This is a genomic window from Glycomyces sp. TRM65418, from assembly GCF_019710475.1.
Taxonomy (GTDB): domain Bacteria; phylum Actinomycetota; class Actinomycetes; order Mycobacteriales; family Micromonosporaceae; genus Glycomyces.
In genome coordinates this window covers 172,293-228,862 of the sequence record NZ_JAJFAX010000008.1, presented here as the reverse complement: position 1 = coordinate 228,862, position 56,570 = coordinate 172,293, and the positions used below count along the sequence as shown (strand labels likewise).

58 protein-coding genes, 1 tRNA gene, 1 pseudogene and 1 riboswitch (2 of these 61 cut by a window edge) are annotated in these 56,570 nt (G+C 70.8%); of the genes and pseudogenes, 45 read left to right on the top strand and 15 right to left on the bottom strand.

The genetic code is table 11. The annotated features are described in order from the left end of the window. From K3N28_RS18275 to K3N28_RS18210, 14 genes are all read left to right on the top strand, one after another. Positions 1-50 carry the final stretch of a class I SAM-dependent methyltransferase gene (locus tag K3N28_RS18275; protein WP_228094185.1) on the top strand. Its footprint begins 565 nt before the window's first position, so 50 of the gene's 615 nt are visible here — the last part of the coding sequence; its start codon lies off the left edge, out of view; it ends in the stop codon at positions 48-50. A 354-nt stretch (positions 51-404) separates the two neighbouring features. Beyond that, a riboswitch (TPP riboswitch) is annotated at positions 405-511 on the top strand. Next, complete coding sequence (thiE, locus tag K3N28_RS18270; protein ID WP_228094184.1) at positions 505-1,221, top strand: thiamine phosphate synthase; 717 nt, start codon at positions 505-507, stop codon at positions 1,219-1,221. It overlaps the preceding riboswitch by 7 nt. Continuing rightward, complete coding sequence (thiO, locus tag K3N28_RS18265; RefSeq protein WP_228094183.1) at positions 1,221-2,609, top strand: glycine oxidase ThiO; 1,389 nt, start codon at positions 1,221-1,223, stop codon at positions 2,607-2,609. The genes thiE and thiO overlap by 1 nt, the downstream gene beginning before the upstream one ends. Continuing rightward, entirely contained in the window at positions 2,606-2,797 is a 192-nt protein-coding gene (gene thiS / locus K3N28_RS18260) for a sulfur carrier protein ThiS (protein ID WP_228094182.1), read from the top strand. Before thiO ends, thiS begins: the two co-directional genes overlap by 4 nt. Positions 2,798-2,799: 2 nt before the next feature. Beyond that, positions 2,800-3,567 carry a thiazole synthase gene (locus K3N28_RS18255; RefSeq protein ID WP_228094181.1) on the top strand — a complete coding sequence of 256 codons (768 nt, stop codon included), beginning with the start codon at positions 2,800-2,802 and terminating at the stop codon, positions 3,565-3,567. After that, positions 3,564-4,397, top strand: a complete 834-nt coding sequence (gene thiD, locus K3N28_RS18250) for a bifunctional hydroxymethylpyrimidine kinase/phosphomethylpyrimidine kinase (protein WP_228094180.1) — start codon at positions 3,564-3,566, stop codon at positions 4,395-4,397. The genes K3N28_RS18255 and thiD overlap by 4 nt, the downstream gene beginning before the upstream one ends. A 237-nt stretch (positions 4,398-4,634) precedes the next feature. Then, entirely contained in the window at positions 4,635-6,227 is a 1,593-nt protein-coding gene (gene thiC / locus K3N28_RS18245; protein ID WP_228094179.1) for a phosphomethylpyrimidine synthase ThiC, read from the top strand. Positions 6,228-6,509: 282 nt separating this feature from the next. Continuing rightward, complete coding sequence (rplM, locus tag K3N28_RS18240; protein ID WP_228094178.1) at positions 6,510-6,953, top strand: 50S ribosomal protein L13; 444 nt, start codon at positions 6,510-6,512, stop codon at positions 6,951-6,953. A gap of 24 nt (positions 6,954-6,977) precedes the next feature. Next, positions 6,978-7,544 (top strand): 30S ribosomal protein S9, encoded by a 567-nt coding sequence (rpsI, locus tag K3N28_RS18235; RefSeq protein ID WP_374209815.1) that lies wholly within the window; start codon positions 6,978-6,980, stop codon positions 7,542-7,544. Positions 7,545-7,845: 301 nt separating this feature from the next. Further along, positions 7,846-9,174: a phosphoglucosamine mutase gene (gene glmM, locus K3N28_RS18230; protein ID WP_228094177.1), complete on the top strand. Its 1,329-nt coding sequence runs from the start codon at positions 7,846-7,848 to the stop codon at positions 9,172-9,174. A gap of 243 nt (positions 9,175-9,417) precedes the next feature. Next, the gene (locus tag K3N28_RS18225; RefSeq protein WP_228094176.1) at positions 9,418-10,269 is read left to right on the top strand and encodes a LemA family protein; all 852 of its coding nucleotides are present in this window, start codon (positions 9,418-9,420) and stop codon (positions 10,267-10,269) included. Positions 10,270-10,378: 109 nt separating this feature from the next. Beyond that, complete coding sequence (locus tag K3N28_RS18220; RefSeq protein WP_228094175.1) at positions 10,379-11,041, top strand: hypothetical protein; 663 nt, start codon at positions 10,379-10,381, stop codon at positions 11,039-11,041. A gap of 62 nt (positions 11,042-11,103) precedes the next feature. Further along, positions 11,104-11,787 (top strand): hypothetical protein, encoded by a 684-nt coding sequence (locus K3N28_RS18215; protein ID WP_228094174.1) that lies wholly within the window; start codon positions 11,104-11,106, stop codon positions 11,785-11,787. A 53-nt stretch (positions 11,788-11,840) separates the two neighbouring features. Then, positions 11,841-11,915, top strand: a tRNA-Gln gene (locus K3N28_RS18210). 139 nt (positions 11,916-12,054) lie between these two features. Here the strand turns inward: K3N28_RS18210 and K3N28_RS18205 are convergent. The 4 genes from K3N28_RS18205 to K3N28_RS18190 are packed head-to-tail and all read right to left on the bottom strand — an operon-like array spanning position 12,055 to position 16,292. Continuing rightward, positions 12,055-13,143, bottom strand: coding sequence for an ROK family protein (locus tag K3N28_RS18205; protein ID WP_228094173.1), 1,089 nt, complete (start codon positions 13,141-13,143; stop codon positions 12,055-12,057). A gap of 3 nt (positions 13,144-13,146) precedes the next feature. Then, the gene (locus K3N28_RS18200) at positions 13,147-14,418 is read right to left on the bottom strand and encodes a sugar ABC transporter permease (RefSeq protein ID WP_228094172.1); all 1,272 of its coding nucleotides are present in this window, start codon (positions 14,416-14,418) and stop codon (positions 13,147-13,149) included. Next, complete coding sequence (locus K3N28_RS18195; RefSeq protein ID WP_228094171.1) at positions 14,415-15,179, bottom strand: ATP-binding cassette domain-containing protein; 765 nt, start codon at positions 15,177-15,179, stop codon at positions 14,415-14,417. The genes K3N28_RS18200 and K3N28_RS18195 overlap by 4 nt, the downstream gene beginning before the upstream one ends. Positions 15,180-15,188: 9 nt before the next feature. After that, the gene (locus K3N28_RS18190) at positions 15,189-16,292 is read right to left on the bottom strand and encodes a sugar ABC transporter substrate-binding protein (protein ID WP_228094170.1); all 1,104 of its coding nucleotides are present in this window, start codon (positions 16,290-16,292) and stop codon (positions 15,189-15,191) included. Between the two features lie 177 nt (positions 16,293-16,469). Between K3N28_RS18190 and glmU the strand changes: the two genes are divergently transcribed. From glmU to K3N28_RS18150, 8 genes are all read left to right on the top strand, one after another. After that, on the top strand, positions 16,470-17,909 hold the full coding sequence (gene glmU, locus K3N28_RS18185) for a bifunctional UDP-N-acetylglucosamine diphosphorylase/glucosamine-1-phosphate N-acetyltransferase GlmU (protein WP_228094169.1): 1,440 nt from the start codon (positions 16,470-16,472) through the stop codon (positions 17,907-17,909). A 101-nt stretch (positions 17,910-18,010) separates the two neighbouring features. Next, positions 18,011-18,994 carry a ribose-phosphate diphosphokinase gene (locus K3N28_RS18180; RefSeq protein WP_228094168.1) on the top strand — a complete coding sequence of 328 codons (984 nt, stop codon included), beginning with the start codon at positions 18,011-18,013 and terminating at the stop codon, positions 18,992-18,994. Between the two features lie 201 nt (positions 18,995-19,195). Further along, positions 19,196-19,789, top strand: coding sequence for a 50S ribosomal protein L25/general stress protein Ctc (locus K3N28_RS18175; RefSeq protein ID WP_228094167.1), 594 nt, complete (start codon positions 19,196-19,198; stop codon positions 19,787-19,789). Positions 19,790-19,797: 8 nt separating this feature from the next. After that, complete coding sequence (pth, locus tag K3N28_RS18170; RefSeq protein WP_228094166.1) at positions 19,798-20,406, top strand: aminoacyl-tRNA hydrolase; 609 nt, start codon at positions 19,798-19,800, stop codon at positions 20,404-20,406. 202 nt (positions 20,407-20,608) lie between these two features. Further along, complete coding sequence (locus K3N28_RS18165; protein WP_228094165.1) at positions 20,609-22,105, top strand: sugar transferase; 1,497 nt, start codon at positions 20,609-20,611, stop codon at positions 22,103-22,105. Positions 22,106-22,196: 91 nt separating this feature from the next. Next, positions 22,197-23,021 (top strand): 3'(2'),5'-bisphosphate nucleotidase CysQ, encoded by an 825-nt coding sequence (locus K3N28_RS18160; protein WP_228094164.1) that lies wholly within the window; start codon positions 22,197-22,199, stop codon positions 23,019-23,021. A gap of 74 nt (positions 23,022-23,095) precedes the next feature. After that, positions 23,096-23,998 carry a sulfate adenylyltransferase subunit CysD gene (gene cysD / locus K3N28_RS18155; RefSeq protein WP_255640290.1) on the top strand — a complete coding sequence of 301 codons (903 nt, stop codon included), beginning with the start codon at positions 23,096-23,098 and terminating at the stop codon, positions 23,996-23,998. Then, on the top strand, positions 23,998-25,275 hold the full coding sequence (locus K3N28_RS18150) for a sulfate adenylyltransferase subunit 1 (RefSeq protein WP_228094162.1): 1,278 nt from the start codon (positions 23,998-24,000) through the stop codon (positions 25,273-25,275). Before cysD ends, K3N28_RS18150 begins: the two co-directional genes overlap by 1 nt. Positions 25,276-25,329: 54 nt before the next feature. On the opposite strand, the gene K3N28_RS18145 is transcribed toward K3N28_RS18150, so the two are convergent. From K3N28_RS18145 to K3N28_RS18125, 5 genes are all read right to left on the bottom strand, one after another. Further along, complete coding sequence (locus K3N28_RS18145; RefSeq protein ID WP_228094161.1) at positions 25,330-25,671, bottom strand: MmcQ/YjbR family DNA-binding protein; 342 nt, start codon at positions 25,669-25,671, stop codon at positions 25,330-25,332. Between the two features lie 55 nt (positions 25,672-25,726). Continuing rightward, on the bottom strand, positions 25,727-26,392 hold the full coding sequence (locus K3N28_RS18140; RefSeq protein ID WP_228094160.1) for a hypothetical protein: 666 nt from the start codon (positions 26,390-26,392) through the stop codon (positions 25,727-25,729). Positions 26,393-26,399: 7 nt separating this feature from the next. Continuing rightward, positions 26,400-27,020: a DUF305 domain-containing protein gene (locus tag K3N28_RS18135; protein ID WP_228094159.1), complete on the bottom strand. Its 621-nt coding sequence runs from the start codon at positions 27,018-27,020 to the stop codon at positions 26,400-26,402. Between the two features lie 84 nt (positions 27,021-27,104). Next, a complete protein-coding gene (locus K3N28_RS18130) occupies positions 27,105-27,917 on the bottom strand; it encodes a DUF3105 domain-containing protein (protein ID WP_228094158.1) in 813 nt (270 codons plus the stop codon). A gap of 154 nt (positions 27,918-28,071) precedes the next feature. Beyond that, complete coding sequence (locus tag K3N28_RS18125) at positions 28,072-28,785, bottom strand: DUF3105 domain-containing protein (RefSeq protein ID WP_228094157.1); 714 nt, start codon at positions 28,783-28,785, stop codon at positions 28,072-28,074. A gap of 167 nt (positions 28,786-28,952) precedes the next feature. Between K3N28_RS18125 and argS the strand changes: the two genes are divergently transcribed. The 20 genes and pseudogenes from argS to atpD all read left to right on the top strand — a co-directional run bounded on the left by argS (position 28,953) and on the right by atpD (position 49,088). After that, positions 28,953-30,602 (top strand): arginine--tRNA ligase, encoded by a 1,650-nt coding sequence (argS, locus tag K3N28_RS18120; RefSeq protein WP_228094156.1) that lies wholly within the window; start codon positions 28,953-28,955, stop codon positions 30,600-30,602. Further along, positions 30,602-32,005, top strand: coding sequence for a diaminopimelate decarboxylase (lysA, locus tag K3N28_RS18115; RefSeq protein WP_228094155.1), 1,404 nt, complete (start codon positions 30,602-30,604; stop codon positions 32,003-32,005). Before argS ends, lysA begins: the two co-directional genes overlap by 1 nt. A gap of 40 nt (positions 32,006-32,045) precedes the next feature. Continuing rightward, positions 32,046-33,356, top strand: a complete 1,311-nt coding sequence (locus K3N28_RS18110) for a homoserine dehydrogenase (RefSeq protein WP_228094154.1) — start codon at positions 32,046-32,048, stop codon at positions 33,354-33,356. A 21-nt stretch (positions 33,357-33,377) separates the two neighbouring features. Next, on the top strand, positions 33,378-34,484 hold the full coding sequence (gene thrC / locus K3N28_RS18105) for a threonine synthase (protein WP_374209825.1): 1,107 nt from the start codon (positions 33,378-33,380) through the stop codon (positions 34,482-34,484). Between the two features lies 1 nt (position 34,485). After that, entirely contained in the window at positions 34,486-35,388 is a 903-nt protein-coding gene (gene thrB / locus K3N28_RS18100) for a homoserine kinase (RefSeq protein WP_228094152.1), read from the top strand. 568 nt (positions 35,389-35,956) lie between these two features. Continuing rightward, entirely contained in the window at positions 35,957-37,951 is a 1,995-nt protein-coding gene (gene rho / locus K3N28_RS18095; RefSeq protein ID WP_374209814.1) for a transcription termination factor Rho, read from the top strand. A 221-nt stretch (positions 37,952-38,172) separates the two neighbouring features. Next, the gene (gene rpmE / locus K3N28_RS18090) at positions 38,173-38,403 is read left to right on the top strand and encodes a 50S ribosomal protein L31 (RefSeq protein WP_228094151.1); all 231 of its coding nucleotides are present in this window, start codon (positions 38,173-38,175) and stop codon (positions 38,401-38,403) included. A 92-nt stretch (positions 38,404-38,495) separates the two neighbouring features. Further along, complete coding sequence (gene prfA / locus K3N28_RS18085) at positions 38,496-39,587, top strand: peptide chain release factor 1 (RefSeq protein WP_228094150.1); 1,092 nt, start codon at positions 38,496-38,498, stop codon at positions 39,585-39,587. After that, positions 39,584-40,447, top strand: a complete 864-nt coding sequence (gene prmC / locus K3N28_RS18080) for a peptide chain release factor N(5)-glutamine methyltransferase (protein WP_228094149.1) — start codon at positions 39,584-39,586, stop codon at positions 40,445-40,447. Before prfA ends, prmC begins: the two co-directional genes overlap by 4 nt. Then, positions 40,444-41,079, top strand: a pseudogene (locus tag K3N28_RS18075) (L-threonylcarbamoyladenylate synthase); the annotation flags it as partial. The gene prmC and the pseudogene K3N28_RS18075, both read left to right, overlap by 4 nt. Positions 41,080-41,204: 125 nt before the next feature. After that, complete coding sequence (locus tag K3N28_RS18070; protein WP_228094147.1) at positions 41,205-41,756, top strand: phosphotyrosine protein phosphatase; 552 nt, start codon at positions 41,205-41,207, stop codon at positions 41,754-41,756. Next, positions 41,753-42,154 carry a hypothetical protein gene (locus K3N28_RS18065; RefSeq protein ID WP_228094146.1) on the top strand — a complete coding sequence of 134 codons (402 nt, stop codon included), beginning with the start codon at positions 41,753-41,755 and terminating at the stop codon, positions 42,152-42,154. Before K3N28_RS18070 ends, K3N28_RS18065 begins: the two co-directional genes overlap by 4 nt. A gap of 135 nt (positions 42,155-42,289) precedes the next feature. Continuing rightward, on the top strand, positions 42,290-42,508 hold the full coding sequence (locus tag K3N28_RS18060) for an AtpZ/AtpI family protein (RefSeq protein ID WP_228094145.1): 219 nt from the start codon (positions 42,290-42,292) through the stop codon (positions 42,506-42,508). Between the two features lie 34 nt (positions 42,509-42,542). Next, positions 42,543-43,355, top strand: coding sequence for a F0F1 ATP synthase subunit A (gene atpB / locus K3N28_RS18055; protein ID WP_228094144.1), 813 nt, complete (start codon positions 42,543-42,545; stop codon positions 43,353-43,355). A 95-nt stretch (positions 43,356-43,450) separates the two neighbouring features. Continuing rightward, complete coding sequence (locus K3N28_RS18050; protein WP_228094143.1) at positions 43,451-43,666, top strand: F0F1 ATP synthase subunit C; 216 nt, start codon at positions 43,451-43,453, stop codon at positions 43,664-43,666. An 18-nt stretch (positions 43,667-43,684) separates the two neighbouring features. After that, a complete protein-coding gene (locus K3N28_RS18045; RefSeq protein WP_228094142.1) occupies positions 43,685-44,227 on the top strand; it encodes a F0F1 ATP synthase subunit B in 543 nt (180 codons plus the stop codon). After that, entirely contained in the window at positions 44,227-45,048 is an 822-nt protein-coding gene (locus tag K3N28_RS18040; RefSeq protein ID WP_228094141.1) for a F0F1 ATP synthase subunit delta, read from the top strand. Before K3N28_RS18045 ends, K3N28_RS18040 begins: the two co-directional genes overlap by 1 nt. A 34-nt stretch (positions 45,049-45,082) precedes the next feature. Next, on the top strand, positions 45,083-46,717 hold the full coding sequence (gene atpA / locus K3N28_RS18035) for a F0F1 ATP synthase subunit alpha (RefSeq protein WP_228094140.1): 1,635 nt from the start codon (positions 45,083-45,085) through the stop codon (positions 46,715-46,717). Between the two features lie 2 nt (positions 46,718-46,719). Continuing rightward, positions 46,720-47,658, top strand: coding sequence for a F0F1 ATP synthase subunit gamma (locus K3N28_RS18030; protein ID WP_228094139.1), 939 nt, complete (start codon positions 46,720-46,722; stop codon positions 47,656-47,658). Positions 47,659-47,660: 2 nt separating this feature from the next. Further along, a complete protein-coding gene (atpD, locus tag K3N28_RS18025) occupies positions 47,661-49,088 on the top strand; it encodes a F0F1 ATP synthase subunit beta (RefSeq protein WP_228094138.1) in 1,428 nt (475 codons plus the stop codon). Between the two features lie 89 nt (positions 49,089-49,177). Here the strand turns inward: atpD and K3N28_RS18020 are convergent, their stop codons facing one another. Beyond that, positions 49,178-49,693 (bottom strand): hypothetical protein, encoded by a 516-nt coding sequence (locus K3N28_RS18020; RefSeq protein WP_228094137.1) that lies wholly within the window; start codon positions 49,691-49,693, stop codon positions 49,178-49,180. A 131-nt stretch (positions 49,694-49,824) separates the two neighbouring features. On the opposite strand from K3N28_RS18020, the gene K3N28_RS18015 reads away from it, so the two are divergent. Together K3N28_RS18015 and K3N28_RS18010 are read left to right on the top strand one after the other, a co-directional pair. Continuing rightward, entirely contained in the window at positions 49,825-50,523 is a 699-nt protein-coding gene (locus K3N28_RS18015; RefSeq protein ID WP_228094136.1) for a response regulator transcription factor, read from the top strand. Further along, positions 50,520-51,773: a HAMP domain-containing sensor histidine kinase gene (locus K3N28_RS18010; RefSeq protein ID WP_228094135.1), complete on the top strand. Its 1,254-nt coding sequence runs from the start codon at positions 50,520-50,522 to the stop codon at positions 51,771-51,773. Before K3N28_RS18015 ends, K3N28_RS18010 begins: the two co-directional genes overlap by 4 nt. Before the next feature lie 137 nt (positions 51,774-51,910). Here K3N28_RS18010 and K3N28_RS18005 read toward each other — a convergent pair whose 3' ends face one another. The 4 genes from K3N28_RS18005 to K3N28_RS17990 form a co-directional block, all read right to left on the bottom strand. Next, positions 51,911-52,669 (bottom strand): polyphosphate polymerase domain-containing protein, encoded by a 759-nt coding sequence (locus K3N28_RS18005; protein ID WP_228094134.1) that lies wholly within the window; start codon positions 52,667-52,669, stop codon positions 51,911-51,913. Beyond that, complete coding sequence (locus tag K3N28_RS18000) at positions 52,666-53,265, bottom strand: DUF4956 domain-containing protein (protein WP_228094133.1); 600 nt, start codon at positions 53,263-53,265, stop codon at positions 52,666-52,668. The genes K3N28_RS18005 and K3N28_RS18000 overlap by 4 nt, the downstream gene beginning before the upstream one ends. A gap of 188 nt (positions 53,266-53,453) precedes the next feature. Then, positions 53,454-54,368, bottom strand: a complete 915-nt coding sequence (locus K3N28_RS17995; RefSeq protein ID WP_228094132.1) for a glycosyltransferase family 2 protein — start codon at positions 54,366-54,368, stop codon at positions 53,454-53,456. After that, positions 54,361-55,395, bottom strand: coding sequence for a sulfotransferase (locus tag K3N28_RS17990; protein ID WP_228094131.1), 1,035 nt, complete (start codon positions 55,393-55,395; stop codon positions 54,361-54,363). The genes K3N28_RS17995 and K3N28_RS17990 overlap by 8 nt, the downstream gene beginning before the upstream one ends. A gap of 195 nt (positions 55,396-55,590) precedes the next feature. Between K3N28_RS17990 and K3N28_RS17985 the strand changes: the two genes are divergently transcribed. After that, positions 55,591-56,481 (top strand): WecB/TagA/CpsF family glycosyltransferase, encoded by an 891-nt coding sequence (locus K3N28_RS17985; protein WP_228094130.1) that lies wholly within the window; start codon positions 55,591-55,593, stop codon positions 56,479-56,481. A gap of 11 nt (positions 56,482-56,492) precedes the next feature. On the opposite strand, the gene K3N28_RS17980 is transcribed toward K3N28_RS17985, so the two are convergent. Then, on the bottom strand, positions 56,493-56,570 hold the final stretch of the coding sequence (locus tag K3N28_RS17980) for a methyltransferase domain-containing protein (RefSeq protein ID WP_228094129.1). 654 nt of this gene lie beyond the right edge of the window; 78 of the gene's 732 nt are visible here — the last part of the coding sequence; its start codon lies beyond the right edge, outside the window; its stop codon occupies positions 56,493-56,495.

The following is a 56,570-nucleotide window of genomic DNA, read 5'->3' as shown; positions in this document are numbered from 1 at the left end:
ACGCGAGCGCCAAGGGGTACCGGGTGCTGAGGGTGGAGCGGGCGCGGTAGCGGCATGGGCCGCTCTCAGCATGGGGGACCGAGATCGGTGGCGCACGCCGCCGCGGAGGAGCCTGGCATGCCCGACGATCACCGCTCCGACGGAGTGATCGACCTGCCCCTGACGTTGGCGGAACTGGCCATCGGCATGGGCCGGCGACGCGATGGTGCGCGATCTTGTTCGCGGGGCCGGGATCCTCGTCTTCGGTTTCTGGCCGGCGGCCGGCGGATTCCGCCAGATGAGCGAGTACCGTGCCGGACCCGGACGAGTCCGCATCGAGTGATCGGCGACCGGTCCGTGTCCAGTTGGTGACACGAGACTTGCGAGGACCGCTCGCGATGGCGTAGCGTGACGGCCGTAAGCGAAGAAACCCACGGGAGTCCGATGCATCGGGCTGAGAGGGGACTTGGTAGTCCCGACCGTCGAACCTGATCCAGGTCATGCTGGCGCAGGGAGAAGGAGCTCATGAGTTCTACGCATCTGCCTCGGCTTCATGTCATCACCGACACCCGCGGCCCCGCCGCCGCGCAGGCCGCCGCCGGCTCGCGACCCGATCCGATCGCCGTCGTCGCGGCGGCGCTGGCCGCCGGGGCGCGGCTGGTCCAAGTCCGGCCCGAGGACCACTACAACGACCGCGCGGCCTTCGACCTCGCCGCCGCGATCGCCGCGCTCTGCGCCGAGCACGGGGCGCTGTGCCTGGTGAACGACCGCGTCCACATTGCTCAAGCGGTCGACGCGGCCGGCGTGCACCTCGGGGCCGAGGACCTGCCGATCGACGCCGCGCAGCGCATCCTGCCCGCGGGCGCGATCATCGGCGGCACCAGCCGCGACCCGGAGTCGGCTCGGGCCGCCCGCCGTGCCGGTGCGACCTATCTCGGCGTCGGGCCGGTCTGGGGCACCACCACCAAAGCCGGTCTGCCGCAGCCGATCGGGCTCGAAGGCCTGGCCGCGGTGTGCGAGGCCGTCGACCTGCCGGTGATCGCCATCGGCGGCATCACCGCCGAGCGCGCGGCCCTGTGCCGCGAGGCCGGAGCGCACGGGGTGGCGGTCGTCGGCGCGATCGCCGCCGCCGCGGACCCGAAGCAGGCCACCGTGGAACTCCTGGCCGCCGTAGGCGAGCACCCCGAGGCGGACGTGGCCCGAGACGATAGGAGCCTCCTGCGAGGGGTGGGCGAAGCCTGATGCGCATCGCCGTCGTCGGCGCCGGATCCATCGGGCTCGCCGTCGCGTGGCGGGCCGCCCAGGACGGCGCCGAGGTCGTCGTGCACGACCCCGACCCCGGATCGGGCGCTTCGCGCGTGGCCGCCGGCATGATCGCCGCCGTCACCGAGGCGCACTTCGGCGAGGAGGCGCTGGGGCCGTTCATGGCCGAGTCCGCCGACGCCTGGCCCGCCTTCGCCCGCGACCTCGAAGCGGCCTCAGGCGTCGACCTCGGCTTTCGCGACGTGCCCACGCTCGTGGTCGGCGTCGAGGACGGCGACCGCGCCGAGATCGAGCGGCTGGCCGGGCTCTACCGGTTCACCGCGAGGAACGTCGAGACGCTGACCGCGCGCGCCGCGCGGAAGGCCGAACCACTGCTCAGCCACCGCGTGCGCGGCGGCGTGCTCGCCCCGGAGGACCGCGCGGTCGACCCGCGCGCCGTCCACCGCGCGCTCCTGGTCGCCGCCGAGCGCGCGGGGGTCGAACTGCGGCGCGAGCGGGTGGAGGACTCGGCCGCGCTGGACGCCGACCAGGTGGTGATCGCCGCCGGATGCGGCTCGACGCGATGCACCGGCGGCAGCGCTCAATGGAGCCTTCCCGTCCGGCCGGTGAGGGGCGCGGTGCTGCGCCTGCGGGCCGTCGGGGACCAACCGAAGCCGCGGACCACGGTGCGCGGGTGGGTGAAAGGCCATTCGGTCTACATCGTGACCCGTGCGAGCGGCGAGGTCGTGGTGGGCGCGACGAGCGACGAACGGGGGTTCGACCGGCTGACCGGCACGGCCGGGGCCGTGCACGACCTGCTGCGCTGGTCCATCGAGCTGGTGCCGGAGATCGCGGAGTACCACCTGGACGAGGTGAGCGTCGGCTTCCGGCCCGGGACGCCGGACAACCTGCCGCTGATCGGCCGCCTCGACGAGAGGACGGTCGCGGCGACCGGCCACTACCGCAACGGCATCGCGCTGATCCCGTCCACGGCGAGCACGGTCGCGGCGCTCCTGCGGGGAGCGGGGGAGGGCCCGCCGAAGGCGTTCGACCCGCTGCGGTTCAGCGAGCCCCAGGGCCGATCGGCCGGGCGGTTCGAAGACACGGCGGAGCGCCCGGGGACGCGGTTCGCGAGCGCTCCCGATCCGAGCGTGCCTGAGGGGTCCGGCCGTTCGGGCGACCGACGAAGCGGCGCGGCGCGTGCCGCTGGTCACGGACGTGCCGAGGGAGATGCGGGCAGCCCGCAGCCCCCTGAGGCGCCGCGCTCGGGCGCCCTCGAATCGACAGCGCCGACCGGGTCCGACCATCCGGACCCGCGCCGTGCGAACGGCCCGAGTGATCCGGGCGACAAGGGACCGAACGGCAATTCTGAGGAGGCCGACTCGTGAAGATCGAGCTCAACGGCGAGGCCCGCGAAGGCGTCGCCACCATCACCGAAGCGGTCGCGGCCGTCACCGACGCGCGGCGCGGGATCGCCGTCGCCCTCAACGGCGAAGTCGTGCCCCGGTCCGAATGGGACCGCCCGCTCGCCGACGGCGACGCCGTCGAAGTCCTCACCGCCACCCAAGGAGGCTGACCGTGGAACCGCTCAAGATCGCCGACAAGACCTTCACCTCGCGACTCATCCTCGGCACCGGCGGCGCCGCCAACCACGCCCGGCTCGCCGAGGCGATCACCGCCTCCGGCACCGAACTCGTCACCGTCGCCCTCCGCCGCGTCGACCCTTCGGCATCCGGGTCGCTCCTCGACGTCATCGAGCGCTGCGGCGTCGACCTCCTCCCGAACACCGCCGGGTGCTTCACCGCCGAACAGGCCGTCCGCACCGCCAGGCTCGCCCGCGAGGCCTTCGGCACGAACTGGATCAAACTCGAGGTCATCGGCGACGAGGACACCCTCCTGCCCGACCCCGTCGAGCTCCTCGAAGCCGCCGAGACGCTCGTGGCCGACGGCTTCACCGTCCTGCCCTACACCAGCGACGACCCCGTGCTGGCCCGCCGCCTCGAAGACGTCGGATGCGCCGCCGTCATGCCCCTCGCCGCCCCCATCGGCACCGGCCTCGGCATCCGCAACCCCCACAACATGGCCCTCATCTGCGAGCACGCCTCCGTGCCCGTCATCTGCGACGCCGGCATCGGCACCGCCTCCGACGCCGCGCAGGCGATGGAGCTCGGCTGCGCGGGCGTCCTCCTCGCCACCGCCGTCACCCGCGCCGCCGACCCCGCCCTCATGGCCGCCGCCATGCGCGACGCCGTGAACGCCGGACGCGCCGCGCGCCTCGCAGGACGCATTCCCAAGCGCCACTTGGCGAACGCCTCCTCCAGCTTCGAAGGGATGGCCGACCTGTGAACCACCGGACCGCCGAACGGCACGCGCAGCCGCCGGTCGCCCTCACCATCGCCGGATCCGACTCGGGCGGCGGCGCCGGGATCCAGGCCGACCTCCACACCTTCGCCGCCCACCGCGTCCACGGCACCAGCGTCCTCACCGCCATCACCGCCCAGAACACCCGCGGCGTCACCGCCGCCGAAGCCGTCTCGGCCGAACTCGTCCGGGCGCAACTCGACGCGGTGCTCGGCGACTTCACCGTCGCCGCGGTCAAGACCGGGATGCTCGGCGGCGGCGAACTGCTCAAGGCCGTCGCCGAATACGGCCGCGGCGACCGGCTCCCGAACCTCGTGGTCGACCCGGTCATGGTCACCACCACCGGCGACTCGCTCTTCCAGGGCGACCCGGCCGCGTATCTCGGCGAACTCGGGCCGCTCGCGACCGTCCTGACGCCCAACCTGGCCGAAGCGCGGCAGCTGCTCGGCCGCGAGATCGCCACGCTCGACGACATGCGCGAGGCCGCCCGCGCGCTGGCGACCTACGGACCGCGCGCGGTTCTGGTCAAAGGCGGACATGCGGGAGGGGAGCGCAGCGTCGACGTGCTGTGGTGCGACGGGCAGATGCTCGATCTCGCCGCGCCGCGCGTGGCGACGCGCAACGACCACGGCACCGGCTGCACGCTCGCTTCGGCGATCGCGGCCCGGCTCGCACTGGAGCACCCGCTGCCGCAGGCGGTCGCGGGCGCGAAGGCGTACGTCACCGAGGCGCTGAAGGCGGCGGCGGATTGGCGGCTGGGCCTGGGCCCCGGGCCGGTCCATCACCACCACGGACGCAAGAGCGCGGTCCTGTGAGCGGCGCGGCGGCGGTCGTTCGCGGGTGCGCTGTCGCGATCCGCGATGCCCCGAATCGAGGGCGGCAGGCGGGTGCGACATCCCCGGTCCGCCCAGGGCTGCCGGGGACGCCGACGGCTCGGTCGCGATGAGCGGCGACCCCATATTCCAGTCCGCCGGTCAGGTCTGACATCGCCGCGCGCCGCCTTCCTTCGGACTGCGCGTGATCCGCATCATCGATATTCACGAGGAGACACCATGAACGCCAGAACCAAGGTCTATGTGGACGGATCGCGTCCGGACATCCGGGTGCCCTTCACCCAGGTCGAGCTCTCCGGCGGCGAGGCGCCCGTGCGGCTCTACGACACCTCCGGTCCCGGTTCCGACCCCGAGGTCGGCCTCCCCCGGCTCCGCGAGGCCTGGATCGCCGAGCGCGACGGCGCCGCCATCGGGCGGCTCTCCCGCGACGGCCGCGAGATCGAGTCCAACACCCAGCTCCACTACGCCAAGCAGGGCGTCGTCACCCCCGAGATGGAGTTCGTGGCCGTCCGCGAAGGCCTCGCCCCCGAGTTCGTGCGCGACGAGATCGCCGCCGGCCGCGCCATCCTGCCGGCGAACGTCAACCACCCCGAGACCGAGCCGATGATCATCGGCAAGAACTTCCTCACCAAGATCAACGCCAACATCGGCACCTCCGCCGTCTCCGACTCCATCGCCGCCGAGGTCGAGAAGCTCACCTGGGCCGTCAAGTGGGGCGCCGACACCGTCATGGACCTCTCCACCGGCAAGCACATCCACGAGACCCGCGAGCACATCATGCGGAACTCGCCCGTCCCCATCGGCACCGTCCCGCTCTACCAGGCCCTCGAGAAGGTCAACGGCGACCCGGTCCAGCTCGACTGGGAGGTCTACCGCGACACCATCATCGAGCAGGCCGAGCAGGGTGTCGACTACATGACCGTCCACGCCGGGGTCCTCCTGCGGTACGTGCCCCTCGCCGCCCGGCGCGTCACCGGCATCGTCTCCCGCGGCGGCTCGATCATGGCCGCCTGGTGCCTCGCCCACCACGAGGAGAACTTCCTCTACACGAACTTCCGCGAGCTCTGCGAGATCTTCGCGAAGTACGACATCGCCTTCTCCCTCGGCGACGGCCTGCGCCCCGGCTCCATCGCCGACGCCAACGACGAGGCCCAGTTCGCCGAGCTGCGCACCCTCGGCGAACTCACCCACCTGGCGTGGGAGTACGACGTCCAGGTCATGGTCGAGGGCCCCGGCCACGTGCCGATGCACAAGATCAAGGAGAACGTCGACCTCCAGCAGGAGATCTGCGGCGAGGCGCCCTTCTACACGCTCGGCCCGCTCACCACCGACGTCGCGCCCGCCTACGACCACATCACCTCCGCGATCGGCGCGGCCATGATCGGCTGGTTCGGCACCGCCATGCTCTGCTACGTCACCCCGAAGGAGCACCTGGGGCTGCCCAATCGCGAGGACGTCAAGGAGGGCGTGATCGCCTACAAGATCGCCGCCCACGCCGCCGACCTCGCCAAAGGCCACCCCAAGGCCCAGGAATGGGACGACGCGCTCTCCAAGGCCCGCTTCGAGTTCCGCTGGCAGGACCAGTTCAACCTCGCGCTCGACCCCGACCGCGCCCGCGAGTACCACGACGAGACCCTCCCCGCCGAGCCCGCCAAGACCGCGCACTTCTGCTCCATGTGCGGCCCGAAGTTCTGCTCCATGAAGATCAGCCAGGAGCTGAAGGAGTACGCCGAGAAGGGCATGGCCGGCAAGAGCGAGGAGTTCCTCGGCTCCGGCGGCAAGGTCTACCTTCCGGTGGTCGAGACGACTTAGCCCTACGACCGACGGAGTGCCGGTCCGGGCTGTATCCGAGGTCACGGCGGCCGCCTTCAGGGCGGCCGCCACCACCGCGTAGACTAGGCAGCTGTTGTTCGAGTGTCTCCGCACTGAGCCGGTCCACGGCTCGCAGGCGTCATCGCGGAGACGCTGTCCAACGAATCCCACGCCCGCGGCACTGCGCCGCGGAGCGCGCCGATCCAGGCCCCGGGGATTCAGGCGGTCCCGCTCGCATCTGCGGGATTCGTTCCACACCGACAACGAAAGCTAGGTAACCCTGTGCGCACGTACAGCCCTAAGCCGGGTGACAATGACCCGCAGTGGCTCGTGATCGACGCGACCGACGTGGTGTTGGGCCGGCTCGCGACGCACGCCGCCGATCTGCTCCGAGGCAAGCACAAGCCGACCTTCGCGCCGAACGCGGACACCGGTGACTACGTCATCGTCGTGAACGCCGAGAAGGTCGTGCTGACCCGGAACAAGCTCCAGACCAAGAAGGCCTACCGCCACTCCGGCTTCCCGGGCGGTCTCAAGGAGAAGTCCTACGCCGAGTTCATGGAGAAGGCCCCCCACAAGGTGGTCGAGAAGGCCGTCTTCGGCATGCTGCCGAAGAACAAGCTCGGCCGCGCCGTGTCCAAGAAGCTGAAGGTCTACGCGGGTCCCGGCCACCCGCACGCCGCCCAGCAGCCGAAGCCGTACGAGATCAAGAAGATCGCGCAGTAGGCGCGGGCGTAGAGGAGCACATTCATGAGTGACGAGATCCAGGCCAACGAGGCCACCGAGCCCACCGCGGCCGTCGAGAACGAGGCCCCCGAGACCGCCGAGGCGCCCGTCGAGGTCGCCGCCGAGATCCCCGAGGTCCCGGTCGAGGTCCCCGCCGACGTCGCGGCCGCGCCGTCCGTGCCGAGCATCCCCGCGGTGCCGCTGGACCGCGCCATCCAGACCGTGGGCCGCCGCAAGCGCGCCATCGCCCGCGTCCGCCTGGTGCCGGGCACCGGCAAGTACGTCGTCAACGGCAAGAGCCTCGAGGACTACTTCCCGAGCAAGGTCCACCAGCAGACCGTGGCCGAGCCCTTCGTGACCGTCGAGGCCGGCGAGAACTTCGACGTCCTGGTCAACATCAAGGGCGGCGGCGCCACCGGCCAGGCCGGCGCGCTGCGTCTGGGCATCGCCCGGGCGCTGCTCGAGGTCGACCCGAACATGCGCCCGGCCCTCAAGGCCGCCGGCTTCCTGACCCGCGACGCCCGCGAGAAGGAAAGCAAGAAGTACGGTCTCAAGAAGGCCCGCAAGGCGCCGCAGTACTCCAAGCGCTAGCACGCCTTCCCCGCGCCTCGCGCATTTTCGGCCCGCAAGCGCCGTCGAGGGTGGGGTACGCGCTAGTCTGCACAAGCGACGGGGCTGCCGAGGAGGACATCCTCGGCGGCCCCCGTTGCTATCACCACTCCGGCACTGCCTCCCGGCACTGCCGACGAGCCACCGACAGGGCCGGTCCGGGCGCAAGGGCCCCGCAGGAGCCTTCACGGCTCGCAGGCTTCGTCGACCGAGCCCTGCTCGGCCGGCGAACCGAGCGGCCCGCGATACCGGCACCGGCACCATCAAGATGGGAAGCCACACCGTGTCACGACTGTTCGGCACCGACGGCGTGCGGGGGCGGGCGAACGCCGACCTCACCCCCGACCTGGCGCTCCGCCTCAACATCGCCGCAGCCCGGGTCCTCGGCGCCTCCGACCGGCGCACCGTCGCCGTCATCGGCCGCGATCCCCGCGCCTCCGGTGAGATGCTCGCCGCGGCCAGCGCCGCCGGGCTCGCCGCCGCCGGCGCCAAGGTCATCGACCTGGGCGTCCTTCCCACGCCCGCGGTCGCGCACCTCACCGCCCTGACCGGCGCCGACTTCGGCGTCATGGTCTCCGCCTCGCACAATCCCATGCCGGACAACGGCATCAAGTTCTTCGCGGCCGGCGGCTGCAAGCTCCCCGACGAGGTCGAGGACGCCATCGAGGCGGCCATGGCCGCCCCCGCGCCGCTCCCGCAGGGCGAGGGCGTCGGCCGCATCGCCCGCTCGGTCGACCCGGTCGAGGCGTACATCGAGCACCTGGTCGCGGTGTGCCCGAACCCGTTGAACGGCCTCAAGGTCGTGGTCGACCCCGCCAACGGCGCCGCCACCGGCGCGGCCCCCGAGGCGCTGCGGCGGGCCGGGGCCGAGGTCGTCACCATCAACGACGACCCCGACGGGCTCAACATCAACGAGGACTGCGGGTCCACCCACATGGCCGGGCTGCGCGCGGCCGTCGTCGCGCACGGCGCCGACGCCGGGATCGCGCTCGACGGCGACGCCGACCGCTGCCTCGCGGTGGACGCCGACGGCAACGACGTGGACGGCGACGCCATCATGGCGATCCTGGCGCTCGCGATGCGCGAGGCCGGGAGGCTGCGCGGCGACACGCTCGTCACCACCGTCATGAGCAACCTCGGTCTGCACCAGGCGATGGGCGCGGCCGGGATCAAACTCGAGGTCACCGGCGTCGGCGACCGCTACGTGCTGGAACGCCTCGGCGAGGGCGGCTTCTCGCTCGGCGGGGAGCAGTCCGGGCACATCATCATCGCCGACCACGCGACCACCGGCGACGGGACCCTGACGGCGATCATGCTGCTCGCGCGCATGGCCGCCACGGGCAAGCCGCTCGCCGAGCTCGCGTCGGTGTTCACCCCGGCGCCGCAGGTGCTCGTCAACGTGCGGGTGACCGACAAGTCGGTGATCGACCACGAGGACGTGCGCAGCGCGGTGGCGCTGTGGCAGGCCAAGCTCGGCTCCGACGGGCGAGTCCTGCTGCGCCCCTCGGGAACCGAGCCGCTCGTGCGGGTCATGGTCGAGGCCTCCGAGAAGCCGGTGGCGGTGTCGGTGGCCGCCGAGCTCGTGGCGGTCGTCGAACACGCCATGTCCTGACCGGGACCGCGGACCCCCCACGCCGGGTGGACTCGAACGGATTTCCGGTCGATCGGCCCGCCGCGATCCGGTCCATGCGGTGCCTCGCTTCGTCGTCCGGCCTCCGAATACGACAACGGCATTCGGAGGCCGATCGGCGTCGCAACCGGACGAATGACCTCGGATTCCGCCTCGCGGGGGCTCAGTGGACGCCGCCCGGTGCCGGACCCTCCCGTTGGCATAGATGCACTAAGCTCACGCTTCATGGACAACCCAATCGTCTGGATTCTGATCGTGCTGCTGCTCTGCGGCCTGATCGTGATGTTCGCGGCCCTCGGCGGCCGCAACAAGCTGATCCGGTTGCGGAACATCACGCAGGAGTCGTGGGCGCAGATCGACGTCGAGCTCCAGCGTCGCTACGACCTGCTGGACAACCTCATGTACGTCGTCCAGCAGGCCGCGGGATCCGAGAACGCCACCCTTCGGCAGGTCGCCGAGGCCCGCGCGATGGCCATGCAGGCCCGCCAGGACCCGAACGTCGGCCACGCCGGCCAGGGCCAGGCCGAGGGCCAGCTGGGCAACGCCATCCGCGGCGTCATCCACATGCAGGAGTCCTACCCCGCCCTGCAGACGAACCAGAACTTCCTCCAGCTCCAGGCGGAGATCACCGAGACCGAGAACCGCATCGCCGCCCCGCGCCGGTTCTACAACGCGAACGTGCGCGAGTACAACACCGCGCTCCAGGTCTTCCCCGGCTCCATCTCCGCGAAGATGGGCGGCTTCAAGCCCGAGGAGTACTTCGAGCTCGACACCCCGGCCGCCCGCCAGGCCCCCAAGCTGCGCGACATGCAGCAGCCGGGCTTCATGCAGCAGCCGCAGCCGCAGCCGCAGCCGCAGCAGCAGCTGCCGCCGCAGCCCGCGCCCGGCCAGATGCCGTACGGCCAGCCCCAGCAGGTCGGCTACCAGCAGCCGCAGCAGCCCGGCTACGGCCAGCAGGCCCCCGTCCCCCAGCCCGGGTACGGCGCCCCCCAGCCGGGTTACGGCCAGCAGCCCCCGCCCGGATACCCGCAGCAGCCCCAGCAGCCCGGATACGGCCAGCAGCCCTACGGCCGCTAGCGCCCGCCCCCCTCCTCGCCGCGGACTCCCGGAGTGCGCACCTCCCTCCGCCCGGCTCACTGGAACTGAGCCCCGCTGCAATGCCGACGCCCCCTGAAGGAACATCCCAGTGAGTACCTCCGATAGCTCGTGGTGGGTTTACGTCCTCTGCGCCCTCGTCGCCGGTGTCGGCGTCTACTTCGCCTGGCGCGCGAGGCAGAAGAAGATCGCGATGTACCGGGCCTGGGCGGCCCAGTACGGATTCCACTACGAACCCGGCGACAACTCCGTCGTCGGGCTGTCCACCGAGGAGCCGTTCAACACCGGCCACTCCCGCAAGGGCGTCGACGTCTTCCGCGGCGTGTACAAGAACATGCACATCGTGTTCTTCCAGTACCAGTACACGACCGGCAGCGGCAAGGAGTCGCAGACGCACGTCCACCAGGTCGTGGCGATCGGCCTGCCGACCGCCCGGCCCCTGCTGGACATCAGCCAGGAGAACTTCCTGACCAAGCGGTTCGCGAAGGACATCGACTTCGAGAACCAGACGTTCAACGACACCTTCAGGATCAAGTCGCCCAACCGCCGCTTCGCCTTCGACGTCATCCACGCCCGCACCATGGAGTGGATGCTCGCCGACCAGCGCGCCCGCTCCTACCAGTGGCGCTTCGAAGGCCCGTGGCTCATGACCTTCCGCTCGGGCGCCCTCAAGCTCGACGAGGTGTTCTTCTACGCGGACTTCCTCATCGACATCTACGCGCAGGTGCCCCGACACGTCTGGTCGAACAACTAGGTCTGATCGGGCCGCGCCGGCAGGGGCGGCCCGGGCGGCGTTCCGGGCCCGGAAGGAGGAGCATGGAGATCGGGCTCGGCGTCGCGTTCACCGTCCTCGTCCCCCTGCTGTGCCTGGGCGTCCCGGGCGGGCTCGTGGCCGTGCTGATCTACTGTTCGCGGCGGGCGCGTCAGCGCCGCATGGCCTACTGCGCGGCCTGGGCGGCCCACCACGGCTTCCATTACCTGCCGAGCGACCCCTCCGTGCTGGCGATCTCGCGGCAGCCGCCGTTCACGTCCGGGAGCGGGCGCGAGGCGCTCGACGTCTTCCGCGGGACGTTCCGCGAGACGCACCTGCACTGCTTCCAGTACCGGTACCGCACCAGCGACGGCGAGAACACCTCGACCCACGACTACCAGGTGGTGGCGATCAGCCTGCCCGCGATGCGGCCGCTGCTCGACATCGCGCACGAGAACTCCCTGTCGCGGCGGTTCGACAAGGACCTCCAGTTCGAGAACCAGGCGTTCAACGACCGGTTCAAGATCGCGTCGCCCAGCCCGCGGTTCGCGTACGACGTCATCCACGCGCGGACGATGGAGTGGATGCTCGCCGATCCGCGGGCGCACGCGATCCGCTGGCGCTTCGAGGGCTCGTGGCTCATGACCTTCCGCAAGGGCCCGCTCAACCCCGAGGAGGTCTTCTACTACGCGGACTTCCTGCACCAGGTGCTCGCGCAGGTGCCCAAGCACGTCTGGTCCGACCCCTGAGGGCGGTTGCTAAGATTGCTGCGCGCGGGCGGATCGACGAGAACCGCCCGCGATGGCCCGTGGTGTAATTGGCAACACTACTGATTTTGGTTCAGTCATTTCAGGTTCGAGTCCTGGCGGGCCAGCCATCGCACCCCAGTCCCCGTTCGGGGCACCAGCCCGTGAACCGGACTCGGGGAGCCCCCGACGACGGCGCGAGGGCCCGACGGTCCCGGCCGCGAACCGGGCCTGAGCGTCGCCCGTTCCCCTCGCCGAGGGCCCCGCGCCTCAGCGCATCCGGTCGATGACCGCTGCGAATCCCGCTTCCGCCGCTCCGATGAGCGGGCCCTCTTCACCCAGGACCGGCGTCCGCAGGCGCAGCTTCGACCGCAGATGCGGCAGCGTCGTCTCGGCCAGGGCCGAACGGACCGGAGCCGCCGCCGAGAGGTACAGCTCGCGCAGCCACCCGCCGAAGAGGATCTCGTCCGGGCCCGTCGCCGTCACGACCGCGCCCAGCGCGCGGCCGAGGTCCTGTCCCGCCCGCCGCAGCCGGTCCCGGGCCGCCGCGTCGCCCAGCCCGGCCGCGGCCGTCGCGTGCTCGATGTCCTCGGTGTAGGCGAAGGCCTCCATCTCGGCCTCCAGACACCCGAGCAGCCCGCACGCGCACTCGAGCCCGCCCGGCTTCACCACGATGTGACCCAACTGGATCGAGCCGCCGCGCTGCGCGCGGCCCTCGATCACCAGCCCCGCCGTCAGACCCCGGCCGCCGTGCAGGTACAGCAGCTTCGTCGACTCGTGGGCGTCGCCCCGCGACCATTCGCCGACCGCCGCGGCCGTCGCCGTGTCGACCACCCGCCATTCGCGCCCGGTCGCCGCCTCCAGGTCCGCGGACGCGTCGCGCCCGGCCCAGCCCAGCTCCGTCGAATGCGCCACGACCCCCGCGTCCACGAGCCCCGGCACCGCCGCCACGGCCTCGATCGCCTCGGCGGCCGTGCCGCCGGTGATCACCGCGACGGCGTCCATCGGGTCCGCGTCCTCGTCGAGCCCCGACTCGGTGCGTTCGAGGACCTCGCCGCCCAGCCCGACCAGCGCGAACCGCACACTCCGGGCGCGGATCTCGACCGCCGCGACCGTGGCCGCCTTCGGGACGCACTCCACCAGCGTCGAAGGCCGGCCGGCCGACCCGGTCGACCGGCCCGTCGTCTCCTGGAGGTGCCCCGACTCGGCCAGGTCGGTCGCGAGCGCGCCGATCGTGGACCGGTTGAGCCCCAAGGCCTCGGTGAGTTCGGCGCGGGTCTGGGGACCGTGCCGGTGCAATTGTTCGAGCAGTGCCGCACGATTGCGCCGACGCAGCTCCTCGGTCCCGGTTCGGGCCACCGGTCAGTGCCTGCCGAAGAGCTTGCCCCGGCCCCGCGACATGGCGTCGACGCCGGCCGCGAGCAGCAGCACCGCCCCGGTCACGCCGAACCGCACGCCGGCGCTCAGCCCCATCAGGCCCATGCCGTTGTTGATGATCGCCACCACCGCTCCTCCCAGGAGGGCCGCCCGCACCGTGCCCTTGCCACCGAAGAGGCTAGCACCGCCGATCACGGCGGCCCCGACCGAAAGCAGGAGCACATTGGAGCCGCCGGTGTTCGGGTCCACCGAGGCCGCGCGCGACGCCGCCACGATCCCGCCGACCGCGGCCATGCCCGAGCAGATGACGAACGCGCCGATGCGCACCCGGTCGACGGCCACGCCCGCGCGCACCGCGGCCTCGTGGTTCCCGCCGACGGCGTACAGGTGCCGCCCGAACCGGGTGCGGTGCAGCACGAACGTCCACACCGCGAACAGGGCCCCGAGGAGCACCACGACCACGGGCACGCCCGTCAGCGAGATGATCTGCGGGTTCGCCGAGCGCTCCAGGTTGAACAGGAACACCGTCCCCGTCAGCAGCGCCGCGAGCGCGCCGATCCGCGCGAGGACCACCGCGAGCGGCTCGTGCACGAGCGAGCGTTCGACGCGCCGCCGCCACCGCTGCAACTGCAGGGCCGCGTAGGCGGCGACGGTGAGGACGAGCAGCGCCCAGCCCTGCCAGCGCTCCAGGTTCCCGCCCGCGACGGCCTTGACCGTCTCGTCGTTGATCGTGATGTTGGTGCCCTCCTTGAGGATCATCAGCACGACCCCCTGGAACGCCAGGAACGCCGCGAGCGTCACCACGAACGACGGGATCCCGAGCTTGACCACGAGCGTGCCGAGGACCAGCCCGATGAGCATGCCCGTCGCGAGGGCCGCGCCGATGCCGATCGGCCACGGCCAGCCCCAGTCGGTGAGGATCACCGCCATGATCGCGGCGCACACCCCCGAGGCGAACCCGGCCGAGAGGTCGATCTCGCCGATGACGAGGACGAACACCAGGCCCATGGCGATGCACGCGACGGCCGCGCCCTGCCCGAAGAGGTTCGCGAGGTTCCCCACGGAGAGGAACACCGGCTGGGAGAAGCCGAAGAAGGCGCAGAGCGCGATGATCCCGGCCACGGCCGGGAGGGCCCCGACCTCGCCCGAGCGGACCTCGTTCCAGTAGCCCTTGAGGTGGAGGGCGATGGCCCGGGCCGGGCCCGGTTCGGTCGCGGCCTCGGGCCGGTCTTCCTTCAGGTGCACAGGGGTGCTCACGGCCGCACTCCGTTCGTGTCGATGAGGCCCAGGGACCCGGACCGGCCGCTCGTGATCAGTTCGACCACCTGCGACTGCGTGGTGTCGGCGGCGTCGAGCACGGCCGCCATGCGCCCCAGGTAGAGCGTGGCGATCCGGTCGGCCACGGCGAAGACGTCGTTGAGGTTGTGCGAGATGTAGAGGACGGCCAGGCCCTGGTCGGCGAGGCGGCGGATGAGTTCGAGGACCTGCCGGGTCTGGGCGACGCCGAGCGCGGCGGTGGGCTCGTCGAGGATGACCAGGCGCGAGTTCCACAGCACCGCCTTGGCGATGGCCACGGTCTGGCGCTGGCCGCCGGAGAGGCTCGCGACGGGCTGGCGGAGGTTGCGGATGGTGCGGACGGCCAGCGATTCGAGGGTCTCGGCGGCGAGCTGCTCCATGGCGTCGTCGTCGAGGACGAGGCCGCGGCGGCGCTCGCGGCCGAGGAAGAGGTTCTCGACGACATCGAGGTTGTCGCACAGGGCGAGGTCCTGGTAGACGATCTCGATGCCGAGGGCGGCGGCGTCGCGGGGGCCGGAGATGCCGCGGGGCCGGCCGTCGACGTTGATGGTGCCGCCGTCGATGGCGTGGATGCCCGCGATGCATTTGACCAGTGTGGACTTGCCGGCGCCGTTGTCGCCGACGAGCGCGCAGACCTCTCCGGCGTCGATCGCGAGATCGACGTCGGAGAGGACTTCGACCGGTCCGAAGCGCTTCGAGAGGCCGGTGAGTTCGAGCAGCACGTGCGGCCCCTATCCGATCCCGTGCTCGGTGCAGAGCGCGGCGAACTCGCCGGCGCACAGCTCCGCGGGGTCGGCGTAGCCGTCGTCCACGACGAGCTGGATGTTGTCGATGGTGATCGCGACCGGTTCGAGGAGGACGGCGGGCACGTCGGCCTCGGTCACCGGGTCGACGACGGTGGCGTCGGTGCTCGGCTTCTCGCCGTTGGCGAGCGCGACGGCGAGGTCGGCGGCGGCGTTCGCCTCCTCTTCGATGGCCTTGTAGACGGTCATGCACTGGTCGCCGGCGAGGATGTTCTGCAGGCCCTGGACGGTGGCGTCCTGGCCGGTGACCGGGACGGTGCCGTTGAGGTTGTTGCGTTCCAGGACGGTGATGACGGCGTGCGCGAGCCCGTCGTTGGCGGCGAGGACGCCGTCGATCTCGGTGCCGGTGTCGGTGAGCATCTGCTCGAAGAGCGTGCCGCCCTGGGCGTTGTCCCAGTCGGGGACCCATTCGTCAGGGCCCTTGGTCAGCGCTCCGGACTCGTAGAGCGGGTCGAGGACGGAGTCGTAGCCCCGCTTGAAGAGGGTCGCGTTGTTGTCGGTGGGGGAGCCGTTGAGTTCGGCGACGAGGGGGTTCGCGACCCCTTCGAGGCAGGCGACGAGGCCTTCGCCCTGGAGGACGCCGACGCGTTCGTTGTCGAAGCTGACGTAGTAGTCGGCGCCGCCGCCTTCGGTGAGGCGGTCGTAGTCGATGGTGGCCACGCCCTGGGACTTGGCCTTCTCGATGACGGTGGCGCCGGTGCCGGAGTCGAGGTTGACGGTGATCAGCACGTCGACGCCCTTGGTGAGCATCTGGTCGGCGATGGTCTGGAAGTCCTCGCGGCTGCCTTGCGCGTTCTGGATGTCGTAGTCGACGCCGGCCGCTTCGAAGGCGGCTTCGAGGTATCTGCGGTCGGCGGTCTCCCACCGGTCGGACGAGGCCGAGTCGGGGAGGATGACGCCGATGAGCGGCGTCTCCTCGCCGCCGGAGTCGCCGCCTTCGCCGCCGCCGCAGGCGGCGAGGCCGAGGACGAGGGTCGCTCCGGCGGCCGCGGCCGCGAGGGATCGGGTCGGGGAGCTGCTGGGAAGGTGCATGAGAGGTACCTCCGAGATTTGTTGTTGACTGCAACATATGACGCGTGATGCAGGTCGCACAAGCCTCGGGATGGTGGAGAGCGTGTTCCATTCGTAACGATTCGGTAATGGCGCGAACGGCGCGACTCCCGCGGCCCGAGCCGTTCACGTCCCCGCCACCGACTACCATGGCCCATCATGAGCAGTGAACGTTCGGCGATCATCCTGGCCGCTGGCCTGGGCACCCGCATGAAGTCCTCGAAACCCAAGATGCTGCACGAGATGCTGGGCCGGCCCCTGCTCGGGCACGTCCTCCAGGCCACCCGCGCCGTCGGGCCGGACCTGCGCATCGTGGTCGTGGGCGCCGCCGCCGACCAGGTCACCGCCTTCCTCGACGAGGCCGCACCCGACGCGCAGACCGTGCTCCAGGCCGAGCAGCTCGGCACCGGCCACGCGGTCCGCACCGCGCTCGACGCCTACCCCGACCTCGAGGGCACCGTCATCGTCGCCTGCGGCGACACCCCGCTGCTGCGCTCGGACTCCCTCGCCGAACTCGTCGAGGTCCACGAGAAGACCCGGCAGGCCGTCACCGTCCTCACCGCCGAAGTGGACGACCCCACCGGGTTCGGCCGCATCGTGCGCGACAGCGACGGCAACGTGCTCCGCAACGTCGAGCACCGCGACGCCGACCTCTCCGAGCTCGCCATCCGCGAGATCAACTCCGGCACCTACGCCTTCGACGCGAAGATCCTGCGCGAGCAGCTCGCCAAACTCGACTCCGCGAACGACCAGGGCGAGCAGTACCTCACCGACGTGCTCGAACTCGCCCGCGAGGCCGGCCACCCGATCGGCGCCGTCGTCGTCGACGACCCCACCGAGGTCCTCGGCTGCAACGACCGCGCCCAGCTCGCCTCGCTGCGCCGCATCATGCAGCGCCGCATCAACACCGAGCTGATGAAGTCCGGCGTCACCATGGAGGACCCCGAGACCACCTGGATCGACGCCACCGTCAAGGTCGCCCCCGACGTCCTCTTCCACCCCGGCGTCCAGCTGAAGGGCGCCACCGCCGTCGACTCCGGAGCCGAGATCGGCCCCGACACCACGCTCACCGACACCATCGTCGGCGCGAACGCCGTGGTCGTCCGCAGCCACGCCGACCAGGCCCACATCGGCCAGGGCGCCCACGTCGGGCCCTTCGCGCACCTGCGCGCGGCGTCCAAGCTCGCCGAGGACGCCAAGGTCGGCGCGTTCGTCGAGACCAAGAACGCCGACATCGGCCGCGGCGCGAAGGCCAACCACCTCGCCTACCTCGGCGACGCCACGGTCGGCGCGAACGCCAACATCGGCTGCGGCGTCATCACCGCCAACTACGACGGCGTCCGCAAGCACCACACCGAGATCGGCGAGGCCGCGTTCATCGGCTGCGACTCGGTGCTCGTCGCCCCCGTCTCCGTCGGCGACGGCGCCTACGTCGCCGCGGGCTCCACCATCGTCAAGGACGTCGAACCCGGCGACCTCGGCGTCGCCCGCGCCCGCCAGGCCGCTCTCGAGGGCTGGGTCGCCAAGAAGCGCGCCGGCACGATCTCGGATGAAGCAGCAAGGAGAGCGAAAGATGAGGCGGGAGTGTCGGAAGCGTGACGGGACACTAAACGGGCAGGTCCCCTCGCGCTCCACGGCCCGGTCAGGGACACTGGAACCGTCGAGGTTCTGGTGAGACGACCTATGGGGGAGCCCACGTCATGGCGAGCATGTCCGCTGTCAACTCCAAGATGCTCATGCTGTTCTCCGGGCGCGCCTACCCGGAGCTGGCTGAGGAGATCGGCAAGCACCTCGGGGTCGCGCCGACCCCGATGAGCGCCTACTCCTTCGCCAACGGCGAGCTCTTCGTCCGGTACCAGGAGTCCGTCCGCGGCTGCGACGCCTTCGTCGTGCAGTCCATGCCCGCCCCGATCAACGAGTGGGTCATGGAGACCCTCATCATGATCGACGCGCTCAAGCGCGGCTCGGCCAAGCGCATCACCGTCGTGCTGCCGTTCTACCCCTACGCCCGCCAGGACAAGAAGCACCGCGGCCGCGAGCCCATCTCGGCCCGCCTCATCGCGGACCTGCTCAAGACCTCCGGCGCCGACCGCATCCTCACCGTCGACCTCCACACCGCGCAGATCCAGGGCTTCTTCGACGGCCCCGTCGACCACCTCTTCGCCATGGGGACCCTCGCCCGCTACGTCGAGGAGAAGTACGCCGACCGGCAGATGGCGGTCGTCTCGCCCGACACCGGTCGCGTGCGCCTCGCCGAGCGCTGGTCCGACCGCCTCGGCGGCTGCCCGATCGCGTTCGTGCACAAGACCCGCGACCCGCTCAAGCCCAACCAGGTCGTCGCGCACAAGGTCGTCGGCGACGTCGAGGGCCGGACCTGCCTGCTCATCGACGACATGATCGACACCGCCGGGACCATCTGCTCCGCCGCGGAGATGCTGCACAAGTCCGGCGTCGAGGACATCGTCATCGCCTCGACCCACCCGATCATGTCCGGCCCCGCCGCCGAGCGCCTCGCCGCCGCACCCGTCAGCGAGGTCATCGTCACGAACACCCTCCCGCTCCCCAAGGAAGCCGCCGACCTCGAGAAGCTCACGGTCCTCTCCATCGCCCCGCTCGTCGCGAAGGCCATCTGGGAGGTCTTCAACGACGGCTCCGTCACCACCCTCTTCGGCGGACTCTCGTAAGTCACACATAGACGCCCGTGTCAAGCCTGATCTGACGCGCGTAGTACTCTGGTGGGGTTGCCGACGGCGAGGGTGTCCTCCAGAGGGCGCCGTAATCGACGCATAGGCGTAGGTCTTTTCAGGGCTGTTCTGCCCTTCTGAATGCCGACGTGAGCGTCGAGCGCCGCATGAAATGTTGCTAAGAAACAGGGGAGTATTTCCGTGTCCGAAGTTCGTATCAGCGCCGAGCCTCGCACTGACTTCGGGAAGGGCGGTGCCCGCCGTACGCGCAGGGCTGGAAAGGTTCCCGCGGTGGTCTACGGCCACGGCGAGAAGCCGCGCCACATTTCCCTTCCCGGGCTCGAGTTCGCGGCCGCGATCCGCAAGGGCGGCGCCAACCAGCTCATCAGCATCGAAGTCACGGACGGCACCCGCGAGCTGGTGATCCCCAAGGACATCCAGCGCGACCCGCTCCGCGACGACATCGTCCACGCCGACCTGCTCATCGTGCGCAAGGGCGAGACCGTCACCGCCGACATCCCGATCAACTTCGTCGGCGAAGCCGAGAAGGGCGGCCTGGTGGTGCACGAGCTCACCAGCCTGAACGTGGAGACCGAGGCGACCCACATCCCCGAGTCCATCGAGGTGAGCATCGAAGGCCTGGCCATCGGCTCGCAGCGCTACGTGCGCGAGATCGAGGCCCCCGAGGGCATCGTCATCCTCACCGACGGCGACCAGGTCCTCGCGTCCGTCTCCGAGCCCCGTGGCGAGGAGACCGACGAAGAGGGCGCCGAGGACGAAGCGGCCGCCGAGTAAGCACGACGATGACCGACACCCCGACGACGATCGTGGTCGGCCTGGGCAACCCCGGGCCGAAGTACGCCGCGAACCGCCACAACGTCGGTTTCATGGTGGCCGACGCGCTCGCCCGGCGCGTCGGCGGCCGATTCGCCGTGGCCCGCAAGGCCCGCGCCGAAGTCTGCGAGGCCCGCTTGGGGGTAGGCGGGCCTCGCGTCATTCTCGTCAAACCCCTGACGTTCATGAACCTCTCGGGCGAGGCCGTCGGGCCGCTCGCCCAGTACTTCGGCGTCGCCCCGGAGTCGGTGATCGCCGTCCACGACGAGCTGGACATCCCCTTCGGGCAGCTGCGCATCAAGCGCGGCGGCGGCGAAGGCGGCCACAACGGCCTCCGCTCGCTCTCGAAGGTCCTCGGCACCAAGGACTACGCCCGGGTGCGGTTCGGCGTCGGCCGCCCGCCCGGCCGCCAGGAGGCGGCCGACTACGTCCTCAAAGACTTCGCGAAAGCCGAACGCCCCGAAGTCGAATTGAACGTCGAACTCGCGGCCGACGCGGTCGAGGCCATCATCGAGAAGGGCTTCGTCATGGCGCAGAACCAGTTCAACGTCCGCGGCGTCGAACCGGAAGCGCCGTAACGCCGCTCGCGCAGTCGCCCTGCGGCGCACCGGCGCCGGTCGCCGATACGCAACCCCGAGCCGAGTAGGGCGCGGGGTCGTCTCCCGCCTTTCCGCCGTGTCGCGACGCCCGCTTCGCGTCCCTTGACAATGGATCGATCTTCACGTACTCCATAGCGTTATACGGCCGTCACTCAACGTCCACTCGGTCGTTAGAGCGGTTGTGACGGTTACAGAGGCACACGGCAGCGTTCAGGCATCGGAGTCGCAAGGGCGCGTCTACTCCATCACTCCGCAGCGGATCCGGCCCTACGGCGGCCCGCCCGCGTGGCAGCGGAAGTACTTCGCGGGGATCATCGGATCCGACATCGCCGCCGGGATCGTCGGCGCCGGCCTGGCCTTCCTCGCCCGCTTCGGGCACCTCGACCACCACAGCCGCGTGTACGTGCTCGCCATCGTCGCCCTCCCCGCCGTGTGGATCGCGGCGCTGGGCCTCTCGCGGGCCTTCGAGAAGCGGTACCTGTTCGTGGGCACCGAGGAGTACCAGCGGATCCTCAACGCGGCCGTGGCGCTCACCGCCGCCGTCGCGATCGTCTCCTATGGACTCGAGCTGCCCACGTCGCGCGTATTCGTGCTCATCGCGATCCCCACCGCCGCCTCCTGCTCCATCATCGCCCGCTTCGCGTGGCGCAAGTGGCTGCACCGCATGCGGCGCGGCGGCAGGTGCATGAAGCGGGTCGTCCTGGTCGGCCACGAGTCCTCCGTCGCGGCGCTCATCGTGCAGCTGCGCCGCGAGCACTACCACGGCCTCAACGTCGTCGCGGCCTGTCTGCCGACCGAGCGGCCGCAGGGCGCCCTCCTGGACTTCGACACCCGGGTGCGCGGCAGCTTCGACCGCATCGCCGAGGCCGTCGCCGCCGAGCGCGCCGACACCGTGATCGTGCTGTCCTGCCCCGAGATCGACGGCCAGGCGCTGCGGCGCCTCGCGTGGAAGCTCGAACGCAGCGAGGTCGACCTGATAGTCGCCTCCGCGCTCGTGGACGTCGCCGGCGACCGCACGACGGTCCGTCCCGTCGACGGCCTGCCGATGCTCCACCTCGACCACGCCCGCCTCACCGGCGTGCGCCGCCTCGCGAAGGACGCGGTCGACCGCGTCGGCGCGGCGATGCTCCTCCTCGCGCTCGCGCCGCTGCTGCTGGGCGCCGCGCTCCTGATCCGCTGCACCTCTCCGGGGCCGGCCCTGTTCAAGCAGGAGCGCATCGGCAAGGACGGGCAGCCGTTCACCATCTGGAAGTTCCGCACCATGCACGTGGACGCCGAGCGCCGGCTCGAGGCGATCGCGCACCTCAACGAGGGCGACGGGGTGCTGTTCAAGATGCGCGACGACCCGCGCATCACCAAGGTCGGGAAGTACCTGCGGCGCTTCTCGATCGACGAGTTCCCGCAGCTGGTGAACGTGCTGCGCGGCGACATGAGCCTGGTCGGCCCGCGCCCGCCGCTCGCCGCCGAGGTGGCCGCGTACGAGGCCGACATGCGCCGCCGCCTCGCCGTCAAGCCCGGCATGACGGGGCTCTGGCAGGTCTCCGGCCGCTCGGACCTGCCGTGGGAGGAGGCCGTGCGCCTGGACCTGCGGTACGTCGAGCACTGGAACCTCTCGCTCGACTTCGTCATCCTGCTGCGCACGGTCACCGCGATCCTGCGCCCCCAGGGCGCGTACTGAGGCTGGAATGAACCCGGAAATCGCTCCCATTTCGCGGGACGACCTGGCCCAACATTTGGACGGAAAAGGGACGCAGCGTAGACTGACCGGCATGCATGACGCCCCCGGCTCCGAATCCGCGCTCGGAGCCCCCACCGCCACGCCCGAGGCCGCCGACCCCGCCGACGTGGCGTTCGCGGCCGAGCTCGCGCACGGCGCGGGGGAGCTGCTGCTCAAGCTCAGGGACGAACTCGGCTTCGAGGACCCCAAGGCCCTCAAGGCCGCCGGGGACCGGCAGGCCGACGACTACCTGCTCGGGCGCGTGGCCGCCGAGCGTCCCGGCGACGCCGTGCTCTCCGAGGAGGGCAAGGGCGAGTCGGGCCGCATCGGCACCGCGCGCCTCGACGCCTCGCGGGTATGGATCATCGACCCGCTCGACGGCACCCGCGAGTACTCCGAGGCCGGGCGCGACGACTGGGCCGTGCACGTGGCCCTGTGGCAGCGGGGCCTCGGCCTCACCGCCTCGGCCGTCGCCCTCCCGGCGCAGTCTGTGACGTTGCGCACCGACGAGACGTACGCCGTGCCCGAGGCGCTCCCGGCGACCCCGCGGATCGCCGTGTCCCGCACCAGACCACCGGCGGAAGCCGAGGCCGTGGCGGCCGCGCTCGGCGCCGAGCTCGTCCCCATGGGCTCGGCCGGAGCCAAGGTCATGGCCGTGGTCGCCGGTACAGTGGAGGCTTATGTGCACGCCGGCGGGCAGTTCGAATGGGACTCCGCCGCACCCGTCGCGGTGGCGCTCGCCTCCGGCTGGCACGCCACGCGGATCGACGGCAGTCCGCTGCGGTACAACAACGCCGACCCGTACCTGCCGGACCTCCTGGTGTGTCGACCCGACCTGGCGGCGTCCGCGCTGAAGGCCATCGGCGCCGCGCACTGACCACCCGGTTCCGACCGGGCCACGAGAAACGAATCCACCCCGAACGGGGTCGAGCCGAGAGGAGCATTGCGCCGGTGAGCGACTACCGCATCAGCCATCTCGCCGCGCTGGAGGCCGAGGCGATCTTCATCTTCCGTGAGGTCGCGGCCACCTGTCAGCGCCCCGTGCTGCTGTTCTCCGGCGGCAAGGACTCCATCGTCATGCTGCACCTGGCGCAGAAGGCGTTCGCGCCCGCGCCGATCCCCTTCCCGGTGATGCACGTCGACACCGGGCAGAACTTCGCCGAGGTCATCGACTACCGCGACCGGCGCGTGGCCGCCACGGGCGTGCAGCTCATCGTCGCCTCCGTGCAGGACGCGATCGACCGCGGCCTGGTCACCGAGCCCCCGGACGGCACCCGCAACCGCATCCAGACGCCCGTGCTCCTGGAAGCGGCCGAGAAGTACCAGTTCGACGCCCTGTTCGGCGGCGCCCGCCGCGACGAGGAGAAGGCCCGCGCCAAGGAGCGCGTGTTCTCCTTCCGCGACGACTTCGGTCAGTGGGACCCCAAGAACCAGCGGCCCGAGCTGTGGAACCTGTACAACGGCCGGGTCCACCCGGGCGAGCAGATCCGCGTGTTCCCGCTGTCGAACTGGACCGAGCTCGACGTGTGGCGCTACATCGGCTCCGAGGACATCCCGCTGCCCGAGGTGTACTTCGCCGCCGAGCGCGAGGTCGTGGACCGCGGCGGGATGCTCTACGCCGTCAACGAGTTCATCGTCCCGCGCGAGGGCGAGGAGGTTTTCACCGAGAAGATCCGCTACCGCACCGTCGGCGACGCGAACCTGACCGCCGGGGTGCGCTCGAACGCGACGACGATCGACGAGATCGTCGCCGAGGTCGCGGCCACCCGCATCACCGAGCGCGGCGCGACCCGAGGCGACGACAAGACCTCCGAGGCCGCGATGGAAGACCGGAAACGGGAAGGCTACTTCTAATGACGGACACCCTGTCCTCCCGCGAGGACACGCACGAGTTGCTGCGCTTCGCCACGGCCGGTTCGGTGGACGACGGCAAGTCGACCCTCATCGGGCGCCTCCTGTTCGACTCCAAGGCGCTGTTCGAGGACCAGTGGGACGCGGTGGAGGCCGTCAGCGCCGGGCGCGGCGACGAGTACACCGACCTCGCGCTGCTGACCGACGGCCTGCGCTCGGAACGCGAGCAGGGCATCACGATCGATGTCGCGTACCGCTACTTCTCCACGCCCGAGCGGAAGTTCATCATCGCGGACACGCCCGGGCACATCCAGTACACGCGCAACATGGTCACCGGCGCCTCGACCGCCGACCTCGCGCTGATCCTGGTCGACGCCCGCAAGGGCCTCGTGGAGCAGTCGCGCCGCCACGCGTTCCTGTGCTCGCTGCTGCGCGTGCCCCACATGGTCCTGTGCGTCAACAAGATGGACCTCGTGGACTACGACGAGGCGGTCTTCAAGCGGATCGAGAACGAGTTCAGCGCGTTCGCGACCAAGCTCGACGTCCCGGACCTCACCGTCATCCCGATCTCGGCCCTCAAGGGCGACAACGTGGTGAACCGGTCCGAGAACATGCCGTGGTTCCAGGGGACGAGCCTGCTGCACCACCTGGAGCGGGTCCACATCGCCTCGGACCGCAACCTCGTGGACGTGCGCTTCCCGGTCCAGCACGTGATCCGGCCGCACTCGGGCGACCACCACGACTACCGCGGCTACGCGGGCCAGGTCGCCTCGGGCGTCATGAAGCCCGGCGACGAGGTCATGGTGCTGCCCAGCGGCTTCACCTCGCGCATCGCCTCGATCGAGACCGCCGACGGACCGCTGGAGGAGGCCTTCCCGCCCCTGTCGGTGACGGTCCGTCTGGAGGACGAGCTGGACGTCTCCCGCGGCGACATGCTCTGCCGCCCCGGCAATCAGGCGCGCGTGTCGCAGGACATCGAGGCGATGGTGTGCTGGATGGACGAGGCGCGCCCGCTGCGACTGCGCGGCAAGTACGCCGTCAAGCACACGACCGCCGACGTGCGCGCGGTCGTGAAGGACGTGCAGTACCAGCTCGACGTCAACACGCTCCACCGCGACGAGAGCGCGACCGAGTTGAAGCTCAACGAGATCGGCCGCGTCACGCTCCGCACGACGAAGCCGCTCCTGTGCGACGACTACCGCCGCAACCGCGCCACCGGCGGCTTCATCATCATCGACGAAGCCGACAACCGGACCGTGGGCGCCGGCATCATCGTGTAAGCGCCGCAAGGACGAAAAGGGAGGCCCGGGCCCACCGCCCGGGTCTCTCGTCGTCTACCGCGCCTCGTAGGCCCGGCGGACGCGGATCGGGGCCTTGCGGTGCCAGGCGTCTTCGATCAGTTCGGTCAGGCGCTGCTCGTCGATGCGGGCGAGGTCGACCAGGATCATCGCGGCGCGGTCGTAGTGCGGCGTGGTGTAGAAGGCCGGATCGGCCGAGGCCAGGAGGGCGGCCTTCTCGCTCGGCTCGCACACGATCGCCAGGCCGCCTTCGGCCTCGGTGCGCAGGCGCGCGAAGAAGCGGCCCTTGACCTTGAGCGACGGCGTCTGCCAGCTGGTGGTCTCCTCGACCTCGGGGAAGCGCTTCGCGATCGCCACGACGTCGTCCCAAGTCGGCATGCGGGTCCCCTCTCGTCGCCCCGATTCTCGCGCACGGGTGCGACATCGGGCGGTCTTACGGGTTGATCCAGTTGCCGATCGTGATGAGGCTGGCGGCCGAGGCGGCCAGGACCGCCGTCGCTACCGCGGCCGCGGCGAGGAGCCGCAGGGGCGTCTGGGTCCAGTCGGGGCCGATCTGGTGGCGCATCGCGGGCATCGAACCGGTGCCCGGCTCCGGTTGCGGGGCCTGGACCGCCGGCGGCGCTTCCTCCTGCGGGCGCATGAAGGCCGCGGTGGAGAGCAGTTGCGTGTCGCCGGAGACGCCGTTGTCGACGCGGACGTGGTCGATCTGCACCGACACCGGGCCGACCGAGCCGCGGACGCCGTCGCCCACGCGGGCGAACTGGGTCGTGTCGTCGCCGCGGAGCGGCCCGACACGGGGTTGGGACCCGCCGCCGAAGCGGGGCTGGGATCCGCCGAAGCGCGGCTGCGAGCCCTCGGGGAAGGAGTCGGTGTGCTCGGGGCCCGTCCTCGGCATCGACCAGGCGCCGCCGCGCGGCTCGGCGTTCTCCTCGCTGGAGCGGTACGGCGAGTCGGCGTGCTCCTGCGGCGGCGGTTCGGCGACCGTGTCGACCTGGACGGTGCGGAGCTCGTCGGTGTGGCGGCCGTCGCCGACGCGGGGGAGTTCCCCGGTGGTCGGATGGGACGGGTCGCCGTAGCCCGGCCCCCAGTTGCTGCTCATGGGGCCCCTATCCCTCGACGCTGGAGCGGATCCGCTCGAGGTGGTTCTCCAGGCTCTCGATCTCGGCCTGCTGCACGGTGATCGTGCGCTCGGCGGCGTCGACCACGCGCTCGTTCTCGGACAGGTCGAGCACGACCTTCGCCATGTCGACGCCCCCGATGTGGTGCTCGATCATCATCTCGATGAACATGATGTCGGCGTCGGCCCCGGTGAGGGTCTTGAACGTCGCCATCTCCTCGTCGGTCGCCATGCCGGGCATGAGGCCGCCCGCCGCTTCGGTGTCGTGCTGGTGCTCCTCGCCCGCCCACGCCATCGGCTCGCCGGTGGAGAGCTGGACCCCCCACTCGCGCAGCCACGAGCGGAACATGCCGATCTCGGCGCTCTGGGCCGTGGCGATGTCGTAGGCGACCGTCCGCAGCGTCTCGTCGCCACCGTTGCGCCACTCGTACATGGCCATCTCGACGGCCTGCTGGTGGTGGGTCTGCATGTCCCGCGCGAACCCGGCCTCAGCGGAGTCGTCGCCCGGTGCGGCGGTGCCGGCGACCCAGCCGACCGCGAACCCGGCGCCGAGCATCAGCACGGCGGTGATCGCGATCAGCACTGCGGGCCTGCGCCACAAGCGGCTCATTCGTCGTCCTCTCCCGGCGGGCGCTCCCCGAAGCGCCCGCGCCTCACTTGCCTAACGAGCTGAGGGCCGAAAGGTTCGCCTCGGTCAGCCGGTGGGCATCTGCTGCTGGTCGGCGATGGTGGTGGACACCCCGCCCGAGCAGGTCGCGTTGGCCTCGGCCGTGTTGTCGGCGTTCTGGACGTAGAAGTCCAGGAACTCCTCGAGCTTCGGATCGTTGATGTCGTCGGTCTGGTACTGGACGCCCCAGGCCTGGATCGACACGGGCACGCCCAGCTCGGGGTAGGGGCTCATCAGGCTGTAGTCGCGGTTCTCGATCTTGGAGGCCAGCTCCTTGACGCCGTTGCCGTCGACGAGTGCCGGGTCGTAGGTCAGCCACACGGCGCCGTGCTCGAGGGAGTGCACGGCGTTGCCGTCGACGATCGGCGCGTCGTAGACGTTGCCGCTGCAGGTCTGCCACGCGCCGAGGTGGTTGCCGCCCGCGGGCGGGGTCAGCTCGTACTCGGGGACGGCCGCCGGGTCCTCGTTGTCCACGTGCGTCTGCTGCACGACCCAGGGGTGCTCGAGCTCCTCCTCGGTGACCTCGCCGTCTCGCAGCGCGTCGGAGACCTCGGAGTAGTTGGCGTACTCGCCGTAGAAGTCGGTGACCCCTTCCGGCGGCTGGCTGCGGTCCCAGACCACGTACACGGCCGCCCCGATGAGGCCGAGCGCCACGACGCCGACGGCGGAGAACGTGAGGATGAGACCCCACGGCTTCGGCTGCTTCACCTGGACGGCGCGGCCCTTGCGGGCGTTCGCGGGCGTCGCGGACCTGCTCAGCGACTTGCCGTCGCTCTTGACTGCGCCTTTCCCAGTGCCCTTGCCGGAGCCCTTGGTGGCGGTTTGCTTCTTGGATGCCATTTCGCGAGGAGCGCCTTATTCGTCGACGTCGGGATGGGCCGGAGCGGAGCCGGGGTGGACCCGGTGTGATTTCCGCTCGCGTACGCCACCTTACCTGGTCCGAACGCGACCATTCCTTAGAGCAAGCCTCGAATCAGACACTCCGGTCGCGCCCTCACCCCTGGAGGTCGTCCACCGTCGTGGACACCCCGCCCGAGCAGGTCGCCATGGCCTCGGGGTTGAACCGCTCGTTGAGGACGTACGCGTCCAGGTACGCCTCGATCGTCGCGTCGGCCGGGTCATCGGTCTGGTAGCGGTTGCCCCAGGACTGGAGCGAGACCGCGACGCCCTGCCCGGGGTAGGGGCTCATGAGCGAGTAGTCGCGGCCCTGGATCAGCAGGCCGAGCGCATCGATCTGGGCCTGGTCGACCAGCTCGGGGTCGTAGGTCAGCCACACCGCGCCGTGCTCCATCGAGTGGACGGCGTTGCCGTCGACGATCGGGGCCGGGTAGACCGATCCGGTGCACGTCTGCCACGCCGACAGGTGGTGCCCGCCCGCGGGCGGCGTCATCTCGTAGACCGGGTTCTCGCCGTCCCAGCCGGCCGCGGCGTCGACGTGGTCCTGCTGCATCACGAACGGGTGCTCCAGTTCGTCGATCGTGGTCTCGCCGTTCTGGACCGCGGTCTTGACGGTGACGTAGTCGCCGTACTCGCCGTAGAAGTGCTCCACGCCGTCGAGCTCGCCGGCGGCCGCGGTGGTCGGGTCGGCCGCGGCGGACCCGTCCCCGCCGGAGCGTTCGGGCTCGGCGGAGCAGCCCGCGAGCGCGGCGATCAGGACCGCGGCGGCGGCCGTGCGGCGGAGGAAGCGGGGCGGCGGCGTTGCTTGCACGACAGTGGGCCTTCCGACGGGGAACTCGTCACGTGGTCACCGTGAGCCTACCGACCGGGCCCGCCCGGGGACGGGACCCTCGGGCCGGTGCGCGCGCCGACGGGCGCGCAGGCCACAAGGGCCTTTATCACTCGCGCGCGCTGAAGCGGGGCGTCTACGATTGCCGGGTGACTCCTGAGACGCTCGCAGAGAAAGTGCTGTCCGCTACGCGCGCCGCGTTCGAGGCCCTCGGCCTCGACGCCGCCGTGTTGCCCGCTCGAACCGCGGTGGAGCGACCCAGGGACCCCAAGCACGGCGACTACGCCTCCAACATCGCGCTGCAGACGGCCAAGAAGGCCGGCACGAACCCGCGCGCGCTCGCCGAGAAGATCGCCGAGCTCCTGGCCGGCCAGGGCGGTGTCGCCAAGGTCGACATCGCCGGTCCCGGCTTCCTGAACATCACCGTGGACGCGGCCGCCGCGGGCGGGATCGCCGGGACGATCGTCGCCGCAGGCGCCTCGTACGGCACCAACAACTCCATGGAAGGCGTCTACGCCAACCTGGAGTTCGTGTCCGCGAACCCGACCGGCCCCATCCACGCGGGCGGCACCCGCTGGGCCGCGATGGGCGACTCCCTCGCCCGGGTGATGCGCGCGTCCGGCGCCAAGCTCATCGCCGAGTACTACGTCAACGACGCCGGGACGCAGGTCGACCACTTCGCGGCGTCGCTCCTGGCGCGCGCCAAGGGCGAGCCGACCCCCGAGAACGGCTACGTCGGCGCCTACATCGACGAGATCGCCGCGGACGTGCTCAAGCGGCGCCCGGACGCGCTCGACGCGGCGGACCCCCTCGAGGTCTTCCGGACCGTCGGCCTCGAGCTGATGCTGGACGACATCAAGGGCACCCTGGCCGATTTCGGCACCCACTTCGACGTGTTCTTCAGCGAGCGGAGCCTGCACGAGCGGGGCGAGCTCGACAAGGCCGTCGAACGGCTCGGCGAACTCGGCCACGTCTACGAGGCCGACGGCGCGGTCTGGCTGCGCACCACCGACTTCGGGGACGACAAGGACCGGGTCCTCAAGAACTCCAGGGGCGGGTGGACCTATTTCGCCGCCGACTGCGCCTACTACCTCGACAAGCGCGAGCGCGGTTTCGAGAAGCTCGTGTTCATGCTCGGCGCCGACCACCACGGCTACGTCGGCCGGATGCAGGCCATCAGCCAGGCGTTCGGCGACGAGCCGGGCACGATGGAGATCCTCATCGGGCAGTTCGTGAACCTGCTGCGCGACGGCGAGCCGGTCCGGCTGTCGAAGCGGGCCGGGAACATCATCACGCTGAACGACGTCGTCGAGGCCGTCGGCGTCGACGCCGCGCGCTACGCCCTCACGCGGTACTCCGCGGACTCCGCGATCGACCTCGACATCGAGCTGTGGACCAGGCACGGCAACGAGAACCCGGTCTACTACGTGCAGTACGCGCACGCCCGGACCTCCGCGGTCCTGCGCAACGCCGCCGACCGCGGCGTCGCGAAGGGCGAGTCCTACGACGCCTCGCTGCTGGCGCATCCGCGCGAGTCGGACCTGCTCAAGGCCCTCGCCGAGTTCCCGAGCGTCGTGGCCTCCGCGGCCGAGCTGCGCGAGCCGCACCGGGTCGCCCGCTACGCCGAGGAGCTGGCCGCGGCCTACCACCGCTTCCAGCACGACTGCCGGGTCCTGCCGGTCGGCGACGAGGCGCCCACCGACCTCAACCGGGCCCGCCTGTGGGTCGTCGACGCGACCCGCGTCGTGCTCGCGAACGCGCTGGGCCTGCTCGGCGTCTCCGCCCCGGAGCGCATGTAATGCGGATCCACGAGGCCGGCGCACTGCACGGCGACTTCGACTTCTACACGCTGCGCCCCGGTTGGCTCGGCGTGCCCGACGACGTGAACGCCCTGCTCCCGCAGCTGTGGGCGAGCAACGTCGAGCGCGCCGACGACGGCGTCCTCCACATCGGCGGCCTCTCGGTGCAGGACCTCGCGGCCGAGTTCGGCACGCCCGCGTACGTCCTCGACGAGGACGACTTCCGCGCGCGCTGCCGGTCCTGGACCGAGGCCTTCGCCGACGCCGACGTGTACTACGCCGCGAAGGCCTTCTGCTCCAAGGCGGTCCTGCGCGCCGCCGTCGAGGAGGGCCTGAACGTCGACGTGTGCACCGCCGGGGAACTCGCCGTGGCGCTGTCCGCCGGGCTCGAACCGGCACGGCTCGGCCTGCACGGCAACAACAAGTCCCTCGCCGAGCTGCGCCAGGCCGTCGAACTCGACCTGGGCCGCATCGTCGCCGACTCCTTCACGGAGATCGAGCGGCTCGAGGAGATCAGCGCCTCGCTCGGCAAGCGCGCGAAGGTGATGGTCCGCGTCAACGTCGGCGTCGAGGCCCACACGCACGAGTACATCGCGACCGCCCACGAGGACCAGAAGTTCGGGTTCTCGCTGGCGGGCGGCCACGCCTACGAGGCCGCGCGGCGCGTCGTCGCCGCCGAGCACCTCGAACTGGTCGGCCTGCACTCGCACATCGGCTCGCAGATCTTCGACACCGCCGCGTTCGAGGTCTCGGCCGCGCGCGTCGTCCGCCTCCAGGCCAAGCTCCAGGCCGACCTCGGGGTCGCCCTGCCGGAGCTGGACCTCGGCGGCGGCTTCGGCATGGCCTACACCAGCCAGGACGACCCGCAGCCGCCCGCCGACATCGCCGCGAGCCTCGGCAAGATCGTCGCCGAGGAGTGCGCCGCCGCCGGGATCGACGCGCCGCGCCTGTCGATCGAGCCCGGCCGCACCCTGATCGGCCCGGCCGTGTTCACCCTCTACGAGGTCGGCACCGTCAAGCCGGTCACGCTCTCGGCCGGGGCGTCCCGGCTGTACGTGTCGGTCGACGGCGGCATCAGCGACAACATCCGCACCGCGCTCTACGACGCGACCTATTCGGCGACGGTCGCCTCGCGCGCCTCGCAGGCCGCGCCGGCCCTGGCCCGAGTAGTGGGAAAGCATTGCGAAGCGGGCGACATTGTTGTTAAAGATGAGTTCCTGCCGGCCGACATCGCGGCGGGGGACCTGCTCGCGGTGCCCGGCACCGGCGCCTACTGCCGCTCGATGGGCTCGAACTACAACCACGTGCCCCGCCCGCCCGTCGTCGCCGTCCGCGACGGCGAGGCCCGGGTGATCCTGGCCCGTGAGACCGTCGACGACCTGCTGCGACTCGACGTCGGCTGAATCCAGCCCGGATGAACCACCAGAAAGAAGGACATCAGCGATGAAACTCGCGCTTCTCGGATGCGGCACCGTCGGCAGTGAAGTCGTGCGCCTCATGCGAACGCGCGGGGAGGAGCTGGCGGCCCGGGTGGGGGAGCCGGTCGAGATCGTCGGGATCGCGGTGCGCCGCATCGACCGCGACCGCTCGCACCTGCCGGTCGAGGCGTCCCTGTTCACCACGGACGCCCTCGGCCTGGTCAAGCGCGACGACGTGGACATCGTGGTGGAGGTCGCCGGGGGCGTCGAGCCCGCGCGCACCTGGATCACCACCGCGCTCGGCCACGGCAAATCGGTCGTGACCGCGAACAAGGCCCTGCTCGCCGAGGACGGCCCGGCCCTGTCGGCCGCCGCGAAGGCCGGGGGCGCGGACCTCTACTACGAGGCCGCCGCCGCGGCGGCGATCCCGCTCATGCGCCCGCTGCGCGAGTCGCTGCACGGCGACACCATCAACCGCGTGCTCGGCATCGTCAACGGCACCACGAACTACATCCTCACCCAGATGTCGCAGACCGGCGCGTCCTTCGAGGAGGCGCTGGCCGAGGCGACCGAGCTCGGCTACGCCGAGGCCGATCCGAGCGCCGACGTCGACAACTACGACGCCGCCGCGAAGGCCGCACTCATCTCCTCGCTGGCGTTCCACACGCACGTGGACATCAAGGACGTCTACCGCGAGTCGCTGCGGGCCGGGACCTCGTCCACCGGCGCGTTGACGCAGGGCGTCAGCGCCGCCGACATCGCCTCGGCCGCCGCGCAGGGGCGCGTCGTCAAGCCGCTGTGCATCGCCAGCCGCGAGGCCGAGGGCGTGTCCGTGCGGGTCCACCCGGCGATGATCCCGGCGACCCACCCGCTCGCGAACGTCAACGGCGCGTACAACGCGGTATTCGTCGAAGCCGAGTCCGCCGGCCGCCTCATGTTCTACGGAGCGGGAGCGGGCGGCACCGAGACCGCTTCGGCGGTGCTCGGCGATATCGTGGCCGTGGCGCGCAACAAGCGCGGCGGGATCACCGCCTTCCCGCCCGAGGCCGCCTACTCGGACCTGCCGGTGCAACCCATCGGCGAGGCCCGGACCCGCTACCACGTCAGCCTCGACGTCGTCGACGAGCCCGGCGTGCTCGCCCGCGTGGCGGCCACCTTCGCCCACCACGGCGTCAGCCTCGCCACCGTCCACCAGTCCGGCCGGGCCGACGACGCCCAGCTCGTGGTCGTCACCCACACCGCCGCCGACAAGCAGCTGTCGGACACCGTAGAGGAACTGTCGCAACTGACCTCGGTGCACCAAGTCACCAGCGTCATGCGCGTCGAAGGAGAATAGGACGACATGTCCGCATCTGCCATGCGCCCGCCCGTCTCCCCCGACCACCCGGACCGGAGTGAACGCAATCCTTACCGGGGCGGGTGGCGCGGCCTCATCGAGGAATTCCGCGACCGGCTCCCGGTCACCGACGCCACCCCCGTGGTCACCCTCCAGGAGGGCGGCACGCCGCTGCTGCCCGCTCCGACGCTGTCGGCCCGGACCGGCTGCGACGTCTACCTCAAGATCGAGGGCCTCAACCCGACCGGGTCCTTCAAGGACCGCGGCATGACGCTCGCGGTCTCCAAGGCGGTCGAGGAGGGCTCGAAGGCCGTCATCTGCGCCTCCACCGGCAATACCTCCGCCTCCGCCGCCGCCTACGCCGCGCGGGCCGGGATCACCTGCGCCGTGCTCGTCCCGGCCGGGAAGATCGCCCTCGGCAAGCTCGCCCAGGCCCTCGTCCACGGCGCGAAGCTCCTCCAGGTCGAGGGCAACTTCGACGACTGCCTCACGATGGCCGACAAGCTCGCCCAGGACTACCCGGTCACGCTCGTCAACCACATCAACTTCAACCGCATCCTCGGGCAGAAGACCGCCGCGTACGAGGTCGTGCAGGTCCTCGGCGACGCCCCGGACATCCACTGCCTCCCGGTCGGCAACGCGGGCAACATCACCGCCTACTGGATGGGCTACAACGAGGACCACGCCGCGGGCGCCGCCACCAAGCTGCCGCGGATGCTCGGCGTCCAGGCCGCCGGCTCGGCCCCCATCGTCGACGGCCACGTCGTGGAGCACCCCCAGACCATCGCCACCGCGATCCGCATCGGCAACCCGGCCTCCTGGACCAAGGCGCTCGACGCCAAGAAGGAGTCGAACGGCGACATCATCGCCGCCACCGACCGCGAGATCCACGCCGCCTACATGCTGCTCGCCCGCTCCGAAGGCGTCTTCGTCGAGCTCGCCTCGGCCGCCTCGGTCGCCGGGCTCCTCAAGCAGGCCGCCGCCGGGTGGGTTGAAAAAGGACAGACGATCGTCTGCACCGTCACCGGCAACGGCCTCAAGGACCCCGACTGGGCCGTCTCCACCGCGCCGCAGCCGCAGACCGTCCCGGTCGACGTGGTCAAGACCGCCACCGCCTTGGGGCTGTAGGTTGGGCGCCTTCTCCACGGGGCCGCGCGTCACCGTCCGCGTCCCGGCCACCTCGGCCAACCTCGGCCCCGGTTTCGACTCGCTCGGCCTCGCCCTCGACCTCTGCGACGAGGTCACCGCCGAGGCCACGAGCGGCACCGCCGTCCAGGTCTCCGTGCAAGGCGAAGGCGAGGGCACCGTCGCCCTCGACGAACGCCACCTCGTCGCCGCCGCCATGCTGCGCACGTTCAAGCACCTCGACCTCGCCGCCCCGGGTCTGAAGCTCCAGTGCCGCAACCGCATCCCGCACGCGCGCGGCCTCGGCTCCTCTTCGGCGGCGATCGTGGCCGGCATCATGCTCGCCGACGCCCTCGCCGGCGCGAGCATGACCCGCGCGCAGAAGCTGGCCCTGGCCAGCGAGATCGAGGGCCATCCGGACAATGTGGCCCCGTGCCTCCTCGGCGGGTTCACCGTCGCCTACGACACTGAGGACGGCGCCAAGGCCCTCAGCCTCGACCCCTCCCCTCGCATCCACCCGTGGGTGTTCGTGCCCGACGCGAAGGGCCTGACCTCGGTCGCCCGCGCCGCCCTGCCGGAGAAGGTCCCGCACGTCGACGCGGTGTTCAACGTCTCGCGCGCCGCCCTCCTGGTCGCCGCGGTCGCGCGCCAGCCCTCCCGCCTGTTCGAGGCCACCGACGACCGGCTCCACCAGCCGTACCGGGCCAGGGGAATGCCCGAGAGCTCCCGGCTGTTGAGAGAACTGCGTGCCGCCGGGATCGCCGCGGCGATCTCGGGGGCGGGTCCGACGGTGCTCGCCCTGACCGTCGACGACGCGCGCGTCCCCGAGGCCCCTGCGGGCTTCACGGCGATGCGCCTGGACGTCGCGGACGGGGCCGTACAGGTCGCGACCTCCCCGAACGAGTGATCCTCGGGTCCGTTGTTGCGAATGGCGAGAGTGCGCTACCATTCCAGTTAGACGACCACCCGGTGTCGTGACTGCTCGAAGCCTTGCTTATGCTTGTGGTCACAACAGCTGCGGCGCATCCAGCGCACGCCTGATCTCTTGTTTGGGTCATCACCCTCAACCATGGATTTGTGACTTTGCATAGCTCTAGCGTGGCATGGCACGGTTTCGACCAAGGAACAGTCGCTGTCCGCTTGTGGCCCGGGCTTCCGCCCGGAGAGGATCGCAAAGGCGAGGATCGCAATCAGCGGAGATCGCATTCACGTGTCTCACCGTGCACGATCATTCTTCGCGAACCGCCCAGTTGCAGGACCAGAGGCTGCCACGATCAGGACCGTCTGCTCAGCGGACAGCCCAGGGGTGTTGCGCCCAAGTGTCAACTGTCGTCTTCCATCCGCCGCGGTCACCCTGTGACCAGAGGCGGCCGAGGCGATGGCGGGACGCAGACCAGAACATCGGCATTGCGGCTATTTGAAAGACGCGGAAACTCCTCGAATCCACTTCGAAGTTCCGCCAGGGAAGGAATCCATTGAGCGACACCACCGGCACGACGTCGGACCGGATGAGCGATGCGGCGTCGGCTTCGGGAGAACTCCCGGAAGCCAAGAAGCGCCGCCGGGCAGGAACCGGTCTGGCCTCTATGCTGATGCCCGAGCTCCAGCAGATGGCGCAATCGCTCGGTATCACCGGCGTTGGCCGGATGCGGAAGAGCGAGCTGATCGCCGCCATCCAGGAACGGCAGGATGCGGGCTCGCAGCCCGGCGGTGCCAGCGCAGAACAGGAGGCCCCGCCAGTGCCTGACTCTGACCACACGCCCATCGCCGAGGCGCCGTCGACCACTGTCGACGGACAGGCAGACCAGCGCGACGCGAACGCACAGGGCGGCAACGGCGCAGACGCCGAAGCCAAGGGCGGCGCCGCCGCCCGCCGGGCCACTCGCCCGGCCGGTCCGCCGCAGCCGCGCCGCCGTGAAGAGCGCCAGACCGAGACCGCCGAACCCGAAGCGCAGACGTCGGTCGCGGTCCTCGAGTCCGAAGAGGACCGGGACGACCGCCCGCAGCGCCGCCGCCGCACCCGTGAGAACGGGCGCGAAGGCCGTGACAACCGGGAGAACCGAGACAACCGCGAGAGCCGCGACAGCGGCCGCCGCGACGAGCGCGCCGAGCAGTCCGAGTCCCGCAACGAGGCGCGGACCGAGTCCCGTTCCGAGCGCCGCTCGGACGACGACGGCTACGACGACCGCGGCCAGCAGGGCGGCGACGGCGAGAACCGCCGCCGCAAGCGCCGCGACCGCTCCGACCGCCGCCGCAGCGGCGGGAACCGCGAGGAGACCGAGCGCGGCGCCGGGGGCGGCAACGCCCCGAGCGACGAGCAGCTCGTGCCCGTCGCCGGCATCCTGGACATCCTCGACAACTACGCGTTCATCCGCACCACCGGCTACCTGGCCGGACCGGACGACGTGTACGTCTCGATGTCGCAGGTCCGCAAGTACCGCCTGCGCCGCGGCGACGCCATCACCGGCGCCGTCAAGCCCACCCGCGGCGAAGAGATCAGCAGCGGCAACGGCAAGCAGCAGCGCCGCGAGAAGTACAACCCGCTCATGCGCCTCGACACCGTCAACGGGATGAACCCCGAGGACGCGAAGAAGCGCGACGAGTTCTACAAGCTCACGCCGCTGTACCCGCAGGAGCGCCTGCGGCTGGAGACCGAGCCGAACGCGCTCACCACTCGGGTCATCGACCTCGTGGCGCCGATCGGCAAGGGCCAGCGCGCCCTCATCGTCTCGCCGCCGAAGGCCGGCAAGACGATGGTGCTGCAGGCGATCGCGAACGCGATCACCACGAACAACCCCGAGTGCCACCTCATGGTGGTCCTCGCGGACGAGCGGCCCGAAGAGGTCACCGACATGCAGCGTTCGGTGAAGGGCGAGGTCATCGCCTCGACCTTCGACCGCCCGCCGTCGGACCACACCACCGTCGCCGAACTCGCGATCGAGCGCGCCAAGCGCCTGGTCGAGCTCGGCCACGACGTGGTCGTGCTGCTCGACTCGATCACCCGGCTGGGCCGCGCGTACAACAACTCGTCGCCCGCCTCGGGACGCATCCTGTCCGGTGGCATCGACTCGACGGCGCTCTACCCGCCGAAGCGCTTCCTGGGCGCGGCGCGGAACATCGAGCACGGCGGTTCGCTGACCATCATCGGCACGGCGCTGGTCGAGACCGGTTCCATGGGCGACACGGTGATCTTCGAAGAGTTCAAGGGCACCGGCAACGCCGAGCTCAAGCTCGACCGGAAGATCGCCGAGAAGCGCACGTACCCGGCCATCGACGTGCACCAGTCGAGCACCCGCAAGGACGAGCTGATGATGAGCGCGGAGGAGCAGGCGGTCATGCTGAAGCTCCGCCGGGTCCTCTCGTCGCTCGAGCCGCAGCAGGCGATCGACCTGCTCATCGAGCGGTTGAAGAAGACGCAGACGAACGCCGAGTTCCTGATGTCCATCGTCAGGGGCACTCCCAGCGAGTGACGGTGAGTGTGAGGCCGCTCTGGCTGAGAGCGGCCTCACGCCCTAATATTGAATGTCGGTGCGCAGGTCGCGCACCCCGCCATGGTGACGCTTCCGGGCCGTGCCATGGATCCAGAAGAGCCCTCGAGGGCCCGATGCGGTACCGGTTCACGGTGAACGCGACGCTGGCGATCGACGCAGCGGCGCGGCAGCCGACCCGGCGACCCAGAGAAAGGGAAGTCATGAAAGACGGGATCCACCCTGAGTACGTCGTCACCGAGGTGACCTGTTCCTGCGGGAACGCGTTCACCACCCGTTCGACGGTGACCAGTGGCAAGATCCAGGCTGCGACCTGCAACAAGTGCCACCCGTTCTACACCGGCAAGCAGCGCATCCTCGACACCGGCGGTCGCGTGGCCAAGTTCAAGGCCCGCTACGCCAAGACCCAGGAGAAGACTGAGGCCGGCAAGTAGCTTTGTCGCGCAGCGCTCGTGTCGTATGACGCGGGCGCTGCGTTTTTTCATTCCCCGAAGTGCTCCGGAACCGCTCTCTTTAAGGAATCGTGATGACGACCGCCGCCGACAACCGCCTGGCCTCGCTGCTCGCCGAGTACAAGGACCTCGAGGCGCAGATGGGCGACCCCGCCCTGCACGCCGACCAGGCTCAGGCGCGGCGCGTCGGGCGCCGCTACGCCGAGCTCTCGCCGATCGCGAAGACCGCCGCGGAGATCGAGGCGGCCAAGGACGACCTGGAGACCGCCGAAGAACTCGCGCGCGAGGACTCGGAGTTCGCCGAGGAGGCCGAGCGGATCCGGCGGCGGCTCCCCGAGCTGGAGTCGAAGCTCGCCGAGCTGCTGGTCCCGCGCGACCCCGACGACTCCAAGGACGTGATCATCGAGATCAAGGCCGGCGCGGGCGGCGAGGAGTCGGGCCTGTTCGCCGGGGACCTCATGCGCATGTACCTGCGGTACTTCGAGCGTCAGGGCTGGACCGTCGAGACCCTGGAGATGGTGCCCACCGACCTCGGCGGCATCAAGGACTCCTCGATCGCCGTGCGCACCAAGGGCACGCCCGAGGGCGGCAACGGCGTGTGGTCGCGCATGAAGTTCGAAGGCGGCGTCCACCGCGTGCAGCGCGTGCCCGTGACCGAGTCGCAGGGCCGCGTCCACACCTCCGCGGCCGCCGTCACCGTCATGCCCGAGGCCGAGGAGGTCGACTTCGAGCTGAACATGAACGACGTGCGCGTCGACGTGTACCGCTCGTCGGGCCCCGGCGGCCAGTCGGTCAACACCACCGACTCGGCGGTGCGGCTGACCCACGTGCCCACCGGCGTCGTCGTGACCAGCCAGAACGAGAAGAGCCAGCTCCAGAACAAGGAGGCGGCGATCCGGGTGCTCCGCGCCCGCCTGCTCGCGAAGCAGCAGGAGGAGGCCGCCGCGGCCGCCGGTGCGGCCCGGCTCCTGCAGGTGCGCACCGCCGACCGCTCTGAGCGCATCCGCACCTACAACTTCCCGCAGAACCGGCTCACCGACCACCGGGTCGGCTTCACCGCGTACAACCTCGACCAGGTCATGGACGGCGCCCTCGACGAGGTCCTCGACGCCCTCGCCGCCGCCGACCGCGCCGAGCGCATGGCCCGCGGCGCCGTCGATTCATGACCGACCGCCAGCACCGCGTGCGCACGACCACCTGGCCGCAGGCGATCGCCGAGGCGGCGAAGCGGCTCGAAGCCTCCGGCGTCCACTCCCCGCGGAACGACGCCGAGCTGCTCGCCGCCCACGTCTCCGGCCTCAAACGGGCGCGCCTGCTCATCGCCGACGCGCCCGAGGAGGAGCGACTCGCGGAGTTCCGCTCGCTCGTCGAGCTCCGCGCCCAGCGCGTGCCGCTCCAGCACCTGACCGGCTCGGCCGCGTTCCGCTACGCCGAACTCGCGGTCGGCCCGGGCGTCTTCGTGCCCCGGCCCGAGACCGAGCTGCTGGTGGACTGGGCGCTCGCGCGCCTTCCTGAGGGCGGCACGGTCATCGACGCGTGCTCCGGGTCGGGCGCGGTCGCGCACGCCATCGCGACCGAGCGCCCCGACACGCGCGTGTGGGCGATCGAGATCGACCCGGACGCCTTCGAGTGGCTCGAATCGAACCTCGACGGCACCGGCGCGGTGCCCGTCCTCGCCGACGCGGTCGCCCCGGGGACCCTCGCCGAGCTCGACGGCGGTGTGGACCTGGTCACCGCCAACCCGCCCTACGTGCCCTTCGAGATCGAGGTCGCGCCCGAGGTCAAGTTCGACCCGAGCGGTGCGGTCTACGCCGCCGAAGCGGGCCTCGCCGTCATCCAGCCGCTGGCCGTCCGCGCCGCGCGCTGGCTCAAGCCCGGCGGCTGGTTCGCGTTCGAGCACGACGACACGCACGGGAAGGCCGCTCCGGAGATCCTGCGGGTCACCGGATTCACCGATGTGGTGGACCACGAGGACCTGGCGGGCCGCCCGAGGTTCGCGACGGGAAGGCTAGGCTTGTCGCCGTGAGGCTGTTCAATTGCAGGAAGATCAAGGACCGCGCCACCGGGCTGAAGTCGGCCGCGAGGGCCGTGACCGGCGGCAGGCTGGTCGTCATCCCGACCGACACCGTCTACGGCATCGGCTGTGACGCGTTCAACCACGCCGCCGTGCAGGCGCTCCTGGCCGCGAAGGGCCGCGGCCGCGACATGGCCCCGCCGGTGCTCATCGGCTCGAAGCGGGCCCTCGACGGCATCGCCTCGGACCTCCCCGCCTCCGCCAAGGAGCTCGTCGAGGCGTTCTGGCCCGGGCCGCTCACGGTCGTCGTGCCTTACACCCCGTCGCTGACCTGGGACCTCGGCGACACCGACGGCACGGTGGCCGTCCGCATGCCGCTGCACCCGCTCGCGCTCGAGCTGCTCAAGGAGACCGGGCCGATGGCCGTGTCCTCCGCGAACAAGCACGGCCAGCCGCCGGCCGAGACCGCCGCCGACGCGAAGGCGCAGCTCGGCTCCGACGTCTCCGTGTACCTGGAGGCCGGGCCCAGCGAGGACAACCTGCCTTCGACCATTGTGGACTGCGTGGCGCACCCGCCGCAGATCCTGCGCGAGGGCGTCCTGTCGCTGGAGCAGATCCGCAAGATCGTGCCCGAGACGCTCGACCGCGACGGCTTCGGCCCCGGCGAGCGCCCGGACGACCACGGCCCGGCGGCGGAGGACGAGGCCGAGGCCGTCGAGGCGGCGACCGGCGACGAGCCCGTCGAGACCAAGGCCGACGAGGCGCAGGCGTGATCGCGCCGTTCACCGTCCTGCACGTGTGCACCGGCAACATCTGCCGGTCACCGATGTCCGAGCGCATCCTCGACGGGCTCACCGGCGAGGACGTGTTCAACCACGGTGCGGGCATCTCGGCCTACCACGACGGCGAAGGCATGCACACGACCTCGATGGACGAGCTCGAAGCGCGCGGTTACGACTGCGAGGGCTTCAAGGCCCGCCACGTCGAGCGCGCCCACGTCGAGGCGTCGGACCTCGTCCTCGTCGCCACGATCGGCCACCTGGAGTACCTCGCCGACCGCTTCCCCGAGGCGATCGGGAAGACCTTCCTGGTGCGATCCTTCGGGCGCATGGCCGCCGACCTGATCCCCGAGCTGCCCGACGGCGACGTCGCGACCCGCGGCAAGGCCCTGGTCGCCGCGGCCGACGAGCGCCGCGGGGACTACGACGAGCTCGACCTGGCCGACCCGTGGGGGATGGGCCGGAACGCCTTCAGCCAGGTCGCCTCCCAACTCGAGGACGCCCTCAAGCCCGTCGCCACCGCGCTCCAAGGGGCGCGGTGAAGACCGCCAGGGGATTCCTGAAGCCGTGCTTCGCCGTCGCGGGGATCGCGGCGGTCGTCGCCGCCGTCGTCGGAGGGATCACGTCCGGCGGGACCGGCGCATGGGCGGCGCCGGCGGGAGTAGCGTTGGCGGCGTTGGGGTTCGCAGGTTCGGTGTGGGCGGTCGCGTGGGCCGAGAAAATAGACCTGCGTCTCACTCTCCCTATGGCGTTGATCACGTATGCAGTGAAACTGGGCATCGCCTTCGCGGCGCTGGCGGCCGTGCGGGCCCTGCTGCCCGACGCGTTGACGCCGTTCGCGTTCGGCATCATCGGGGGCGCCGTCGCGTGGCTCGCCGCCCAGGTTGTCTGGGCCTACAAAGCGAAAATCCCCTACATCGAGTTGGAGCGGCGCCCCTGATCCATCGGGTCGCGCCACACGGCACCATGCGACATGCCGTGTTTCGCTGAGGTTGACAAACGCGCACGGATGGCGCTCATCTCAGCGAACCCGCTGGGCAGTTCCTGTGTAGTAGCTGTTAGAGTTCAGCTCGACATGGCCGACAAACACCCCCCTGACCACAAGCCGCAGCCTGATGGTTCGGAAATGGGCTGGCGCGCGCTGGGATATCTCATTTCCGGGATCGTCTTCTGGGGTGGTCTCGGATTTCTCGTCGACCTGTGGCTCGATCTGCCCAGAGTCGGGCTCCTGGTAGGGATGCTTGTCGGTGCTGGAGCGGGAATGTACCTGCTCATCAAGCAGATGTCGCCGTAAATTTGACCGACACTGACTGAGAGGCGTGGCTCGCGTGACCGACTCAGCCATCGTGCTGGCCGAAGGGGACTCCCACTTCCCGCCCGGTATTCACAGCTTTGACTTCGCGGACTGGTTCTCCGGGCTCAGCGACACCGCCCTCGCCCACATGTTCACCACCCTGACCTTCGCGGTCTGGGCGACGGTCGCGATCCTCATCGCCTTCTTCCTGTGGGCCTACCGCAAACCCCAGATCGTCCCCACCAAGAAGCAGTGGCTGGCCGAGACCGCCTACGGCTTCATCCGGAACACCGTCGCCATCGACCTCATGGGCAAGAAGGACGGCGTGCGCTTCGCCCCGTACCTCGCGACGCTGTTCCTCTTCATCCTCTTCATGAACTTCTGGGCCATCGTCCCCGGCATCCAGATCTCCCCGAACGCCCACATCGCCTTCCCGGCGACGCTCGCGGTGCTCTCGTGGGCGATCTACATGTGGATCGGCATCAAGCAGCACGGACTCGTGAAGTTCTTCAAGATGACCTGCGTGCCCCCGGGCGCCCCCGGGTTCATCTACCCGCTGCTCATTCCGATCGAGTTCCTGCAGAACATCATCCTGCGGCCGGTCACCCTCGCTCTGCGGCTCTTCGCGAACATGTTCGCCGGCCACCTCATCCTGCTGGTGTTCATCCTCGGCGGCTTCGAGATGCTGAACTCCGGCAACCTGCTCATCCAAGGCCTGTCGGTCTTCTCGTTCGCCATGGGCATCGCGATGACGTTCTTCGAACTCATCGTCATCCTGCTCCAGGCGTACGTGTTCACCCTCCTGACCGGCATGTACATCCAGGGGTCCCTCGCAGACGAGCACTAGGCCCGCCGAGTTCCACCCCACTTTTCACAGATTTCGCAATTGAACACATCGTGCGCGTGACGGTCACGCCACGCTGACACCTAGGAGAAAACCTGATGGAAGGCTCCGTCAACGTCATCGGTTACGGTCTCGCTGCGATCGGCCCCGGTATCGGTGTTGCCCTCATCTTCGCCGCGTGGATCACCGCCACCGCGCGTCAGCCCGAGTCGGCCGGCATCACCCGTCCGATGCTGTTCATGGGCTTCGCCCTCGTCGAGGTTCTGGCGCTGTTCGGCCTCGTTCTCGCCTTCGCCATCGGCGGGGCCAACTAACCCTTCAAGGGAGTCATCATGATTCACGCCGCCGAAGGAGGAGCCGGCATCCTCTTCCCGATCTGGCAGGAAATGCTGGTCGGGGCGATCGCCTTCGGTCTGCTGTGCTTCGTGCTCATCAAGTTCGTCTTCCCCCGCATGGAGAAGACGTTCGAGGCACGAGTCGACGCGATCGAAGGCGGCATCGAGCGGGCTGAGCGGGCTCAAGAAGAGGCCAACCAGACGCTCGAGGAATACCGACGCAAGCTCGCCACCGCGCAGGAAGAGGCCGCCGCGATCCGCGACGAGGCTCGTGCCGACGCCGTGGCAGCCAAGGAGGAGATCCTCGTCTCCGCGCGTGAAGAGGCCAACCGCATCATCGCGGCGGGCCACGCGCAGGTCGAGGCCTCTCGCCAGCAGCTCGTCCGCGAACTGCGCAGCGAGGTCGGCAACCTGGCCGTCGACCTGGCCGGAAAGATCATCGGCCAGCGCCTCGCCGGCGACGCCGACACGACCGCGACCGTCGACCAGTTCCTGGCGCAGATCGCGGACGACACGGCCGAGACGAGCGGAGCGCGCTGATGTCGACGACTGGACGCGAAAGCATCGAGGCCGGCCGGGCCGTGCTGGAGGCCGCCGCCTCCAGCGCCTCGGCCGAGCAGCTCACCGAGTGCGGCGATCAGCTGCTGGGAGTGACGCGGTTCCTCGTCGACCAGCCTCGGCTGCGTCGCGCCCTGTCCGACCCCGCCCGTGCGGCGGACGACCGGGAGGGCCTGGTCCGGCGGCTTCTCGCCGACGAAGTGGGCGCGCTCGCGGCCGACGTGGTGGCCGCGCTGGTGCGCGGTCGCTGGGGCACGCCGTCCGAACTGGTCGGCGGCACCGAGCAGCTCGCCGTCAAGGCGCTGCTGCTCGCCGCCGAGAAGGACGGTTCGCTGGCGAACGTGGAAGACGAGCTGTTCCGCTTCGGACGGCTCGTCGACGGCGACGCCGAGCTGAGCTCGGTCCTGGGCGCTACGGGTTCCGACCCGAAGGGCCGGGCCGGGCTGGTCGAGGGCCTGCTCGCCGGCAAGGCCGAACCGGTGACGGTGAAGCTCGCGGCCGCCTCGTGCCACGGCATCGGCGGACGCAGCTTCCACGCCTCGCTGGCCCACCTGGTCGAGGCCGCCGCGGCGGCCCGCGACGAGTCCGTGGCCTACGTGACCGTCGCGAAGCCGCTCGACGAGGCCGGGGAGCGCCAGCTCGCCGCCAAGCTCAGCTTGGTCTACGGCCGCCCGGTGGCCCTCAAGGTCACCGTCGACCCCGCGATCGTCGGGGGCATCCGGGTGCAAGTGGGCTCGGACCTGTGGGACGGTTCCGTCTCGCGTCGCCTCGACGAAGCCCGCCAAGCCTTGGCCGGACGCTGATCCAGCCGGTATCAACAGAAAGGGAAACGTTCAGATGGCTGAATTGACCATCTCCTCAGACGAGATTCGCAGCGCGCTCGACGCCTACGTCTCGTCCTACCGGCCGGAGATCACCCGCGAAGAGGTCGGTACCGTGACCAGCGCCGGCGACGGCATCGCCGTCGTCGAGGGCCTCCCCTCGGCCATGGCCAACGAGCTCCTGGAGTTCGAAGGCGGCGTGATGGGCCTGGCCCTGAACCTCGACGTCCGCGAGATCGGCGCCGTCCTCCTGGGCGACCCGGTCAAGGTCGGCGAGGGCCAGACCGTCAAGCGCACCGGCAAGGTCCTCTCCGTGCCGGTGGGCGACAAGTTCCTCGGCCGTGTCGTCGACGCGCTGGGCAACCCCATCGACGACCTCGGCCCGATCGAGGCCGAGGGCGAGCGCGAACTCGAGGCGCAGGCCCCGAACGTCATCGACCGCCAGTCGGTGTTCGAGCCGGTCGAGACCGGCATCAAGGCCATCGACTCGATGACCCCGATCGGGCGCGGCCAGCGCCAGCTGATCATCGGCGACCGCAAGACCGGCAAGACGCAGGTCGCGATCGACACGATCATCAACCAGCGGGCCAACTGGGAGTCCGGCGACCCGAACAAGCAGCTGCGCTGCATCTACGTCGCGGTCGGCCAGAAGGGCTCCACCGTCGCCGGCATCAAGGGCATGCTCGAAGAGCACGGCGCGATGGAGTACACGACCATCGTGGCGGCCAACGCCGACGAGCCCGCGGGCCTGAAGTACCTGGCGCCCTACACCGGTTCGGCCATCGGCCAGCACTGGATGTACGGCGGCAAGCACGTCCTCATCGTCTTCGACGACCTGTCGAAGCAGGCCGAGGCCTACCGCACCGTGTCGCTGCTGCTGCGTCGCCCTCCGGGCCGCGAGGCCTTCCCCGGTGACGTCTTCTACCTGCACTCCCGCCTGCTGGAGCGCTGCGCGAAGCTCTCCGACGAGCTCGGCGGCGGTTCGCTGACGGGTCTGCCGATCATCGAGACCAAGGCCGGCGACATCTCGCAGTTCATCCCGACCAACGTCATCTCGATCACCGACGGCCAGGTCTTCCTCGAAGAGGGCCTGTTCAACTCGGGTGTGCGTCCGGCGATCAACGTCGGTACGTCCGTCTCCCGTGTCGGCGGCGCCGCGCAGACCAAGGGCATGCGCTCGGTCGCGGGCTCGCTGCGTCTGGACCTGGCCCAGTACCGTGACCTGGAGGCCTTCGCGGCTTTCGCGTCCGACCTGGACGCCGCGTCGAAGGCGCAGCTGGAGCGCGGTCTCCGCATGGTCGAGCTGCTCAAGCAGGGCGTCGCCGCGCCGCTGCCCATGGGCGAGGAGACCATCTCGATCTGGGCGGGCGTCTCGGGTTCGCTCGACGACGTCCCGGTCGGCGAGATCCGCCGCTTCGAGGACGAGTTCCTCTCCTACATGCGCTCGAACCACAAGGACGTCGTCGCCCAGCTCAACGCGGGCAAGGACAAGGTGGCCGGCGACATCGAGGACACCCTCAAGCGCGCCATCGCCAAGTTCAAGCAGATGTTCAAGGCCAACGCCGACGACCTGAACGTGACCGACGCCGCCGAAGAAGCCCTCGAGGGCGACGTCGACGTCGAGACCGTCAAGCGCGTCAAGAAGGGTTAGCCATGTCAGCGCAGCTTCGTACCTTGCGCAAGCGGCTGAAGTCGACCCAGTCCATCCGGAAGATCACCAAGGCGCAGGAGCTGGTCGCGACCAGCCGCATCGCCAAGGCGCAGGAGCGGGTGGCGGCCTCGATGCCGTACGCCCGCGCCATGACCTCGGTGATGACCTCGCTCGCGAGCAACGCGTCGATCAACCACCCGCTGCTGCAGCCGCGGGCGACCGTGCGCCGGGCCGGGGTGCTCGTGATCACCGCCGACAAGGGGATGTGCGGCGGCTACAACGCCAACGTCATCCGCACTGCCGAGCAGCTGATCTCGCGCCTCGCCGAAGAGGGCAAGGTCCCGGTCCTGTACGTCGCCGGCCGCAGGGGCGTCGACTACTACCAGTTCCGCGGTCGCACGATCGAGCAGTCCTGGACCGGGTTCTCGCAGAAGCCGGCGGTCGCCGACGCACGGGAGATCACGCGGACGCTGCTCGCGGCGTTCATGTCCGGCGCGGACGACGACGACGAGCACGGCGGCGCCGACGGTATCCTGGGTGTCGACGAGCTGCACCTCGTCCACACCAGGTTCGTCTCGCTGCTGACGCAGACCCCCGAGCCGCGGCAGATGGCACCCCTCGAGGTCGAAGAGGTGGAGGAGCACGAGCTCGGTGACGACGTCCTCCTCCCGGACTACGAGTTCGAGCCGAACCCGGAGGCGCTGCTCGACTCGCTGCTGCCGAAGTACCTGACGACTCGCATCTACGCGGCGCTGATCGATGCCGCGGCGAGCGAGTCGGCGGCGCGGCGGCGGGCGATGAAGGCCGCCACGGACAATGCCGATGAAATGATCAAGACCCTGCGGCGGAGCGCGAACGCGGCGCGGCAGGCGGCGATCACGCAGGAGATCAGCGAAATCGTGGGTGGGGCCAGTGCCCTTTCCGCCGCAGGAAGAGAGTAACGATGACCGACACTAATGGAGTGGGACGCGTCGTACGGGTCATCGGGCCGGTCGTCGACGTGGAGTTCCCGCGCAACGCCATCCCGGCGATCTTCAACGCGCTGCACGTTGACGTCGCCTACGGCGAGCACAAGAAGACGCTGACGCTGGAGGTGGCCCAGCACCTGGGCGACAACCAGATCCGCGGCATCTGCATGGCCCCGACCGACGGCATGGTCCGCGGTACCGAGGTCCGCGACACCGGTGCGCAGATCAAGGTCCCGGTCGGCGACGGCATCAAGGGCAAGGTCTTCAACGTCCTCGGCGAGTGCCTCAACCTCGAAGAGGGCGAGAAGCTCGAGGCCGAGGACTACTGGGAGATCCACCGCCACGCCCCGGCGTTCGCGCAGCTGGAGCCGAAGACCGAGATGCTGGAGACCGGCATCAAGGCCATCGACCTGCTCGCCCCGTACGTCAAGGGCGGCAAGATCGGCCTGTTCGGCGGCGCCGGCGTGGGCAAGACGGTGCTCATCCAGGAGATGATCATCCGCGTCGCCCAGAACTTCGGCGGTTCGTCGGTGTTCGCCGGTGTCGGCGAGCGCACCCGTGAGGGCAACGACCTCATCGCCGAGATGGCCGAGGCCGGCGTGCTCGAGAAGACCTCGCTGGTCTACGGCCAGATGGACGAGCCGCCGGGCGTGCGCCTTCGCGTCGCCCTGTCGGCCCTGACGATGGCCGAGTACTTCCGGGACGTCAAGAACCAGGAGGTGCTGCTCTTCATCGACAACATCTTCCGGTTCACGCAGGCCGGTTCGGAGACCTCCGCGCTGCTGGGCCGCATGCCCTCGGCCGTGGGTTACCAGCCGACCCTGGCGGACGAGATGGGCGAGCTGCAGGAGCGCATCACCTCGCTGCGCGGCAAGGCCATCACCTCGATGCAGGCCGTGTACGTCCCCGCGGACGACTACACCGACCCGGCGCCGTTCACCGCGTTCACCCACCTGGACGCGACGACGAACCTGGAGCGGAAGATCTCCGACAAGGGCATCTACCCCGCGATCGACCCGCTCGCCTCGAACTCCCGCATCCTGGAGCCCGAGGTCGTCGGTTCGGAGCACTACGCGGTCGCCAGCCAGGTGAAGCAGATCCTGCAGAAGTACAACGAGCTGCAGGACATCATCGCGATCCTCGGCATGGACGAGCTGTCCGAAGAGGACAAGCTGGTCGTGGGCCGGGCGCGTCGCATCGAGCGCTTCCTGTCGCAGAACACCTACGCGGCGAAGCAGTTCACCGGCGTGGAGGGTTCGTTCGTCCCCGTCAAGGAGACCGTCGAGGCCTTCAAGAAGATCGCCGAAGGGGAGTACGACCACTTCCCGGAGCAGGCGTTCTTCATGTGCGGCGGCCTCGAGGACCTGCACAAGAACGAAGAGGAGCTCCGCAAGAAGGGCTAGCCCCGACGAGCGGAATCCGAACGGAACGGCCCCGGAGCGCGAAGCGCTCCGGGGCCGTTCCGTCTCCCCAGGCGAACGGTCAGCGGCGATCAGTCGTCGGCGTCATCGTCGTCGGAGCGGAGCGCCGCGTCGGGGACGCCGTCGACGCAGGCGACCTCGTAGACGAAGCCGTCGTCGTCATCGTCGTCGTCACCCGTGCCGGTGAACGCGATCGAGGCCGTGGTCCCAGGTCCGGGGTCGACCGCGCCGGTGCTCCAGCCCTGGGCGGGCGCCCACCAGTCGAGGCGCACCCGGCCCCCTTCGCAGACGGCCTGGAACGTGCCGCCGTCGCCGCCCAGGACGTGCCCGTCCGGGGCCGCGCTCGGCGCGGTCTCCAACGGCCCCGTCGGCGCCTCGGCCGTGGGGGAGCGGTCCGCCGAAGCGGGCGCGGACGGCTCGTCCGCTGCGGCGGACGGCGTCGCGTCGTCGGCATTCGCCAGTTCCGAGACGACCTCCTCCTCCGGCATCGGCTGCTCGGGGCCCGCGAGGCTCCCGCCCTGCGCCAGCGCCACCGCGCCGATCCCCGCGGCGACCGCGACCGCGGCGGCCGCGGCCCATCCGCTCACTACCCATTTCCTCTGCATGACACCAGCCTGCCCGCTGCGACGTTAAGACCGCGATAAGGCCGCTCTAAGCCTGCGGAGGTCACCGCTCCGAGGGTGGATTCGGAGGACTTCGGCCGCATAGCATTCCGGCCATGGCCCAACTGCTGCTGATCGAGGACGACGAGCGCGTCCGCTCCGCCCTGCTGCGGTCCCTGCGCGACCTGAACCACCAGGTCGCCTCCGCGTCCGACGCGATGAGCGGACTGCGCGCCGCGGTCGACCACCGGCCCGACCTGGTCGTGCTCGACCTCGGCCTCCCCGACCTCGACGGTTCGCAGATGCTCAGGATGCTCCGCGGCGTCTCGGACGTCCCGGTGATCGTGGCGACCGCCCGCGACGACGAGGACGAGATCGTCCGCGTCCTCGGCTCCGGCGCCGACGACTACGTGGTGAAGCCCTTCACCGCCAAGCAGCTCGACGCCCGCATCCAGGCGGTCCTGCGCCGCGTCGGCGGCGCCGGACCGACGGACGCGACCGTCGCGGTCGGTCCCCTGCGCATCGACCCGCGCGGCCGCTCCGCGCACCTCGACGGGGCCGCGCTCGAATTGAGCCCCAAGGAGTTCGATCTGCTGCACTACCTTGCCGCCCGCGTCGGCGAAGTCGTCGCGAAGCGCCGGCTCCTCACCGACGTGTGGGATCTGCCGTTCGGCGGCGCCGACAAGACCGTGGACGTGCACCTGGCGTGGTTGCGGCGCAAGCTCGGCGAGACCGCGCAGGCCCCGCGCTTCCTGCACACCGTCCGCGGCGTCGGCGTCAAACTCGTCGACCCGACCGACGGGGGCGAGCGGTGAGGGCCCGGCTGACGCTCCTGGTGGCCGCGACCGCCACCATGATCCTCCTGGCGTTCGCGCTCCCGATGGGCATCCTGCTGCGCAACAGCGCCGCGCAGCACGCGATCGACGCCGCCGAGCAGGAGGGCCAGCTGTTGACGCCGGTCATCATCGGCGGCGACGTCGGCCAGGTCGAGGCCGCCCTCCAGAACGTGGACTCGCCCTACCCGGTCACCGTCTTCTGGCCCGACGGCACGACCTCGGGCGCCGAGGCGCCCCGCTCGCCCGCGGTGGAGCTGGCCGCCAGGGGCCGGTCACTGACGGCCGCGACCGACGGCGGGCGGGAGATCCTCTTCGGCGTCGGGCTCGCCGAGGGCACCGCCGTCATCCGCGTCCTCGTCACCGACCGGCAGCTGACCGACGGCGTCGCCGAATCATGGCTGCTGCTCGGCGCGATCGCCGTCGCGCTCCTGGGTTTCGGACTGCTGCTGGCGACGCGGTTCTCCCGGGTCCTGCTGATACCGCTGAACGACCTGTCCGGTGTGTCGCACCGGCTCGCGAGCGGCGACCTGGAGGCCAGGGCGAAGGCGAGCGGCCCGGAGGAGCTGCGCGAGGTCGGGACGGCGCTGAACACCCTCGCCGACCGCATCAAGGACCTCCTCGAGGCCGAGCGCGAGCGCGTCGCCGACCTCTCGCACCGGCTCCGCACCCCGCTCACGGTCCTCAAGCTCGAGACCGAGGCGCTCGGCGACCACGCGCAGCGCGAAGCGGTCGAGCAGGCCGTGGCCGAGGTCGAGCGGGCCGTCAACGCCGCCATTCAGGACGCCCGCAACCCCGCCGAGGCCGGGAGGTGCGACGCGGCCGCCGTCGTGGCCGAGCGCGTCGAGTTCTGGTCCGCGCTCGCCGAGGACACCGCCCGCGAGTGCCGGGTGCGGCTCGCCCCCGGACCGCTGCCGGTGCAGTTGTCGGCCGCCGACCTCGCCGCCGCCATGGACTCCCTGCTCGCCAACGTCTTCGCGCACACCCCCGACGGCACCGCGTTCGAGGTGCGGCTGACGCCGCGCTACGAAGGCGGGGCCACCGTGGACGTCGCCGACGAGGGGCCCGGCCTGCCGAACCTGGGGGTGTTCAACCGGGGCCGCAGCGAAGGCGGCTCGACCGGGCTGGGCCTGGACATCGCGCGGCGCGCCGCCGCGGCCTCGGGCGGCCAGCTGGTGTTCGGCCAAGGCCCGGGCGGCACCGGGGCGCTCATCAGGCTCGAACTGGGGTAGGACCCGGCTCGACCTCCCGGCCGGGCGCCATCCGGCCCGTTCGCCGCGTTGCATCGGGGGGTCTTCCGCGGCCTCGGCGCCGCTTGCGCGTCGTACATCGGCAGTGCGAGCGGCGGACATCGCACCGCCAGGGGTGTTCAGCCAGGCCCTGGAAAGCACTCGCGCATCGCGCGCGCCCACGGGTTGCCGCGCATTCCCGGCGACAGGGCCGCGACCGCCAGGCAGTACTTCGAGACCGGGACCGGCCGCGCCCCCATCGCCCACAGGAGACGGTCGGCCGGGCCGCCGGGCCGGGCCGACTTGACCTCCACCAGGCACACCGGCCGCGCGACCGCGGTGCCCGCGGACGAGACGCAGCGCAGGTCCTCGTCGCACGTGACGCGCACGCCCGCCGCCGCGTTCACGAGCGTGTGCCGCCGGTAGTCCGTGCGCAACCGAGCCTCCAGGCCCGGCGGGACGGCCATGCCGTACGCCTTCCACAGTGTCGCCGCCAGGTGTTCGGCGGCCTCCGGAGTGATCCGGGCGGCGTCGGCGGCCGTGTACGGCAGCCGCTCCTTGACCGTGTCCTGCCGGGCCCCCTTCACCTTCACCTCGAAGGCGCACTCGCCCGAGTCGGCGTAGAGCCGCGTGCGGACCTTGAAACGGCGCCGGCGGCCCTGCCGGTGCTGCCGGTACGTCAGCAGGTCAGGGGTGTCGAAGTAGACCGATTCGTACGAGAAGCGGCGCCTGCCGCCGATGTCGAGACACGCCCAGTCGCCCCCGGCCGCGAGGTGGCCCCGGAACCGCCGGTACGCGTCCGACGCGAGCAGGTACTTCGTGTCGACCCGCGTCTGGAGGTCCGCGGCGGCCGCCACCGCGTCGAGCCCGATCCCCGCGAACGCCTCCAAGCCGCTCACGGGGTCCTCGCCAGGGGGACGGTGCGCTCGGGCGCGGAGACCGGCGACGGGAGCGGCTGGAAGCGGACGTCCACGGTCATCGTCTCGCGCACGTAGTCGGTGTCGATCACCTCGAACTTGCGGACGGTCCCGTCGAGCCGCCGCTCCAGGTCCGCCTTCAGGCGGGCCTCGTCGCGGTGGACCGTGTCGAGCACGACCAGGCGGTGCCGGGCCCGGTTCGCCAGGCGCGGATGGTCGGCCACGTACATCGTCAGCACGAGCAGCACGCTCAGGCCGATCACGACCGCCGGGCGCGACGCCCCGATCCCGTTGACCAGTCCCAGTGCGAGCGCCGTGAAGTAGTAGCCGACGTCCCGCTGCGAGATCTGGTCGGACCGCAGCCGCAGGATCGACAGCACCCCGAACAGTCCGAACGCCAGGCCCAGGCTCACCTGCTGCGACAGCATGAGCGCCGAGACCGCGAAGACGCCCACGTTCAGCGCCACGTAGGCGAGCGCCAGGTCCGTGCGGTGGTGGCGCTGGTAGTAGACGGCCCATGCGAGCACGGTGATCGCGAACAGGTCGACGGGCAAGGCGAGTGCGAGCGCGAGACTCAACGGGTCCTCCTCGGTGGAACGGGTTCGGGGCCGCCGGGGCGGCATGAGGAGAACCGTAGGCGCGCAGAGGTTAAGGCACCGATAAGCCGTGCATAAAGGCCGGACAACATGAACAGGGGCCGGTCGAGCGGTGAACGGGCGGTTGCCGTCCCGCCCGCCCGCTTTGGCGGCGTCCCCAGGGGAACCGCTCAGATGCCGCGGCCGCGGCGGTGGAGGGCCGCCATGACCGCGGGGACGCCGACGATGCCGGCGGCGGCCGCGGCGGCGACGGCCGCGCGGGGTTCACCGGGGTTCGCCTTGGTCGCGCGCAGGGCCCAGCGCAGGGCCTCTTTGCGGTCGCCCGTGGCGGCGTGCCAGCAGGCGATCTGGCCGTAGACGCGGGCCGCGCCCTCGGGGCTGCCGTGGATCTCCGGGTGGCGGTCGAGGATCCACCGCAGCGAGGAGATCTTGGTGTCCCAGCGGGTCTCGAAGTGCGAGCCGGCCCAGTTCACGAGCGCGTACGGCGTGTCCACGTGCGCGATGGGCCGGCGGCGGGCGGCCCGCAGGAGCATGTCCCAGTCCTCGTTCTGGCTGCCCGGCGCGTCCTCGGCGACCAGCCCGAGCCCGCCCATGAGCGCCGAGCGGCGGAACAGGAACGTCGAGGAGTGCAGCATCATCATGCGCGAGCGGAGCAGGTCCGCGTGGCGCACCATGGTCTTCTGCGCGAGGCGGGCGGTGCGCCTGCCGCGGTAGTCGACCTCGATCGCGGTGGTGCAGAGCTCGGCTTCGGTGCCTAGCGCGGCGACCTGGGCCGCGAGCTTCCCGGGGAGCCATTCGTCGTCGTCGTCGAGGAACGCCACGAGGTCGGTCTCCAGCGCGGTGATCCCGGTGTTGCGGGCCCCGGCCAGGCCCGGCGTGCGCTCGTTCTTGACCACCCGCACCGGGCGCTTGCCCGCCGCGGGCTCGGTGGCGAGGTCCTCGTCGGGCTTGGCGCGGTCGAAGACCACGACGACCTCGATCTCGCCGGGGTAGAACTGCGTCAGCACCGAGCGGAGGGCGGCGCGCACCTGCTGCGGTCGGTTGTGCGTGGGGATCACGACGCCGACGGAAGGCCAGTCAGTCACGGACGCTCACTTCCTCGCGGGCGGGCTCCTCGGCCGGGTCCGCTTCGGCGGGCGCCTCGTCCTCGTCGAGGTACCCGTAGCGGCCCAGCAGGGGGCGGGTCAGGGTCGAGACCATGCGCCGGGTGCCTTCGGGGAGGTCCTCGGTCCAGGCCTCGTCGGGCATGATCGGGATGCGGCCCACGGTGAACCGCATGGGGTTGCCGGCCGCCGAGTGGCTCGGGCCGAGGTCGGCCCAGCCGTCCCCGATGAAGTTGTAGTCCGACTCGGCCAGGTCCAGTCCGCAGAACCGGCCCAGCGAGGCGATGACCTTCCGGGGGCGCTGGATGATCCGCTCGTAGCGGACCCGGCGCACGGGCACGCCGCGGCGGGCCAGGAGGCTGAACGCGGCGTTCTGCGCGTTCCACAGCATCGCGGCCTTCGCGGGGGAGTAGCGGGTCATCTGGTCGCCGGTGGGGGACTCGGGGCGGCGCACCTGCTTGGTCCACGAGTAGGCGACCCCGCGTGAGTCGCGGACCACGTGCAGCACCCGCAGGTCGATCTTCGGGGACCAGCGCAGGCAGTAGGCGAGCGAGGCGTGCTTGGAGGAGTCGACCACGACCTGCGCGCGGGTGTCCTTCGCGGCGGCGGTGTAGATCTTCTCGAAGTACTCGGCGTACTCGGTGACCAGCTGGTGCTGGGCCGGCGCGAGGCGCTTGGCCGCGAGCGCGGGGATGTGCCGGGTGCGGTCCACGGTGGCCTTGAGGGCGGTGAGCCGCTCGACGTCGACGGCCTCCCAGGACCCGAAGGCGCGGTGGCCGATCCGCTGCCAGAACTCGCAGTGGGAGAACGTGGCCCCGCAGGCGCACATCTCGTTGCCGACGAGGTCGCGTTCCCACAGGTGCGTGATCTCGCCGAGGGGGACCACGCCGGGGAGCTGGCCCAGCAGGCGCTCCAGGAGCGTCGTGCCGCTGCGGCCCAGTCCTCCGATGAAGACCACTTTCACGCGGTTCTCGGACTGCTCGGCCGTGTCGGCGATCTTGGCGCTCACTGATCCCTCGCTCACCCTAGGTGCGGTTCGTGCGGTCCCCGGCGACCCGGCCGGGAGGGGGCGCGATCCGAGCCGGGCTCGGAAACCTGCGTATGCCCCTTGACGATTCGTATAACGACTCGGGGTGGGGTGGGGGACACGCCCTGCAATGAAAAAACCCGGAAAAACGCGCGCGGGGCCTTAACGTCTGATCGCATGGAGCGCTTGGGCCCTTCGCGCACGGCCGACGCGGGCGATGCGGTCGCCCGGGTCGACGCCGGTGCGCCGCCTCGACCCGACTCAGGATCCGCGGAGCGGGTGCGCCTGGGCGGCATCGGCATCGACCCGGTCACCGAGCCCGAGGCGGTGCGGCGGGTCCTGGACGCGCTCGAGTCCGGGCGCGGCGGGCGGATCGTCACCCCGAACGTGGACATCGTCGCGGCCGCCAGGAACAGCCGGGAGCTGCGCCGCCTCGTCGACGCCGCGGATCTCGTGGTCGCCGACGGCGCGCCGCTGGTGTGGGCCTCCCGGGTGGCCGGGAACCCGCTCCCGGCGCGCGTGGCGGGCTCGGACCTGGTGTGGAGCCTCGCGGAGGCCGCCGCCGCGCGCGGCCTCCGCGTCGCGCTGCTGGGCGGGACCCCGGACGGCGCCGCGCGACCGACCGAGCGGGCCGCCGAGATCCTCGAGGTCCGCCATCCGGGCCTGAAGGTGGTCGGGGCGTGGTGCCCGCCGATGGGCTTCGACCGGGACGACTCGCAGTGGAGCGCGCTCGTCGATCGCATCGGGGCCGCCGCGCCCGACCTGGTCTACGTCGGCCTGGGCTTCCCGAAGCAGGAGCACGTCACCGTGCGGCTGCGCGCGGTGGCGCCGCAGGCGTGGTTCCTCGGCTGCGGGGCGAGCATCGACTTCATCGCCGGATACCGGCGCCGCGCCCCGAAGTGGATGCAGCGCACCGGTACCGAATGGCTCTTCCGGATGCTGTCGGAACCGCGCCGCCTCGCGAGGCGCTACCTCAAGGACGACCTCCCCGAGGCGCTGCGGCTCCTCGCCGAGGCCTGTCGGGAACGCCGCAAGGCCTGGCGCGGAGACGGTACGACGGCGGCGTGAGCGGCCGTGCGCTAGCGGCGGCGGGCGATGTAGACGACGTCGGTCGCCCACTTGGACAGCGGCGAGGCCAGGGCGCCGTCCGCGGCCTT

What these genes read in the sequence shown, in the direction of transcription:
- thiE (WP_228094184.1), top strand. Translation starts at nt 505, where the DNA reads ATGAGTTCTACGCATCTGCCTCGGCTTCATGTCATCACCGACACCCGC.
- thiO (WP_228094183.1), top strand. Translation starts at nt 1,221, where the DNA reads ATGCGCATCGCCGTCGTCGGCGCCGGATCCATCGGGCTCGCCGTCGCG.
- thiC (WP_228094179.1), top strand. Translation starts at nt 4,635, where the DNA reads ATGAACGCCAGAACCAAGGTCTATGTGGACGGATCGCGTCCGGACATC.
- rpsI (WP_374209815.1), top strand. Translation starts at nt 6,978, where the DNA reads ATGAGTGACGAGATCCAGGCCAACGAGGCCACCGAGCCCACCGCGGCC.
- K3N28_RS18225 (WP_228094176.1), top strand. Translation starts at nt 9,418, where the DNA reads ATGGACAACCCAATCGTCTGGATTCTGATCGTGCTGCTGCTCTGCGGC.
- K3N28_RS18215 (WP_228094174.1), top strand. Translation starts at nt 11,104, where the DNA reads ATGGAGATCGGGCTCGGCGTCGCGTTCACCGTCCTCGTCCCCCTGCTG.
- K3N28_RS18190 (WP_228094170.1), bottom strand. Translation starts at nt 16,292, where the DNA reads ATGCACCTTCCCAGCAGCTCCCCGACCCGATCCCTCGCGGCCGCGGCC.
- glmU (WP_228094169.1), top strand. Translation starts at nt 16,470, where the DNA reads ATGAGCAGTGAACGTTCGGCGATCATCCTGGCCGCTGGCCTGGGCACC.
- K3N28_RS18180 (WP_228094168.1), top strand. Translation starts at nt 18,011, where the DNA reads ATGGCGAGCATGTCCGCTGTCAACTCCAAGATGCTCATGCTGTTCTCC.
- pth (WP_228094166.1), top strand. Translation starts at nt 19,798, where the DNA reads ATGACCGACACCCCGACGACGATCGTGGTCGGCCTGGGCAACCCCGGG.
- K3N28_RS18160 (WP_228094164.1), top strand. Translation starts at nt 22,197, where the DNA reads ATGCATGACGCCCCCGGCTCCGAATCCGCGCTCGGAGCCCCCACCGCC.
- K3N28_RS18150 (WP_228094162.1), top strand. Translation starts at nt 23,998, where the DNA reads ATGACGGACACCCTGTCCTCCCGCGAGGACACGCACGAGTTGCTGCGC.
- K3N28_RS18145 (WP_228094161.1), bottom strand. Translation starts at nt 25,671, where the DNA reads ATGCCGACTTGGGACGACGTCGTGGCGATCGCGAAGCGCTTCCCCGAG.
- K3N28_RS18140 (WP_228094160.1), bottom strand. Translation starts at nt 26,392, where the DNA reads ATGAGCAGCAACTGGGGGCCGGGCTACGGCGACCCGTCCCATCCGACC.
- K3N28_RS18135 (WP_228094159.1), bottom strand. Translation starts at nt 27,020, where the DNA reads ATGAGCCGCTTGTGGCGCAGGCCCGCAGTGCTGATCGCGATCACCGCC.
- K3N28_RS18130 (WP_228094158.1), bottom strand. Translation starts at nt 27,917, where the DNA reads ATGGCATCCAAGAAGCAAACCGCCACCAAGGGCTCCGGCAAGGGCACT.
- lysA (WP_228094155.1), top strand. Translation starts at nt 30,602, where the DNA reads ATGCGGATCCACGAGGCCGGCGCACTGCACGGCGACTTCGACTTCTAC.
- K3N28_RS18110 (WP_228094154.1), top strand. Translation starts at nt 32,046, where the DNA reads ATGAAACTCGCGCTTCTCGGATGCGGCACCGTCGGCAGTGAAGTCGTG.
- thrC (WP_374209825.1), top strand. Translation starts at nt 33,378, where the DNA reads ATGCGCCCGCCCGTCTCCCCCGACCACCCGGACCGGAGTGAACGCAAT.
- rpmE (WP_228094151.1), top strand. Translation starts at nt 38,173, where the DNA reads ATGAAAGACGGGATCCACCCTGAGTACGTCGTCACCGAGGTGACCTGT.
- prfA (WP_228094150.1), top strand. Translation starts at nt 38,496, where the DNA reads ATGACGACCGCCGCCGACAACCGCCTGGCCTCGCTGCTCGCCGAGTAC.
- prmC (WP_228094149.1), top strand. Translation starts at nt 39,584, where the DNA reads ATGACCGACCGCCAGCACCGCGTGCGCACGACCACCTGGCCGCAGGCG.
- K3N28_RS18060 (WP_228094145.1), top strand. Translation starts at nt 42,290, where the DNA reads ATGGCCGACAAACACCCCCCTGACCACAAGCCGCAGCCTGATGGTTCG.
- K3N28_RS18050 (WP_228094143.1), top strand. Translation starts at nt 43,451, where the DNA reads ATGGAAGGCTCCGTCAACGTCATCGGTTACGGTCTCGCTGCGATCGGC.
- K3N28_RS18045 (WP_228094142.1), top strand. Translation starts at nt 43,685, where the DNA reads ATGATTCACGCCGCCGAAGGAGGAGCCGGCATCCTCTTCCCGATCTGG.
- K3N28_RS18040 (WP_228094141.1), top strand. Translation starts at nt 44,227, where the DNA reads ATGTCGACGACTGGACGCGAAAGCATCGAGGCCGGCCGGGCCGTGCTG.
- atpA (WP_228094140.1), top strand. Translation starts at nt 45,083, where the DNA reads ATGGCTGAATTGACCATCTCCTCAGACGAGATTCGCAGCGCGCTCGAC.
- K3N28_RS18030 (WP_228094139.1), top strand. Translation starts at nt 46,720, where the DNA reads ATGTCAGCGCAGCTTCGTACCTTGCGCAAGCGGCTGAAGTCGACCCAG.
- atpD (WP_228094138.1), top strand. Translation starts at nt 47,661, where the DNA reads ATGACCGACACTAATGGAGTGGGACGCGTCGTACGGGTCATCGGGCCG.
- K3N28_RS18015 (WP_228094136.1), top strand. Translation starts at nt 49,825, where the DNA reads ATGGCCCAACTGCTGCTGATCGAGGACGACGAGCGCGTCCGCTCCGCC.
- K3N28_RS17985 (WP_228094130.1), top strand. Translation starts at nt 55,591, where the DNA reads ATGGAGCGCTTGGGCCCTTCGCGCACGGCCGACGCGGGCGATGCGGTC.